This window comes from Hymenobacter lapidarius (assembly GCF_001816145.1).
GTDB classification, from domain to species: domain Bacteria; phylum Bacteroidota; class Bacteroidia; order Cytophagales; family Hymenobacteraceae; genus Hymenobacter; species Hymenobacter lapidarius.
Genome location: NZ_MDZB01000120.1, coordinates 57,344 through 115,014, shown reverse-complemented (window position 1 = coordinate 115,014; position 57,671 = coordinate 57,344). Strand labels below are relative to the sequence as shown.

Sequence of the window (57,671 nt, the reverse complement as noted above, 5' to 3'; positions counted from 1 at the left end):
CGTAAACATCGACGGCAACAGCTCGAATGAGGGCGACGTGAGCGAAGCCGAAGACGACGACAACGGCCTCAAACTCAACTACGGCGGCGCCCCCGCCTTCGATACTGATATGGAGAGCTACGGCAATGGCCGCCGCACCTTTCAGCAAACCGGCTTCACCCAGGTGGAAGTAGTGGGCGGCTACCGGGTGGTGGTGCGCAAAGGCGACACCTTTAGGGTGGAAGCCGGCGGCGACGAAAGTATTCTGAAAGACCTGCGGGTGACGAACAACGGCAGTACGCTGAAAATCCGGCCCCGCAACACCTCGTTTTTTGGTGGCAACTGGAGGCGCAAATACAGTAAAGTTCTCATCCTCATCGAAATGCCCACCATTGAAAAGCTCGACCTGGCCGGCAGCGTGCAAGCCGACCTCGGCGGTTTCGACCGCCAGGACCGGATGGCCGTTGAGCAGGCCGGCGCCAGCCACTTGCGCCTGAACGGCAGCTACGGCAGCCTGAAAATTGAGCAGGCCGGCGCCTGCCGCACCACCGCCACCGGCAGCGCCGATGCCATAGACCTGGACGCGGCCGGCGCCTGCGAGCTGGCCGCCGCCAACCTGCAGACCCGCACCGCCACCGTGGACCTGGCCGGCGTGTGCAAGGCCCGCCTGCACGTCACCCAAAGCATTCGGGGCGACGCCGTGGGCGCCAGCCAGATTACCTACAGCGGCAACCCCGGCAGCAGCAACGTGGACGCCACCGGTCCTTCCAGCGTGAAGCGCCTCTAGTGGCCGCAGCGAGATGCAACGGCTTGTTTCGCGGTGCTGTCTTTGGCTTTGTCGGGTAGCCCCCAACGGCCAAAACTGATTACCTCCAATTACTTACTCAGCCGTAACGCGAATATTTTCGTATAGCTTCATTACCTGCCCCGAAGCCCCGCTGAACACGAAAAAGAAGTCAGGCTTAGTTTGGTGAGTGAACGAAGCCTCCTTCCGGACGAAGTCCTTTAGCCTCCCCCTGCTGCAACAGGAAGGCCAGGGCTTCGTCCATTTCGTTTTTAATGGTGCCCTCCAGAATGGCTTCCATGATGGCTTCTTTGAGTTCGCCCACGGCACGCGAGGGCTTCAGGCCAAAGGTTTCCATGATGATTTCGCCGGTGATGACCGGGCGGAAGCTGCGCAGGTGGTCCTTCTCCTCCACCTCCTTCAGCTTCTCCTCCACCTGCCCGAAATTGCGCAGGTAACGCTCCTTGCGCGTGTGGTCCTTGCTGGTGATGTCGGCGCGGCAGAGCAGCATGAGGCGGTCCACGTCTTCGCCAGCCTCGAAAAGCAGGCGGCGCACGGCCGAGTCGGTCACAGTTTCCTTCACCAGAGCAATGGGGCGCAGGTGCAACTTCACCAGCTTTTGCACCATGCGCATTTCTTCGCCCAGCGGCAGCTTCAGGTCGGCGAAGATGCCGGGCACCCACCGGGCGCCTTTGTCCTCGTGGCCGTGGAAGGTCCAGCCCACGCGCTGGTCATAGCGCTTGGTAGCCGGCTTGGCGATGTCGTGCAGCACGGCGGCCCAGCGCAGCCACAGGTCGCCGCCGGCGGCAGCCACGTTGTCGAGCACCTGCAGGGTGTGGTAGAAGTTGTCTTTGTGGGCGTGGGTGCCCACTTTATCCACGCCGTGCAGCAGCGCCATTTTGGGAAAAACGAGGTGCAGCAGGCCCGTCTGAAACAGCAGCTTGAAGCCGTAGCTGGGCGTGGGCGACTCGATTATCTTGTTCAGCTCCACGGTGATGCGTTCCTGCGACACAATCTTTATCCGGTCCTTATTTCGGATGATGGCGTCGAAGGTGTCTGGCTCAATATCAAAACCGAGCTGCGCGGCAAAGCGGATGGCGCGCATCATGCGCAACGGGTCGTCGGAAAAAGTCACGTCGGGCCCCAGCGGCGTGCGAATGGTTTTGCTGGCCAGGTCCTTCATCCCCTCGTAGCGGTCCACCAATTCCCCGAAGTTTTCCGGGTTCAGGCTCAGGCCCAGGGCGTTGATGGTGAAGTCGCGGCGGGCCAGGTCTTCTTCCAGCGTGCCGGCCTCCACTTCGGGCTTGCGGCTGTCGGCGCGGTAGCTTTCCTTGCGGGCCCCCACAAACTCAATTTCGCCGGCCTCCTTGGTAGGCAGCATGGCCGTGCCGAAGTTCTTGAACACCGTGACCCGGCCGCGGCCCGGCAGCTTGGCCCCCACGGCCTGGGCCAGGGCAATGCCGTCGCCCACGGTCACCACGTCAATATCCTTGCTGGCGCGCCCCAGCGCCAGGTCCCGCACGTAGCCGCCAATGACGTAAGCCGGCTGCTTGAGCTCAGCCGCCGCTTCGGCAATGGCGCGAAAGATGGGCAGTTCGGGTAGTTGGGGCGTCTTCATGGCCGCAAAGTTCGGTGTTTCGACCACGAAAGCCAACCCCACGGCTGCCTGGCATCCTCCGGCCGTGCCACGCAGTGGTACCCGACTCCGCTTTCACAAACGGCCACGGCGTCCATTTCCGGCGCAAAGCATCGCCCAAGAAGTGGCCGGCGCCCACCGTTTCGGGTCGTGTTGGCCGCGGGCTATTCCCGCACCACTTCCAGCTGGCCACCTGCTCCCAGCCGGACAATGCGTGAGGGGGCCACCCGCGTGGCATCGTCCTGCCGCCAGTTCGCCACGTGGTCGGCCCCGCTCAAAATGGCCAGGTCAATTTCCCCGTACACCGCCGGGGAAGGCTCGCCGGCTTTGTTGGCCGAAGTAGACACCAAGCCATGCCCCAGCCGGCGCACCACCTTAAAGCAGAACTCGTCTTTTACCACGCGCAGGCCCACGGTGCCGTCGGGGGCCACCAGTCCGGGCGCTACTGCCCGGCTGGCCGGCAGAATGTAGGTGGTGGGCCGCGACTGCTCTTCTATCATGCCTTCCAGCTCATCGGGCACCTGCGTGGCGTAGCGCTGCAACATGGCAAGATCGGCCACCAGAATAATGCTGGGCTGGCCTTCGGGCCGGTCCTTGAGCTTATAGAGCGCCTTCACGGCGGGCGGTGCCTCGGCGTCGCAGCCCAGACCCCACACGGTGTCGGTGGGGTACAGAATGACTTGCTGCAGTAGCAGGGCATCTACGGCGGCATCTACTTCTTGCTGGAAACGTTTCATAATCACTGATTAACGCTGATTTTTATGATTACACTGAGTGGGCTGTCACGGGATTTCCGGCCTGGTGTATATGGCGACTTGGCGCCGCGAAATTACCAACCCAGCATTCGAACGATGGCCAACTCCACAAATAGGAAATCAGCGAAATCACCCTAATCAGCGCTAATCAGCGATGGTCTGGCAGAGCTCCACCAGCACCCCGGCGGCGCTTTTGGGGTGCACGAAGCACACGAGCTTGTTGTCGGCTCCGTGCTTGGGCTCCTCGTTGAGCAACACGAAGCCCTCCCCGCGCAGCCGCGCCATCTCGGCCCAAATGTCATCTACCTCGAAGGCCACGTGGTGGATGCCCTCCGGCTTTCTGGCCAGAAACTTCGTGATGGCGCTGTCGGGCGAGGTGCCGGCCAGCAGCTCAATTTTGGAGCCGCCCACCCGAAAGAAAACCGTGTCCACGTTTTCGCTGGCCACGTGCTCCTTCTTATACGGGGCCGCGCCCAGCAGCGTGGTGTAGAGCGCCGTGGCCGCCTCCAGGTCGTTCACGGCCAGGCCGAGGTGTTCGAGGTTGGTTATCATTGAGAGCAAAAAGAAAGGGAAAGTCCACTTAAAGGGCTAAAAACGAGGTTTTGCCGAGTGATTTCGGCTCCTGCCAGAATCCGAGGCAATTCCTTATTTAGATTGTATCTACTTTTGTGAATCCAAAGAAAACTGATTGCCCTGTAACTGTGTTCTACAGGAGTCCAGTTATTCGCTGGTTTAACACTCTGCTATCCCGCTGCGCGCAATGCTTAAGCTCCCCATTTACCTCGACAACAACGCCACCACCCCCCTCGACCCGCGGGTGCTGGAGGCCATGATGCCTTACCTGACCGACGTATTCGGCAACGCCGCTTCGCGCAACCACCCCTTTGGCTGGGCTGCGGAAGAAGGCGTGGACTACGCCCGCGAGCAAATCGCCAAGCTTATCAGCTGCGACCCCAAGGAAATCATCTTCACTTCGGGCGCTACCGAGTCCGACAACCTCGGCATCAAAGGCGTGTTTGAGATGTACAGCCAGAAGGGCAACCACGTCATTACCTGCACCACCGAGCACAAAGCCGTGCTCGACACCTGCAAGCACATTGAGAAGCTGGGCGGCCGCGTGACCTACCTGCCCGTGAACGAGGAAGGTCTCATCAGCCTCGCAGAGCTGGAAGCTGCCATGACGCCGGAGACCATCCTAGTCGCCATCATGTTCGGCAACAATGAGACGGGCACTATTCAGCCCATCCGCGAAATCTCCAAAATCGCCCACAGCCACGGTGCCCTGTTTATGACGGACGGCACCCAGGCAGTAGGCAAAATTCCGGTGGACGTCAACGCCGATGGCATCGACATCATGGCCTTTACGGCCCATAAAATGTACGGTCCTAAGGGCGTGGGTGCGCTGTACGTGCGTCGCAAGAACCCCCGGGTGAAAGTGACCGCCCAGATGGACGGCGGCGGCCACGAGCGCGGCATGCGCTCCGGTACCCTCAACGTGCCCGGCATCGTGGGCCTGGGCAAGGCCTGCGAGCTGGCCCGCCTGGAAATGGACGCCGACACCACTCGCCTGAGTGTGATGCGCGACCGCCTGCAAAAAGAGCTGATGACGCTGGAAGAAAGCTACGTGAACGGCTCGGTGGAACACCGCCTGCCCCACGTCACCAACATTAGCTTTAAATACGTAGAAGGCGAAGGCCTGATGATGGGCGTGAAGGACCTGGCGGTATCGTCGGGCTCAGCCTGCACCTCGGCTTCGCTGGAACCCAGCTACGTGCTCAAGGCCCTGGGCCTGAGCGACGACCTGGCGCACTCTTCGCTGCGTTTCGGCCTCAGCCGCTTCACCACCGACGAGCAAATCGACTACGCCATCGGCCACGTAAAAGAGGCCGTTACCAAGCTCCGCGAAATGTCGCCCCTGTGGGAGATGTTCCAGGAAGGCATCGACCTGAGCAAAATTGAGTGGGCGGAACACTAGAATAGTTATGAGTTATGAGTTTTTCATTTGCCCTCACAACTCAGCTTTTCAACTCCTAACTCATAACTTTTAACTCATAACTCCAAAATCATGGCTTACTCCGATAAGGTTATCGACCATTACAGCAACCCCCGCAACGTGGGCACGCTGGATAAAAGCAAAAAGAACGTAGGCACCGGCCTCGTGGGCGCACCTGAGTGCGGCGACGTAATGCGCCTGCAGATTGAGGTAGACGAAGCCACCAACACCATCATCGACGCCAAATTCAAGACGTTCGGTTGCGGCTCGGCCATTGCCTCCTCATCGCTCGCAACGGAGTGGCTGAAAGGCAAAACCGTGGACGAGGCCCTGGCCATCGACAACATGGAAATTGTGGAAGAGCTGGCCCTGCCGCCCGTAAAAATCCATTGTTCGGTACTGGCGGAGGATGCCATCAAGTCGGCTATCTCGGACTACCGCGTGAAGAACGGCCTGCCCGCGCTGGAAATGGCGCACCACTAATTTTTTGAGTTGAAAGTGAAGAGTTAAGGGTTATAAGTTTTTGGCCCCGAACCGGCCAGAAGCTTATAACCCTTAACTCTTCACTTTTAACTTTTACCTTGACAAATGGACGAATTTGAAGTTGCCCGCCTGGAGCGCGAAATTCAGCAGTACCTGGGCCTGGAGGCCGCACAGTTGCGGTTTGAGTTTCGGGAGCTGGAAGGCCAGACGCGGCTGGACCTGGTCACGCTGAACCCCCGCCACCACCAGTCCTTTCTATTTCGCTTCGAGACGGGCCGCGACGAAGCGGACTGCCTGCAACAGATGCTGGACTACGTGAAACGGCTTCGTGACACCGAAAGCTCCTACACGCTGCAGTGGCGCACCCGCGGCGACAAAGAGCTGCAGACCTCCTACTTTCGCGCTCACAATGCGTATGAAGCATTGGACAAGCTCTATTTCGGCCGCGACCTCAATGCCATCACGGTGTTTAGCGTGGTGCTCAACCCCAGCTCTTAGCCGGACACCACTGCCTGCAGAAGGCGAAGGAACAAAGGAAACAGCATCCTTGTTTATAATTTGTCTAAATTGCGCCTCCGATTATTCTATTAGTCGAGCAAGGCCCTGCTCCTACTGCCATGATTACCGTATCCGATAAAGCCAAAGAAAAAGTAGCGCGCCTCATTGAGGACGCCCACCTCGACGATACCTACCGCTTGCGGGCCTCCGTGGCCGGGGGCGGCTGCTCGGGCCTGAGCTACAAGCTGGATTTCGACAACGAAGTGCGGCCCATGGACCAGGAGTTTGAGGACAAAGGCGTGCGTGTGGTGGTCGACATGAAGAGCTTCCTTTACCTGGCCGGCACCGAGCTGGACTTCTCCGATGGCCTCAACGGCAAGGGCTTCCAGTTCAACAACCCCAACGCTTCGCGCGAGTGTGGCTGCGGCGAGAGCTTCTCGGTATAAGCAGCCACACTACCTGATTTTGCAGAACGCCACCCAATGGGTGGCCGTTCTGCATTTAGAGCTTATCCGAACAGGAACTGTCATGCTGAGCACAGCGAAGCATCCTATCGCTGCTGAATGACTTGCAGCACTAGAACGGCTTGTTCTGCGGTGATAGGATGCTTCGCTGCGCTCCGCATGACAGAATATGGACAGCTTGGTGCGAGCGAATTAGCAGTTGTATGGCTGGGCAAGACGATTTTCTGTAGGGCGGACTTATTGCTGCACGTATACCTGACATTGGTACTTGCAGTGGCTGATAACATCCCGTTCTTCGGTCCGGTAGCCTTCGAATGGATATGCGGGCAGCGTCAGGAAGTGAGGGGCACTGAATAGTAATTTGTAGGAAGGTGGGAGCTCAACGATGTTGCACCAGACTCCGGCGTGAATGGGGTACAGGAAAGCCACGTTCACCAGTACTGCCTGCCGGCTGGTATCAGTTGTCGGCGTCTCCAGCAGTGGGGCGCGGGCCAGGTAGTAGTCGGCATTGTCGGCGGTGCCGGTTTGGCTTTTATGCGCTACGGTGGTGCTCTTCAGGCCGGGCACCTGCTGGTAGAGCACGGTGAGGGGATACACAATCCGGTGGTATTCGACGGCAAAGACGCCGAAGGAATAGAGCGCGGTACCGGCCACCAGGGCCACCGGAACAAACTGCAGACGGCGGGTGGCCGGATACAGGACCTTGGCGAGCAGCAGCACGAAAAACGGCAGGTACAGGTGCAGAATCCGGCCGTAAAACACGAGCTTCTCCTGGTAGAAAACCATCACCGCGTAGGCGAGAAAGGCTAGGACCATGCTTAGTAGAAGCATGTTGTCCCGAATCAGCTCGGCGTAGGCGGCCACGGTTGGGCAGCGGCGGCGGGCCAGGCGGTACAGCAGCACCGGCACACTGGCTGCGGCCAGCCCCACAAGCAGGTAGCCCAAGCTCCGCTCAGCCTCAAACAGGTACTTGAAGAGGAAGGAAAACCCATCGGCAAAATCCCCCTGCGTGATGGTACTCGATAAGCTGATGCAGGATTCCAGATACGAGCTGCCACCGGCCTGGGTAAGGAGCTCGAACAGCAGCAGCACGCCCGCGGCTCCCAACGCGAAAACCACGCTGGTGCTCAGCAGGCGCCGCCAATTGAATGGCCAGATGGCACGCTTTTCCAGCAGCATCACCCACCCCACTACCACCGCGGCATTGTAGCCCGGGTAGATGGCAAACGTGAGAGCCGACAGCGCACCGATGGAAAAGACGGCCCAATACGTGCGCCGCTCCGGGCGCTGCCGCAGCCGCAGCACCCAATGCACGGTGAGGAAAAAACACAGCAATGCCGCGTCGTAAGGCAGAATGTGGCGAATGTAGAGGTTGGTATTGACGAGGCAGCCGTACACCAGCGTGCTAAGCAGGGCGGCTGGCTCGTTTCGCAGCAGTTGCCGCCCTATGCGGTAATAGACCAGCAGCGAGCACAGCACGATGAGGTAATTGAACGCCACCGGAATGAGGAGCGAGGCCGGACTGTGGGGGCTGACGCCGGCCACCTCCGCAAGCAGCACCTGCAAGCTGGCCGGGGCCACCCGCCACAGGGCATCGCCGGGGCGGCCCTGCGTCTGGGAAAGTCGTTCGCAGAATCCGGCAACATCTCCGCCCACTAGGGCCTCCACTGCCTCTACGGAGCGGTAATACCGCTCCTCATCGGGAAACGCGAGGGCCCCGGTTCCTAAAAAAGACAACCTGACCCCGAGCAGCAGCACGAGCAACCCCAGCAAAGAATAGCGAACGACAACGGGGATTGAAAACCGGCGCTCGGCCAGGGAAATGCTACTAACCATCCAGGAGGAACGTGGGTACTGAGTTGTTAGACATTGGCTGTCAGTTGTCAGAAATTCAAAACTATCCGACCGACAACAAGCAACTGATAACCCGTTTACTTTTAAACGACTGATTGATGGTAGTAAATCGAGGCGCTGCAAAGCCCGCTCAAAGGTACTGCAAGACCTATGCAGTCCAGTAAAGGCATTCCTTTTTACCCAAAAATGCCCCCGCTGGGCGGGGGCATTTCCAGCAACTGTACCAGCCAGCCGCAGATGGGCAGCGTGCGGCGCAGGGTTAGTCGTACTTCACAAAGCGGCGCACCATGCGGCCGGTGGCCGAGTTCAGCTCGAGGAAGTAGGTGCCGGCCGGCAGGCGGCGCACGTCCACGCTCGGGTTTGCCTCGGCGGCGCGGCCCCGGTCGAGCACCTGGCCCAGGCTGTTGAGCACGCGGTAGGTGCGACCTTCGGCGGCGGGCACCACGGCCGTGATGCGGTCACTGGCGGGGTTGGGGTACACACTCAACTCACCGGCGCTGGCGCGGTTACCGCTCACCGTCAACACTTCGGAGAAGGCCACCGTGCCGTCCACGTCCACCTGACGCAGGCGGTAGTAAAGGCGGCTGGCGGGGGCCTGGGCGTCCAGGGCGCTGTAGGCCTGCAGCTGGCTGCTGTTGCCTTGGGCCGCTACCGACAGGACGGACGCAAACGTGCGGCCATCAAGGCTGCGCTGCACTTCGAAGCGGGCGCTGTTTTGCTCGCTTGCCGTGGCCCAGTTCAGGCGCACACCCGCGGCCTGCCGCTCGGCCGTGAAACGCACCAGCTCCACCGGCAGCGGATTGGCGTTGGGGGGCGTCTGTTTGTCGGTGGCCAGGGTGAAGTCACCGAGGGGGCCAGCGGGGAAAAAATCAGACTGAATGCTTGAGCCTAGGCCAGAGCCGCCGATATCCTTCCACTTGCTGTCATCGATGGGGTCAGCCATGGCCACGCGCAGAAAAGAAACGGTGGCCGGGGTTACGCCGTCGGAGGCAAAGTCGTAGTTTAAGGTAATCCGGGCACGGTTCAAGACACTCGTGCCACCGGGCTCACGCACCACGTTGTAGTACCGGATTTGCGACACGCGCGACAAGGTGGGCGGCAGGGTCCGGGACGGCGAAGGGGCTTCGTACTGGTGAGCTGTGTAGCTGCTGGTACCCCCATTCACGTCTTCCACTAAGAAGTTAAGCGGACGGTACTGCCCATCTACCCCAAGCGGAAAGCCCAGCGTCGCAGTTTTGGTGGTCTGGTTGGTTACCGAAGACTGAGTCAGCGTATTGGTGTAGGAATTATTGCCACCACCCGTTACGCTCCCCTCAGGCAATACGATGAGCTTATTGTTACCCTGCACAAACACGCGGCCCCGGGTCAGGGACAACTCATTTACCGTGAGCGTGGTGGTGAGTTGAACCGTAGGGACGGTGCCTGTCGCGCGGTCCAGCGTGAAACGTTGGAGCACATCCTGGCCCGCAACAAAAGCCAGCGGACCAATGTCTCCCGAGCCAGTGAAACTCAGCACCGAGGTGGGCGTGACCGCAAGGCGACCCACTGCGGGGTCGGCGTCAAATACCCCCGTCACGTTCAGGCCAACGCCATCGCTAAGCTTGAGGACACCGCTGGTCAGGGTGGGGGTGGTTATCTGCACGGCGCTGCCTTCCAATGTCAGGGTTCCTCCGGGGCGGTTTAGCACCAATATGTTGAGCACCGCTGACGAGGGCTCGAAGGTCAGCGTGCCAAGTGGGCCGGTTCCTCCAATGTACACGTCTGATGTAGCTACAAAAGTTAAAGGTTCAAGACCGCCTTTTAGCAGGCCGGTTGCAGAGGTAGCAACCGTTCCATTCAACGTCAGCGTGTTTGAGCCGATGGCAAACACGCCGTTGTTGAGTGCAAAGGCATTCTCAACAATCAGCGAAGAGGCCAGCGTGAAGGTAGCCCCCGAACGATTCAGCGTAAAGCTGGCCAGGGTGGTATTGGCACTGGTGCCGTTGTCAAAGCGGATGTCGGCCAGCGAACCAGCGCCACCTATTACTAGGCCTGCAGTGGCCGCGCCGCGCAGGAAACCCGTAGCAGCCGCCACCACCGGGCCATTCAGCGTCAGTACATTGTTGGCGCCAATGGCCAGCGTGCCAGCGGTAAGGGTAAGGGAACCGTTTACGGTGAGGCTACGAGGCAGGGTCAGGGTATTGGCGTTTGCCGTTAGTCCTCCCCCACCGGCGGCGTCCACCGTCAGGTTGGCAAGCTGGGTGCTGGTTGGGGTTAGGCGCAGGGTACCTAACTCAGCAGGGCTGTTTTTACTGAATACGAGGCTCGAACCGGCATTTACGGCCAGCTGGCCGGTACCGGCGCCAATGGTAGCGCCGCCACCCTGCACAAAGCTCAGGGTGTTGCCGCCCACTGCCAGCACGGAACCAGCGCCCAGGTTGTAGCCGCCGTCCGTGCTGTTGCCCAGTTCCAGGTTGCTGGCGCCATCGGCGAGGCTAACGCCAGCCTGGTTGGTGCTCGTTGTCAGGCTGAGTAGCTTGATGGTGTTGTCGCCGCCGTTCACCACCTGTGGGGTGGTAGTATTGGTGAGGGCCAGCGTAATGCGGTCATCGGCAGTGGTGCTGAAGTTGACCGTGCCGGTGAGCGCAAAGTTGCCCCCCAGGCTCAGGGTAGAAGCCGAACCGGCCGCGCCGCCCAATACGTCGGGATTGGCGGCACCTACGTTGTTGGCCAGGAAGTTGCCGCGCACCACGGTGGTGCCGGGGCTCAGCCGCTTGGTGGCGTTGCGTAGGGTGAGGTTGCCGTAGGAGGGCGTGGCGGGCACGATGTAGGGCGTGGCCTGCGCGTATTCCACGGTGCTGCTGACGGCGATGCTGTTGAAAACCACGCCTGGGTCGGCGTTCAGTTCGGTCAGCGTGGCGTTGTCGCTCAGTTCCAGGGTGCCGGTGTAGTCAAAGGCCTCGGGCACAGTGAACGAGGCATTTGTATCGAGTACGAGCCGCGAGTCAGTCCCCGTTATGGTCAGGTCACCGGTGAGGGTGCGATTGGCACCAATGACGATAAACTGCTGGGAGTTGGCGCTGAAGCTAGTCGGCGACGGACCCGTGCCATCCAGTGTGCTGCTGTAGGTACCCAGGGCGTTGAGCGGGCCATTAGGCTGTTTGGTATTGTAGAACACAGTGGCCGCTGTCTCGGGCGCCGAAGCGCGGTTTTGGGGCTCGGGCGAGCTGCGCACCACAAAATCCTGGCCGTTGTTCTGGCTGTCGAACCCGTTGCCCCGCTGCGCATCGGCTCCGCCAGCGGCCATGGATGCGCTGGTAGACGAGGCAACCGCCTTGCGCTCAATGCTGGTAGCGGCGGTTAAGGCTGGGGCGGCAGAGGTGCCTTCGAACTGCTCGGCCGAGCCGTACCCAACAAAGTCGATAATCCCGGCATCGGTGGCAGTAGTAGTTCCGGGCAGTTCTGTAGTGGAGTTGGCCAGGGCGATTTTGCCCCCGGCTGTTGCCAGGTTGGTGTTGTTAGTCTCGTCAGGCGCAGGCAAAGGCGTGCCGCTTGCGGGCCCGCCAAACTCCACCAGCAGGTAGCCGTTTGCCGGAATGCTGCCCGTAAGTGGCACGAGTGTGTAGTTATTGTTGGAATTGGCGCTGTGGTACTGCACGGAGTACCCCGTCAACGCAAACGGCGTGTTGCTTTTGTTGTAAAGCTCAACAAAGTCGTTTTTGAAAGCACCGGTAGCTCCGCCGCTCGCGTACACTTCGCTGATTACAACCGAGCCCGCCTGGGCTTGGGAGAATGCGGGTTTCAGCAGGGACAGAAGTAGTACCGCGGTACTCCCAATAGCACGTCCTAAGCTGCTGGGTTTGGTAGTGGTTGTTTTCATGGTTGGAATACAGAAGAGTGAGTTCAAATATGTACGGGTGGCAGAAGAGGGAATTTTATGTGAAAAATGATAGTCAGAACCGGCATTATTCTAGCAATATATTATTATATAAATCTGATATTTAATATACTTTATTTAAAAAAAACTTGATAAAAGCGTTATTACTGTTGCTTCGGCAGCTGCTTGTTGTAGCTACTTTTTTTCAAAGTGCGAATATACATCTTAATAATCCATGCCAGGAGTCAAAGCGGTGCTTTTATCACCTTTAACACGCTCATAACCAATGTACATTAGCTCAACCATTGGGCAATTTTCATCTCATATATTCAATGTTTTATTCATTGCGGCAGCTGCTCGTCATTGTAACAGGGTAATTGTTTGCAACCATGGAAGCCCTTACCACGTTGAAGCGCATCCGCAAAAATAAAACAGAATATATAATTTATATAATCCAATAATTCAAGGACTTGTTCCTGCTTCTCAACTCATAAATTTCAATTCGACAAATGGGCGCAAACTTCTAAAACACAATTCAGTTAATCAAATTAAATCTTCAACCCATTCGCCATGGACAAAGAAGTTGCTGTTTCCCCGTTGTTCATTGACCCTAAAGTGATTATCCTCACGTCGGCAGGTTGTAATTAGATGCTGTAAGCTAAAGCTTTCCGGCAATGGGCAGCATTGCTCGTTTGGCGTTCAAAGTAGCGCTTTCATTGCATGTGCTGTTCTGGCATAAGTACTGCTTCGCAAGCGGATGCCAGTGGAGCATAACAGGGGTCGAAAGGGTAGCCCACACGAGTTCTCAGGTGGAGGGCACCACCCTGGCTTGCGCGGTACAGGCCGCTACGCCTGCCTTGCTACTGAAGAGCGCCGACGGCGGGTTATGGTTGCACCGGGCATAAGCCCCAAATCACTTCTTCGGTCAGGGCGCACTGGTGGTGGTGCGAGTAGCGCCAGTCTTCCCGCGGGGCGTTTTCTACGCGCTGGTGGGTGGCGGGCAGGTCGGCCAGGCAGCGGTGCAATGCGCGGGCGCAGGCCGCCACGCTGCGCAGCGGAAACAACAGGCCGTTGTGGCCGTCCTGCACCAGCTCGGCCGTGCCGGCGGCGGCGGCGCCTACTACCGGCACGCCCGCCGCCATGGCTTCCAGAGTCACCATGCCGTAAGTCTAGCCATCACAGAAAAGTCGATGGCTTGGTAAAAAACGTCCGGATTGGGTCGGAACCCGCGGAAATGCACCTCCGCCGCTAGGCCCAGCCGGGCCACCTGCTGCTGCAACTGCTGGTAATAGGTGTCGCCTTCGTTGCGGCTGGGCGCCCCCATCACGAGCAGGCCCGCGTCGTGCCCGTATTCGCTCCGCAGCAGGTGCAGTGCCTCAAGCACGAAGTCCTGGCCCTTGCCCCGGTCGAAGCGGCCCAAGATACCCAGCAGCAGGCCCTGGGCGGGCAACGTCAGCTCCTGGCGCGCCTGGCTCCTGGTGCGGGCCGGGGGGGCAAACTGCTCCACGGGCAGGCCCAGCGGCACCACGTGCAGGCGGCGCGCCTCCAGGTGCGTCGAGCGGAGCACCTCCTGGCCCAGGCCGGGCAGGGGCGTTAGCCAGGCATCGAGTTGCCCGAACCGCAGGCGGTGCACCAGGCTGCGCTTGGGACGTCCCAGCTGCATGTGCTGCTGGTAGATAACGCGCAGCACCCCGCCCATGAGCTGCTTGCTGAGCGTGGCCAACGCCAGGTCTTTGTTCTGCGTGACCACCAGCACCTGGCTGCCCAGCCGCAGCAGCAGCTGCCTGAGCCCTCAGGCCGCGAGGGGCAGAAAGAGGCCCCGGCGCACCGCCAGGAGCTGGCACGGAACCGCCCATTCGGCTGCCAGCCGGGCCAGGGGCGTATCAGGCAGCCCTATAAAGGTGAGGGGCCAGCCCCGCTCCTGTATCCAGCGGGCAAATTTGAGGCTGTTCAGCTCCAGCCCGCCCAGGCTGCCAGACAAGCACAGGACCGCCAGAGCAGGCTTGGCGGGCTGGCCGGGCGCAGTGGGCAGAGAAGGAGCAGTTGGGGTTATTCGGATGGCAGGCAAACGCCGCAAGCTAGGGCCGCGGCAGCCGACTGCGCCCCGCCCGTCGGCTGGCAGGCCACAAATGCATCAGCTCCAGCGGCTCAGAAACTGCAGGAAGGATTCTTTGTACTGGTCGCCCACCGGAATGGTGACGGCCCCAATCTGCACGGTGAGGCGGCGCACGGCCTCAATCTTGTCCAGGGCCACGATGAAGGAGCGGTGAATGCGCATGAACCGCCGGGCGGGCAGCTTTTCTTCCATGGCCTTGAGGCTCATGAGGGAAAGCAGGGCGCGCGGGGTGCTTTTGAGGTGCACTTTCACGTAATCCTTCAGGCCTTCTACGTAGAGGACGTCGCTCAGGGCCACGCGCACCAGCTGGTATTCGGCTTTGAGAAAGAGGTACTCTTCTTCTTCCGGGCTGGCCGCGGCCGGGTTGCTCACGTGCTGCGCAACCAGCTCGGCGTAGGCGCGGGCCTTGCCGGCGGCGCGCAAAAACTCCTCGTAGTTGAACGGCTTCACCAAGTAGTCGAGGGCGTCGACGCGGTAGCCCTCGAGGGCGTACTGGCTAAAGGCGGTGGTGAAAATGACGCGCGGGCCGGTGGGACCCAGCACGCGGGCCAGCTCCAGGCCGTTGAGCTCCTGCATCTGAATGTCGAGAAACGCCAAATCGACGGAGCCGGGGTGTTCGTGCAGGTACTTCAGGGCTTCCACGGCACTGCCAAACTTGCCCACCAATTCCAGAAACGGCGTTTTCTGCACGAAATTGACCACCAGCCCAAGGGCCAGCGGCTCGTCATCAACGGCAATGCATTTGAGGGGCGACATGTTTAGGAGTGGGTTGGTGTTCTGGCGTCAACCTCACGGGCCCCCTTTGGGGCATGACCCCCTCTCCAAAAAAGAGGGGGCACCGGTTTGGGGAAGGCGACAATCTCAATGATAAGTGTAATCAACTGTCTTGCAAATTTTTATATTGCTTATTCATTCATAAAAGCATTTCCGGTGCCCCCTCTTTTTTGGAGAGGGGGTCAGGGGGTGAGGTTGACACCAGAACGTCCCCTCCTGCCCCCACATTCAGGGTCAAATGCACCCGGAACTCGTTGGCGGGCGTGTGGTCGTCGACGTCCAGCTGGAACTGGCCGGGGTAGAGCAAATCCAGGCGGCGGCGGGTATTGGCCAGGCCGATGCCGTTGCTGCCGGCCAGGTCGGTGGAGGGCAGCGAGAGGCGGGTATTGCGCACTTCCAGCTCCAGCACATCGGGCTGGGGCTGGCGCAGGGCCACAAAAATGGTGCTGGCCTGGGTGGCGGCCACGCCGTGCTTGAACGCGTTTTCGAGAAAGGGCAGCAACAGCATGGGCGCCACGGGCACGTCGTGCACGGGTTCGGGCCGCTCGAAGGTGACGGTCACCCGGTCGCTGAGCCGCAGCTGCATCAGGGTGATGTAGTCCTGCACAAACGCCACTTCCTGGCTGAGCAGGGTGCTGCCGTGGGCGGTGTCGTAGAGCACGTAGCGCATCATGCGCGAGAGCCGGTGAATGGCCGAGCGGGCCTCCTCGCCGTCGAGCAGCGTGAGGGCGTAGATGTTGTTGAGGGTATTGAAGAAGAAGTGCGGGTTAATCTGGGCCTTGAGCATGGACAGCTCGGAGCTGGTGCGCTGCTGCTCCAGCATCTGCCGAAGCTGGACATCCCGCTGCAGCTTCTGCACCACCGTGATGCAGGTGCTGATGCCCAGCACCAGCATGGTGGTGAGCAGGCCCATGGAATCGAAGCGCAGGCCTCGCTGCGAGAGCCGGGGCCGGCCCGTGGCGGCTTCGAAGGCCTTGTTGATAAGCGCGGGCAGGTCGAGGACCTGGTCCAGCGCGCGGCTGAAAAGCAGCACGCCCACCGTGGTGCCGCACAGGGCCAGAATAAACCAGCCCGTTCGGCCCTTAAACAGCAGGCGGGGCACCGTGACGTTCGCCGTGAGGTAGAACGTGCCCACCCACACGGCAAACATCAGCCCCTGCTTCACCCAAAATTCCGGAGGCAGCGTGAGGCGGCCCGTAAGCGGCTGAAACAGCAAAAAAATGAGTCCGAATAGTCCCCACACCAGCACGTGAAGGAGCAGGGTGAGGTAGCTTCGGGGGGTCGGCAAGGGCATGGGGGAGGAAGGATACGCAACAAATTTACTCAACGCCTAACCCCGGCCGCGGGCCAAACCGACTGCAGGGGGAATTGTATCGACGGCGGGGAAGGTTTCATCGGTTGGGAAGTGCCACCGTTGGAGCGGTTGAGCCGTTGAACGATGCCCGCACAACGAATGGCTGATTGGTCCCGGTGTCATTCAACCATACAACCACCCCTGTCCGAGCCAACTTTGCGCCCGGCGTGCCGAACTTGCGCTATGATTCGCTCCTTCCTGCTGCCGCTCGTGCTTCTCTCTGCTACTACTGTTGTTTCAGCCCTTCCGCCCCTCCCCGACTTCAGCAAGTACCCCACCTACTTGGGGCCCGACCTGGGCCTGACGTGGCGCAGCACCCAGGCCACCCTGCGCGTGTGGGCCCCCACCGCCGAAGCCCTGCGGCTGCGTCTCTACGCCGGTGGCACCGGCGGGCCAGCCCGCGCCGAGTACCCCATGACCAGGGCCGAAGGCGGCACCTGGACCTACGCCCTCCCCGCCGGCACCACCGGCTTCTACACCGTGCAGGCCACCATTGCCGGGAAGCAAATGGCCGAAGTAGCCGACCCCTACGCCCACGCCGTGGGCCGCAACGGCCAGCGCGGCGCCGTGCTCAACCCCGCCCTGGTGGCCCCGCCCGGCTGGGCCGACGACCTGCGCCCGGCCCTAAAGCAAGCCACTGATGTCGTGATTGGCGAAGTGCACGTGCGCGACCTGAGCATGCACCCGCAGTCGGGCATTCGGGAAAAGGGCAAATTCCTGGGCCTAGCCCAGCTGGGCACCCGGGGTCCGGAGGGCGTCACCACCGGCCTAGAGCACTTGGTGGAGCTGGGCCTGACCCACGTGCACCTGCTGCCCACCAACGACTTCGCGAGCATCGACGAGGCCGCGCCCGACCGCGCCAACCGCTACAACTGGGGCTACGACCCGCTGCACTACTCCGTGCCCGAAGGCTCCTACGCCACCGACGCCGCCAACCCCGCCGTCCGCATCAGCGAGTTTAAGCAGATGGTGGAAAACCTGCACGGCCAGGGCCTGCGCGTGGTGCTCGACGTGGTGTATAACCACACCGCCAATGCCGCCCGCAGCGCCTTCGAGCAGCTGGTGCCCGGCTACTACTACCGCCACAACCCCGACGGCACCCTGAGCAACGCCACCGCCTGCGGCAACGAAATAGCCTCGGAGCGCCCCATGGTGCGCAAGCTCATCGTGGAATCGGTGGCCTATTGGGCCCGCGAATACCACGCCGACGGCTTCCGCTTCGACCTGATGGGCGTGCTGGATATTGAGACCATGCGCGCCGTGCGCGTGGCCCTCGACCAGCAGGACCACAGCATTCTGATGTATGGCGAAGGTTGGACTGCCGGCCCCTCGCCCCTGCCCGAAGCCCGCCGCGCCGTGAAAGCCAACGTGGCCCGGCTTCCGCGCATTGCCGCCTTCGGCGACGAGCTGCGCGACGGCGTGAAAGGCCACTACGCCCGCCAGACCGAGCCCGGCTTTGCCAGCGGCCGGCCCGGCCTGGAGGAGAGCGTGAAGTTCGGCATTGTGGCCGCCACCCAGCACCCGCAGGTGGAGTACAGCCAAGTGAACTACTCGAAGGCGCCCTGGGCGGAGTCGCCCGCGCAGGCCATCAACTACGTGGCCTGCCACGACGACTTGGTGCTCTGGGACAAGCTCGCCGCAGCCAACCCCGGCGCTACGGAAGCCCAACGAACCAAGATGGACCTGCTCAGCAACGCCATTGTGTTTACGTCGCAGGGCATCCCGTTTTTGCCAGTCGGCGATGAGTTTCTGCGCACCAAGGGCGGCTCGCACAACTCCTACAACCTGCCCGACAGCGTGAACCAGCTGGACTGGGGCCGCAAGGCCAAGTACCCGGCGGTGTATAATTTCTACCGCCGGCTCATTGCCCTGCGCCGCGCCCACCCCGCCTTCCGCCTGCCCACCACCGAGCTAATCCAGCAACACCTGGAGTTCCTCCCCAACACCCACCCCGGCCTCATTGCCTACCAGCTGAAAGACCACGCCGGCGGCGACGCCTGGCAGAACATTGTGGTGATTTTCAACGGCAAGGCCTCGGCCGACAGCGTGGCCGTGCCGCGGGGCACCTACAAAGTGGTGCTGCGCGGCGACCAGCTCAACGAGGAAGGGCTCGATGTGCTCGAAGTCACCAGCGGAGTGCAGGTGCCGGGCAGCACGGCCCTTATCTTGGTGAAGCTCTAGGCGGCGATAATTGCCCCGGCCGGCGGCTGCACCTAATGCCCCCGGCCGGACCACCCTGCGTACTCAGCGTCCCGTTTAAGCCGCAACCCCTTTTACCATCGCCATGAAAAACGTTGTCACCATCACCCTCAATCCGGCCATCGACAAGAGCACCGTGGCTCCCCAGATTGTGCCGGACCATAAAATACGCTGCGGAACGCCCAAGTTTGAAGCCGGCGGCGGCGGCATCAACGTGGCGCGCGCCCTCAAACGCCTGGGCCTCGATTCGCGGGCCGTTTTCACGGCCGGCGGCCCTCCCGGCGAGGTCCTGCAACAGCTGTTGACCCACGAGGGCATTGCCCTGCAGCCGGTGCCCACCACGGCCTGGACCCGCGAAAATTTCATCGTCGTAGACGCCTCCAACAACCAGCAGTACCGCTTCGGGATGCCTGGCAACAGGCTTCTTGAAGAAGAGCAGGAGCAACTATTGGCCACGTTGGCCGGGCTCAGCCCCGTTCCCGATGTGCTGGTGGCCAGCGGCAGCCTGCCGCCCGGTGTGGCGCCCGAGTTTATGGGCAGGATTGCCCATTGGGCCCGCAGCGTGGGAGCCAGGCTTATCGTTGACACGTCGGACAAAGCCCTGCAAAGTGCCGTGAACGAAGGGGTGTATTTGCTGAAACCTAACCTGGGCGAATTGAGCCGCCTGGTTGGGGCCGAAGCGCTCGACACCGAATCGGCCGCCGACGCTGCCCGGTCCATCATCGACGCGGGCAAATGCGAAATCGTGGTGGTGTCGCTGGGAGCCAACGGCGCCTACTTGGTTACCAAAGACGAAGAAGAGCACATTGCGGCGCCCGCCGTGCGCAAGCGCAGCACCGTGGGCGCCGGCGACAGCATGGTGGCCGGCATGGTGTTCGCGCTCTGCCAGGGCCGGCCCGTGCGCGAAGCCGTGCGCCTGGGTGTGGCCTGCGGCTCGGCCGCCACCATGAACTCCGGCACCGAGCTGTTTCACCCGGCTGATGCTGAAAAGCTATTCCAATGGCTGCTGCGCACCATGCCCCGGCCCGAGCCGGCTTCCTAAGCACTCGTACAGAGGCAGCATAATGCTCTGTCTAACAGAAATTTGCTACTTAACGGCCGTTAAGTCGAGCAGCAGTTGACAGAGGGCGGCCTCGTCGTAGGGCTTGGTGAGGCAGGCGTTCATGCCCGCGGCCAGATAGGCCGCGCGGTCGGCTTCAAAAGCATTGGCCGTGAGGGCGATGATGGGGATGTTGGCCAGCTTGGCGTCGGGGTGTTGGCGGATGGTGGTGGTAACCTGCACGCCGCTCAGGCCCGGCATCCGGATATCGAGAATGGCCGCGTCGTAGGCTTGTTCCTGGAGTTGGGCCAGGGCATCGGAGCCGTTGTCAACGGCGTGCACGTGCACGCCCCAGTACTCCAACACGGCCACGGCAATACGCTGGTTCACCAGGTTGTCCTCGGCCAGCAGCATGCGCAGGCCCTGCAGGGCATCGAAGCCGGCAGTGGGCACCGCGGGGGCATGGTCCCCGGCCGTGTCGGGCGCGCGGGGCAGCACCAACTGAAACGAAAACGTGGTGCCCTGACCGGGCACACTGCTCAGCTGCAGCGTGCCGCCCATTTGCTCCACCAGCTGGCGGCTGATGGTGAGGCCCAGGCCCGTGCCGCCGTAACGCAGGCTGGTATCGGCACTGGCCTGGGCAAAGGCTTCGAAGATATGTACTTGCTCTTCGGGTGAAATGCCAATGCCGGTGTCTTCCACCCAAAAACGCAGCGTCAGGGCCTGCGGCGCGTCCTGGAGGACGTCGGCCCCCAGCCGCACATGGCCGTGGTCGGTGAATTTGATGGCGTTTGAGAGCAGGTTGAGCAGCACCTGATGCAGCCGGTAGGCGTCGCCGAGCACCCGGGGCATGGCCGCGGGCAGCGGCTCCACCGTGAGGGCCAGGCGCTTTTGGGCCACCAGGGCCGCCACCGTTTGCCCGGCACCGTGCAGGGCCACGCCCAGGTCGAAGGGGGCGTGGTTGAGCACGTGGTGGTGGTGGGTGGTGATTTTGGCCATGTCCAGCACGTCGTTGAGCAAGGCCAGCAGGTGCTGGCCCGCGTGCTGCATGGTGGTCAGGTACTCGCGCTGCGGGGAGGTGAGGGAGGTTTTTTGCAGTAGCCCGGCCATGCCCAGCACCCCGTTCAGGGGCGTGCGGATTTCGTGGCTCATGCGCGCCAGGAAGGCTTCTTTGGCCAGGGCGTTTTCTTCGGCTTCCTGCTTGGCCAGCCGCAGGGCCCGCTCGGCCAGGATGCCCGGCGTTACGTCGTAGCCCGACGCCAGCACGTAGGGCGCGTGCCCTTCCTGCGCCACCTGGTAGGTGTAGTAGCGCAGGTAGCGCAACTCGCCCTCCCGGGTTTGCACCGTAATGATTTGGTCTTCGGTCTTTAAGGGGTTTTCGCCTTCAAAATAGGCCTTGAGGGCAGCACGGTGCTTTGGCGGCAGCGTCTCGCTCAGGTTCTTGCCCACCAGCTGGGCAGCCGGGATGCCCAAAAGGCGCTCAATGGCGGGATTCACCGACAGCAGCGTGCCTTGCAGGTCGTGGGTGCAAATGAGGGCCTGCGAATAGTACACCAGGTCGTGGTATTGCTTTTCGCGGCGCTCCAGAGCCTGGCGGGCGTGTTTGATGTCGGTGATGTCGGTGCTCACCGTGAGAATGGCCACTTGGCCGTCGGGGCGTTGCATGGGCCGTTTATAGACCTGGAATTGCATCACCTCGCCCGTATCGAGCGTGAAAGGCAGCTCCCGGGTCTGGGCTTGGTGAGTTTTGCGTACCAGCTCGTTCATTTCCCACACTTGCTGCACTTCCTCCAGCACAGCCGCCGGTGCGCCCACCGCTTGCCAGTTTTGGTAGTGGGCCACCATGGCATCGTAGGCATGATTGGTAAAGGAAATGCTATTGTCGGGGTCCACCATGTACAGCACATTGGGCAGGGTGTTCAGAATCTGACGAACGAACGTCTGCTGGACTTGCAGCATCTCCTGCACCTCGTGCTGCAGTTTTTCGGCCGTGTAGCGCGCCGTAATGTCGATGCCGGTCCCTACCATCAGCTGCAGGGCACCGCTGGCGTCGTACACCGGCCGGAAGTAGCGCAGCATCAGCTGCGGGCGCTGATTGTGGTCGATGCGCATCTCTTCCCACGTCACGTCGTTCCGGGTGCGGGTGGCCAGCTCGAAGTATTGTTCGCGCTGCTCGGCCAGGCCGGCGGGCCGCTTATCCTGATGAACGGCAAAGTACTCGGTGCTGGTCAGGCCGGTAATCTGCTGGCGCACGGCCGCGTCGGGCACTGCCGAGGGATTGACGAACAGAAAGCGGTGCTGGGCGTCGAACACGGCCACGTCCACCGGCAGCAGGTTCAGAACGGACTCGTAGAACTCCTGCTGCTGGGCCACCTTCTCCTCGGCCATTTTCCGTTCCGTGATGTCGACGCCTGAGCACAGCACCAGTTGCGCGCCGTTGGCCGCCACCACGGGCCGGTAGCGCAGCAGCCAATGCTGCGGGCCGTGGGGACCTTCCCGGGTTTCTTCCCACGACACGTCCCGCTGCTCGCGCACGGCCTCGGCAAAGGCGGCGGACCGGCGCTGGGCCACGCCTTCCGGGCGCTTGCGGTAGGCGCAGGTTTCGTTGCTGGTCTTGCCCACCATCCAGGCCCGGGTGGCGGCGTCGGGCTCCAGCACGGGGTTGAGGAACAGGTAGCGGTGCTCGGCATCGAACACGGCCACGGCCGAGGGCACCTGCTCCAGCAGGCTCTCGTAGAAAGCCCGCTGCTCGGCCAGGCGCTGCTCGGCCTGCTGCCGCGCCGTGATGTTGGTCAGGTACAGCGTCACGTACGCCTGGCCCGGCACGGCCCCCACCGTAAACAGGTAGTGCTGGCCGTCTACCGCCAGCTCCTGCTGCTGCTGTTCGGGCGTGCGCAGGGCCGCTTGCACCAGCGCCAGGAGCCGCGCGGGCAGGTCGCCGCGCGCGTCGACGGCCAGGGCGTGCAGCAGGGGCGCGGCGGCGGGGTTGGCATACAGCACCTCGCCGGCCGCGTTGAGCCGCAGCGTGGGGTTGGGATTCTGCTGCGGAATGTAGGACAGCGTCCGAATCTCGGCGTCGCGCTGGTGGCGCTCGGTCACGTCGCGGTAGCATATCAGGCGGCCGGCGCCCACGGTGTCCAGCACCAAATAATCGAGCTCAATAACCCGGCCGTTGGCCAGCACAAACTCCTCCTGGAGCACGGTTTGCCCGGCCGCGTGCAGCTCCAGCGCCCGGGCCTGAAAGGCGGCCGGGTCCCGGAAGGCGTTGTCGATGTAAACGGCGGCCGGGGAAATGGGGGCGTGGCCCTCGGCCGGGCCCGCCATCGGCGGCAGACCGAACAGGTCCCAGAAATACTGATTGACGTACTGAATCTGTCCGGCCTGGTCCACCAGCACGAAGCCCACGCGCAAATTGTGCACCAGGGCCGTGAGCTGGGTGTAGTGCTGCCGGGCGCGGCCGTCGCTGGCGGCCACTTCCTGCCGGAGCGCGGCCATTTCGGCGTGGGCGGCCGCCAGGGCCGCTTCGGCTTGCTCGCGGCCGGCCCGTTCCGAGGCAACCAGCTCGGCCCATTTCGCCGCGGAAATAGTAGTAACAGCAGACATAGCCGTAAAATAACAGGTAGCGGATTGGGTGGTGCGAATAAAGTCGATAATGAGCCCAAAAGGTGTCAAAAATAACTCGCTTCAAAAAAAATTCTCAACGACAGGCCCCGCTTAGCTACACGTGTTTACTATTTTATTCCTTTCTGAGTAGTAAAAAAACCACTACACGGCTGCCTGTTTGGAAGCAATGCCATGATACAGGCGTCGGCTTTGCCGGGCGCGCCCCGGCTTTTGCTCCCTGGTGGCCCGCCCCACCAGCACGTCCCCGCCCACGCCTCTTGAAAACCGCCACTTAAGCGCCGCAACAAACCAGCTATTGCGTAGGCTTTCCGGCTGTTTGCGGGCTGGGCCCGTAAACCCGGCTGCAGGGGCTGCCACCTTTCGCCGCCTCTCGCATCATCCCGATACTTTTCAATATGTCGACCACCGAGCAGAAATTCACCGTTGAGCGTTTGTCCTTCACCTCTTTAACCGAGCTGCCCGACTCCTGGCAGAACTCGGACTACAAAGAGCTGCTGAAGAAGATGAACTACGAGAACCCGGACGACATCAGCGAAGCCGAGCTAAAAGATATGTGCCTGATGTCGTTCACCGATTTGGAGCCGCGCGAGGCCGCCGAAATCGTGCTGGGCTACCTGTTTCCGGAGCAGCTGAACGATGGCCAAATCGAGAACCTGTCGCACCAGATGCTGACCGAGAAGCTGTGGGAAGAAAACCCCGAGCTGCCGCTGCACCAAGGCTTCTACAAAGCCACGCAGCTACTGCACACGGCCTACAACGGCACCTTCCCCCGCACCCAGGCCGTGGAGTTCCAGGTGAAATGCACCGCTGAAAACCCCGAAGACCTCGCTCTTTTCGCCGAGGCGCCCGAAGCCCCGCTCCTGCGCCTACTCGCCCAGGGCCTGCCCGACAGTGCCCTGCTCAACCGGCTGTTTTCAACTCACCTAGCCGGCACCGAATTTGAGGAAGCCAAGTCGATAATCTGGGAGTTGAAAACGGTGGAAAAGACCGATACTTCCATCACCTTCGATGTGATGAGCTCCACCAACTGGCTGGAAGATTTCAAGTACGCCGACACCTACGAAGCCACCACCCACGCCGACGTAGTAGCGGAAACCGAGGAGTAAGCCAGCTTCCTTCAAGTGCTACACCGGAGTGAAGGCAGGACGCAGCCCCTGCTGCCTGGCTCCCCCAAAAAAGCCCCATCGCGGCCCCTTTCACAAGGGGGCACTGCGGTGGGGCTTTTGCCTGAATACTGGTTAATTCACTTCACCGCCGCTGGCCACCGGTTTGCGCAGCATCCGGTAGTACCTTGCTCCTCCCATCTGCCTCTACCATGAAACTCAACTTGTTTAGTAAAGCCCTGCTGGCCTTGGGCCTGCCCCTGCTGCTGGGTGTTTCCTGCGAAGAGCCCGAGCCCGAGCCCGACGCCGTGCCCCTGCCGGCTGAACTCAAGGCCTACGTGCTGTTCCAGCCCGGCACCCACTGGATTTACCAGGACTCGGCCACGCAGCAGCTCGACAGCGTCTGGGTCGTTTCGACAAAGCTGACTGAAGTGCGCCAAGGCGGACTGTACTCCGGCGCGCCGATTAACAAGTATGAAGTTTTCGAAATGCGGACGCGTTCGAGCCAGGGCGGCCCGGACCAAGTGTTTGGCACGCACCGGCTGTGCGGCGCAAACATCAGCGACGATGGAGATGAGAACTGGCCGTGCTGGGTCGTGACGCGGGGCGAGTCCTTGCCCAACAGCACGGCCGACGTGGGCGGGGCGTACGTCTTTCCGTACATCATCGTGCGCGACCGCGCCCGCACGGATTTTCTGGCGGGCGGTATGCAGCCCTACTGGCACACGCGGCCGCTGGCCCTCGGGGCCCGGACCTACCCCGACGTGATGGAAGTAAGCCTGCCCAGGGGCGACGCCTCGCAGGGCGGCTGGCCGGCCTACTATGCCTGGGCCCCGAACGTGGGCATTGTTCGTCAGCGCGTGGTGGTGCAGGGCGTGCCCCACACCCGCGCCCTGTTGCGCTCCCGCATCGTGCAGTAAGCCTGGGGCATTCGGTTTCTCACCGTAGCGTGAAGCGGTGCTTCACATCCCCGCACGACACCCAGCCGGCGCCGGGACACGAAGCAGTGCTTCGCGTCCCGGCGCTACGTTTTTCCAGCGGTCAAACAGCATTTCAATAATTGCTTGTACTATTACCGCTTCAAATAGCAACGTCTTTCTGATGGCAATTTTACTACTTCACCAAAAGCCTATTAGCCACTGGCTGCGGGCGGCACGCACGCTGCCTTTCCTCACTGCTTTCCTGCTGACCCAGGGTATGCAAGCGGCCCCGGCACCGGTTCCGTACTTCTCGGAGCCGGCCGTGTCGCCCAACCGCACGGAGCTGGCTTTTGTGTCGGGCGGTGATATTTGGACCAGTCCAGTGGCGGGCGGCGAGGCCCGCTTGCTGGTGTCTCACCCGGCCACCGAAAGCCGGCCACTGTACTCGCCCGATGGCCGTTCGCTGGCCTTCATTTCCACGCGCACCGGCAACGGCGATGTGTACGTGCTGGCCCTGGAAACCGGCGAGCTGCGCCGCGCGACCTTCGACGACGCCCCCGACCAGCTCGACAACTGGTCGGCCGATGGCAAATGGCTCTACTTCTCCTCGTCGAGCCGCGACATCGCCGGCATGAACGACATTTACCGGGTGCCGGCCACCGGCGGCACGCCCACCCCGGTAAGCGCCGACCGCTACGCCAACGAATTCTTCGCCGCACCCAGCCCCGACGGCAAGCTGCTGGCGTTCAGCGCCCGCGGCATTGCCAACAACCAGTGGTGGCGCCACGGCCACAGCCACCTCGACGAATCGGAAATTACCCTGCGGCACGAAGGGCCCAACGGCGCGCCCACCTACGAGGCCCTGACTACGGGCGGTGGCAAAGCCCTGTGGCCCATGTGGGGCGCGGGCGGCCAGCGCCTGTTCTACGTGTCGGACCAGGCCGGGCCCGAAAATATTTGGGTGCTAGGCCTGAACGGTGATAAAACTACCGCCCGGGCCGTCACCTCCTTCAAGGACGGGCGCGTGCTCTGGCCCAGCATTTCCTACGACGGCAAGCTCATTGCGTTCGAGCGCAACTTCAAGCTGTGGACCATGGACACCGACAACGGCCAGGTGCGCGAAGTGGTGGTGCAGCGCCGGGGCGTGCCTGCCGGCCCGGCCGTGGAGCGCATGCGTTTCTCCGACCGCCTGCAAGAGCTGGCGCTGTCGCCCGACGGCACCAAAGTGGCTTTTGTGGTGCACGGCGAAGTATTCGCCGCCTCGGCGGCCGATGGCGGCGAGGCCACCCGCATTTCGCAAACGCCGGCCGCCGAATCCGGCCTGGCCTGGGCGCCCGATAGCCGCCGGCTGGTGTACGTGTCGGAGCGCGACGGCCCTTCTCACCTCTACAGCTACGCTTTTGGCACCGGCAAGGAAACGCGCTTGACCAACAGCGTCCTCAACGACGCCGCGCCCGGCTTCTCGCCCGATGGCAAGCTGCTGGCCTTCCAGCGCGATGCCCGCGAGCTGCGGGTGCTGGACGTGGCCACTTCTCAGGATAAAGTATTGGCCAGCGGCATCTTCGGCCGCCCGCCTTCCAGCCCCGAGCGGGACGTGGTGTGGTCGCCCGATGGCAAGTGGCTGGCCTTCATGCCCAGAGGCGCCCGTGGGTTCACCAATGCCTCGGTGGTGCCGGCGGCGGGCGGCACGGCCCGCGCCGTGAGCTTTGTGGCCAACACCAACTCCAATTCCGTTTCGTGGAGCCCCGATGGCAAGTACCTGCTGTTCGATACCGGCCAGCGCACCGAGGACGCCCAGGTTGCCCGCGTCGATTTGCTGCCCCGCACGCCCCGGTTCCGCGAAGACCAGTTCCGGGACTTGTTTAAGGAGCAGCCGGCGCCAGCGCCCAGCGCCCCCGGCAGAACCCCGGCGCCCTCAACCAGGGCCGCGGCGGCCCGCCCCGTGGTATTGCCCGGCGGCCCTACCGACTCCATTGGCACGAGAAAAGGCGTAGCGGGCGCCAAAGCCAACAAGCCGCCGGTGAAGGTTGATTTTGAAGACATTCGTCGCCGGCTGAGCTTGCTGCCCGTGGGCGTAAACGTGGGTTCGCACAGCGTCAGCCCCGACGGCAAGTGGCTGCTGCTCACCGCTTTTTCAGCCAACCAGTCGAACCTGTACGTGTATCCGCTCGATGAGCTGAGCAAGGAGCCGGCCGTGGTGCGCCAGCTCACTTCCACCACCGGCGCCAAGCGAGACGCGCAGTTTTCGCCCAACAGCAAGGAGATATTTTACCTCGACCAGGGCACCATTAAGGTAGTGCCCGTGGAAACCGGCAAAGGCACCCCGCGCAGCGTGGCGGTGAGCGCCGAGATGGATGTAGACTTTGAGAAGGAGAAGATGGTGGTGTTTGACCAGGCTTGGAGCCTGATGCGTGACTTCTTCAACGACCCAACTTTTAACGGCGTGGACTGGCCTGCGCAGCGCGAGATATATGCGCCCCTCATTGCCGGGGCCCGCACCGTGGACGAGGCCCGCCGCCTCACCAACCTGATGATTGGCGAACTCAACGCCTCGCACTCCGGCCACAACCCCGCCCCCGCCGCGGGCGGCACCGTGCCGGCCGCCACGGGCCGCCTCGGCCTGCGCTTTGAGGCACCCGAATACGAGCAGAACGGCCGCCTGCGGGTGAGCACCGTGCTGCCGCTGAGCGCCGCCGCGCTGGCCGGCATCCGCCCCCGGCGACGTGCTACTGACCGTGAACGGCACGGCCCTCACCCCCGGCACCAACCTCGACGAGCTGCTGCAGTACCAGGTGGGCCGCCGCGTGACCCTGCGCCTGAGCAGCGGCGCGGCCAAAGCTCCTGCCCCTGGCAAGCGCAAAGGCAAGACCGCGCCCGCTGCCACGGTCGCCACCGAGCGCGACGTGGTGGTGCGCCCCATCAGCCGCGAAACCGAAAAAGCCCTCGACTACCGGCAGTGGGTAGAGGAGCGCCGCGCCTACGTGGCCAAAGCCAGCGGCGGCCGCCTGGGCTACGTGCACATGTTTGATATGTCGGCCGGCGCGCTGGCGCAGCTCTACCTGGACCTCGACGCCGAAAATATGGGCCGCGAAGGTGTGGTAGTGGACGTGCGCAACAACAACGGCGGCTTCGTGAACGTGTACGCCATCGACGTGCTGGCGCGCCGCAGCTACCTCACCATGAGCAACCGCAGCCAGCCCACTCCGATGCCGGCCCGCACCGCCCTGGGCCAGCGTGCCCTGGAGCTGCCCACGGTGCTCGTCACCAACCAGCACTCCCTGTCCGATGCCGAAGACTTCAGCGAAGGCTACCGGGCCGAGAAGCTGGGCAAGATAGTGGGCGAGCCCACCGGCGGCTGGATTATCTTCACCGGCGGCGCCACGCTGCTCGATGGCTCCAGCCTGCGCCTGCCGGGCAGCACCATCCGGGCCGCGCGCGACGGCAAGGTGATGGAAATGAACCCCCGCCCCGTGGACGTGGCCGTGACCCGGCCCATGGGCGAGAGCTACACCGGCCGCGACATACAGCTGGACACCGCCGTGAAGGAGCTGCTGGGCCAGCTCAAGCCCGGCACTGCGGGTGCCGCAGGTGGCCGCTAGCCGCTAAAAAAACCGGCCTGGCTTTGCAGAAAAAAGGACTTGGTAGAATTTGTAACAGCCCCCGGGCAGTAGTGTCCGGGGCTGTTGCGTGTAGTAGCTACCTGTGGTGATTGGAGTGGTTTTCAGGTGACGTACCAGTCGTCAAGCTCCCCTCTCCTGGGGAGAGGGGCTGGGGGTGAGGTTTTTCAGTCGCGCCGTATAAGCTAACCTGAATACTGCGCTAAGTAGCGTCCTTTTGCGTAAGCGGCGATACCTTCACCACGTTGCGCACGGCTGTGCCTTTACCTTCTGCCACTATTTCGCTCCATGAAATCATTTCCCGTCCGTCGGCTACTGGCTTCGGTGCTGCTGCTGGGCGTGGCGGGAGTGCTGGTGGCCGTGTGGCTGTTCGGCACGGAGTACGGGCGGCGGCGCATTGCGCAGGAAGTGCGCCAAGGCCTCACGGCGAATTCGGAACTGGTGCTGGGGCCGTTTGAAGTTGATTTTTCGCCCTGGCGCGACTTCCCGCACCTCACGGCATCCCTGCACCACATCAGCCTGACCGACACCTCGCACCAGCGGCGGGTGCCGGTGCTGCGCCTGCAGCGAGCCGACATGCGCCTGGAGCTGGCCAGCCTGCTGCGCGGCAACATCCACATCACCCGGTTGGTGATAACCGACGTGGACTTCCGCGAGCGGGTAGATTCGCTGGGGCGCTCCTGGGGCCTGCGCGGCAAGCGCCGCAAGGGCACGGGCGCCCCGCCCGCCCTCAACCTGGACTTGCAGACGCTGGTGGTCAACAATTTTCGTTTCAGCTCACACAACGGCTACTCCCGCAGTGCTTTTGGGGTGCGGGTGCGGCAGGCGCGGCTCAGGGCCCGGCTGCAGGGCGGCGTGCTGCGCGTGGCCGGCTCCCTCGGCGGGCAGCTGAGCTACCTGCGCACCCGGTCTGGCACCTTGTTTGAGCGCGAGCCGGTGCAGGCCTGGGTGCATTACAAGTACACTTTTGAGAACCGCCAGGGCCTGCTGTACCAGACGCGTGCCACCCTCAACGGCGACACCATTCGGGTGACCGGCACCCACACCGTGGACCCCAACCAGCCCGTGGGCACCCGGCTCCAGCTGAAATTCATTGGCAACCAGCCCCTGACGGAGGTGCTACACGCCGCCCTGCCGCCCCGCCTCGAACCCTACCTGCTGGGCGCCACCAGCCCCAGCAAGGCCCACATTCACTACACCATCACGGGGCTGAGCGGGCCCACCGTCACGCCCCGCAACGTGCTCACGTTCCGGCTGCGCAACGCCAGCCTGCGGTGGCCCGAGCCCGCGCGCCGCATCAACCGCTGGGACCTGCAGGGCACCTACGACAACGGCCCCGCCCACAACATCAAATCGACGGTGCTCACCCTGCAGCGCTGCCGCATCTACTCGCCCGTGGGAAAGCTGGACGTGGCCCTGACCCTGCAGGATTTCAGCCGCCCGTATGTAAACGGCCATTTCCGGGGGCGCACCGAGCTGCCGGGGCTGGCCGCCGTGCTGGCCCCTAGGCAGATACGAGCCCGCGCCGGCATCGCCGACCTTGACCTGCGGGTGCGCGGCCTGCTCCCCGCGCCGGCCGGCCGGCCCTATCCGGGACCACCGCAAAAGGGACTGTCGCTGCGCGGCACGCTGGCCCTGCGCGGCGCGGCTTTTGGTCTGCCCCGGCGCGAAGCCGAGCTGACGCAGCTCAATGTGCAGATTGGCCTGCGGGACAGCCTCTGGCGCCTCTCGAACGCGGCCGGTGTGCTCAATGGCATGCGGTTTCGGGCCTCGGCCACCACCACCTACCTCTACGACTACCTCAACAACCAGCACCCCACGGCCAGCATTCGCGGCACCTTCTCGGTCGATGAGTTGCGGCTGGACCGGCTGCGGAGCCTGCTGCGGCCCCTGCAGCGCACGGCGGGGCCGGGGTTTTCGCCCAGCAGCCTGCCCAAGCCGCCCGGGGCCCGCGCGACCGCGCCCAGCTGGCCGCCACCTTGGGCAGCGAGCTGATTCCGCCGGGCCTGCTCCTGAACGTGGACCTGCGCTGCCAGCGCCTGCTATTGGCCACCGACACGCTGAACGACCTGGCCGTGACCGTGCGCCACGACGGGCAGCGCGTGCAGCTGCGCAACCTGGCCGGCCGCGTGTGGGGCGGCCGCGTGCAGGGCCAGGTAGAATGGCCCACCGACCCCGACAACCGCGTGGCGCCGGTGCAGTACCAGCTGGGTATTCGCTTCGCTACACTCGACTACGAGCAGTTTGTGGCCCACCTCCGAAAGCCCGAGGCTCCGGTTGCGCCCGCCAAAGGCAAAGGCGCGGCCATGCCCGCCCTGCGGGACTTGCTGCTGGCCGCCAACGGCCGGCTCAGCATCGACATCGGCCACGTGCAGCTGCCCGGCGACCAGAGCCTGCGCGACGTGCAAATGCGCCTGCAAAAGACCGGGGAGCTCCTGCAAATGCCCGTCCTGCGCTTCCGAACGCCCGAAGGCGGCAAGGGGGAGGCCACCGCAACCGTGCAGGTGGAAAACCTGCGCTTTGTAGCCGCCGATGCCGACGTGACCCTGCGCTACGCCACCCTGGACGTGCCGCGCCTGCTGGCCCTGGTGGCCAGCCTGACCACCCCCGCCAGCGCGGCCCCCACGGCCCGCACCCAGGCCCGGGCGGCCCGGCGCGCCACCCGCAAAGAAGCACAGCAGAATACGTCCATGGTGGCAAACGGGGTGCTGAGCGCGGTGCTGCGGGTGGAAGCCGACGAGGTGCGCTACGCCGCCATCAGGGGCACGCGGTTTCGGCTGGTGTCGCGCTTGCTGGAGGGCGAGGCCCAGCTCGACAACTGCACCTTTGATGCTTTCCAGGGCCGAATCAGCCTGCGGGGGCAAATGCTCAGCACCGCCGACCGGGCGCATCACCCCGCCCAGGCGCAGGTGCAGCTGGAGAACCTGCAGCTCTCGCCGCTTTTTGCCACCGCCAGTGCCATGGGCCTCAACGTGCTGGGCGGCGACAACATCCGCGGCAGCCTGCGCGGCGTGGTGGACCTGCGCACCAACCTGGGGCCCACGTTTCTGCCCGACCTGCAAACTACTGTGGGCTACCTCAAAACCGATTTCCGCGACCTGGAGCTGCTGAACGTGGAGGTGCTGATGGAGGCCCTAAAGTTTATCAAAGCCGAGCGCAGCAGCCATCTGGTTTTTGAGCCCGTGAGCAGCCAGTTCATTCTCACCAATGGCCAGCTGCTTATTCCCGGCCTGCGCCTGAACAGCAACATCAGCAGCCTGGAAGTGAGCGGCCGCTACGGCCTGAACGGCCGCAGCAACCTGTTTGTGGGCCTAAAACCTCTGCAGGCCCTGTTTGGCAACAACAACAAGCGCGTGGAGCGCATCCAGGAAGGCGAGCCCAAACGCAACGCCGACCGCAAGCTCACCTACATCAACCTGCGGCGCGACGCGCCCGGTGAGAAGTACAAGGTGCGCTTCTTCCAAAAGGGCGAGCAGCGCCAGGAACAAGCCGTCCTGCGCCAGCAGTACCGCGCCCTGCTCCGCACCGAGCGGCTGGACACCACCATGCGCCTGGGGCGGTAGGCAGGCTTTGCCTCTTGCAGAGTTGAAAGAGCCAGTGGGTTCATTTCTAGACTACCCACTCGTGCAGGTGTAAACTGGTACCAACATCAGCCTCCTGCTGAGCTTCCCATGCAGCCTGGTTACATCCAATGTCACAAAACGCTTGTTTTTTCGAGCGAAAACAAGCTCCCAGCGCTACTTTTAAGGAAAAATATTCAATTATATTATTATTTTATATAACTATTATTATAATATTTCAAATATTTGCATGTCTAAAAAACACGCTACATGTCCTTTCCTGCGCTACCCTGACTGTCTAGCTTTGCCCGCATCGACTGGAAGCAATTGCTCCCTGCGCTACTGTTCTACACCTTGTTCATTTTACCACCTACCCCTCCACGCTTGACTGTATGAAGTCTACCCCCCCCCCCCCCCCCCGCCGTTACTTCGGCGCGCGCTCCGCTCACCGCTGGCGTTAGCCCTGCTGGCGGTTTTCTCGCTGGTGAGCGGCTGCGAACCGCCTGAGCTGGAGCCCTCCTCCACGGGCATCACGGCGGTCTCGGATGCCCGCCGGCAAACCACCGGCGTCAACCCCTTCTCCGTAGCGCTGATGCGTCAGGCATACAAGAGCCTGAAAAATCCGAAGAAAGAATCTGCGGCACTGGCTACCACCCGTCCGCAGCGTGGCAGCGGCAGAACCGCTGCGTCGTCATCGTCCGCCGTTGAGCCGGAATCGCCCTCCGACTGCCTGGAGTGCCCTCCTCCCTCCGACCCAACCCCCACCGACCCAACCCCCGTGCAGCCCACGCACCTCTACCTGCGCTTTAAGGCCGACAATACCAACCAGTTGGCCGACCTGGAAGACGCCGGCCTCCGGCTCTCCTGGGAGCCGCTCGACGAGTCGGTAGCCGCCAACACCACCGTGGATTTCCAATCCGAAAACATCGCCTGGATTTACACCGTGGTGCCCACCGGCACCCCGCTGCCGGCCGGTATCCCGAGGGAGCAGATTCAGGAGCTGTTCCTATTCAACGCCGAGGACGGTGATGCCCAGGACGTGGACCCCTGGGAGCCCGCCCCCGACCCCGGCCCGGCCGAATGCCAGACCCAGTACGACCCCTCGTGTAATTGCTACCTGCAGTGCCCCGTGGCCCGCACGGCTTCGGCCAACAAAAAAGGCAAGCTGACAAACCAGGCCAAGGCCACCCAGAAGCTGAAAGACGCCGGGGTGTCGCCGCTGGCGCTCTACAACGAAGCCATGCGCCTGAGCGGCAACCCCGACGAGGTAATGGAAGGCAAGCTAGCCGGGGCCCAGGCCCGCCACCGGCGTTACAACCCCAGGGGCACCGTTCGGGTGGAGGACACCGACCTAGGCATGGTGCCGCTGCGGGGCGTGAAAGTGGAATCGCGGCGGTGGTTCCAGTTCGGCAGTACCTTCACCGACAACCAGGGTGGCTTCTACATCGGCACCAGCTACTCCAACATGGCCAAGCTCTCCCTGGAGTTTAAAAACAGCCTAGCCACCACGCGGGGCATCATCAGTGGCGTGCGGGTGTGGCAAGCCGTACTGCCCATCAACGCGGAGCTCGGCTCGTACTCGGGCACATCAATGGAAACGGTGCTGTATGACATCAGCTTCCAGGGCGGCCTGGACAAGCGCGAAAGCAAAGGTGCCTCGACCTGGACCGCCGCCACGCTCTTCAATACGCTAGCCGACGAGCAGACTTTTGCCGCCGCCCGCGGCCTGCCCGCCCCGCCCCAAAACCTGAACGTGTGGCTCTTTCCCTATTTCCCCAAATCCAATGGTGGGGGCTCTGGAGCGGCGCCCATGCTCCGCAAGATGGCGGGCACACCCAACTCTGGCCAGATAATCGATTACCTGCTGATAGGGTCGGGAGCGGCGGGCAGCAGCATCGCCCTGCTCCGGGCCGTACTCCAACGGCAATTTCCCGATATCACTATCCGCTACTCCGGCGACCAGGGCGCGCTAGCTTCCCACCAGCTCCAGCCGCTGCTGTACCACGAGTTGGGCCACGCCCAACACTACGGCCAAGTGGGCAACGACTTCTGGACGGGGTACATCGCCCACATCGTGCAGCACGACGGCTACGGGGAGAAAACCGACTCGGGCTCCGGCCGCATCGCCATCAGCGAAGGCTGGGGAGAGTACGTGCAACGTCTGTTCACAATTAATAAGTATCAAGGTACTAACGCTGGAATTAGGGCTAGTGACGCTCTAGACTACTTGGATCAACAAGTCCCATCAGATGTCAATGGAGTAGCCTATAATCAAGGATGGTTTGTCTATGGAATGTATCACGATATGACCGATAACACACCTGAACCCACAGGCGTTATCGACAATGTAACGGCCTACACCCCTGTAAGCATATTTCGGGGTTTACAATCCGATGTAGTCTCCGTTCGAGGCTACCAATCGAAGGTAAATGCTCAGACCAACGGCTTGCAGTCTTTTGAAGTGGGTCAGCTAGTAACATCTTACCGTTGGTAAGCATGATACACCTAAACCACATTATTGGCTTGTGTCTGTTGCTTTCGCTGGTGCAATGTGGTGAGAAGCCCAAGGGCCCCGTGGCCGTGCCCGTGGGTTTTCTGCCGGAGGTCACCATCATGCCCAGCGCCCGCACCATGCAGCGGGGCGACACGCTCTGGCTGGATATGAACTGTTCCGACTCGCTGCTCGATAGGAACAGCGGACGGCGCTTTCGGGTCCGGCCCCAAGATGTGGCTTTGCGGTCGTACATTGCATTCCAGCGACTCGAAGGTATTGGTCGGTTGCCAACCAACATCGCCCCAACGTTTCGCTTGGTTGAGCAGGTGGGGCGAGCTGTAGTAAAAGGTTCCTTTAGCGCTAGTTTTGAGCCGATATATGACGGTAGTCGCTACCGCGCTCGGATTGGCTTGATTCCGACCCAAACTGGTATTACGGCCATCGTTGTTAGAATGGTTCCTGTGGACGATACCCGGGCGTTTGGTCAGTTCCTTCCCTTTATATCTCTACCTACGGACGCCGAGGGACGCGAGCAAAAGGCTGTACTGGATGACTCTTTTTACGTTGTCAACGGTGGCAAAGCCAACAACTTCGACTTGTTCGCCCAGCACACCCGCGCCTTTGCCCTAGAGCCCGGCACTCCGCAGATACAAATAATCTACGAGCAAAAGAGCACCTTCACCGTGGAAGTGAAGTGAGCCGCCGGCCCGGCCCGTAGCCCCGAAAAGGCGCCGTTCGCTCGAACGGCGCCTTTTTGCCTATCTTCCGTCCTGTATTTCTATTTTCTATCATGCGCCTGTTGCTTGCCTCGTCGTTACTGCTCTCCTTCTTCGGCTGCGAGAAAGAAAAAGGCCCCGTGGCCGTGCCGGTAGGCTTCCTACCGGGGGTCACTATCACCCCACCGCCCGCACCATGCAGCGCGGAGATACACTCTGGTTGGAAATGAACTGCTCCGACTCGTTGCTTGACCGCCACAGCGGACGCCGGTTTCGCGTCCGGCCCCAAGACGTGGCTTTGCGGTCTGGGTTATTTTTTCAGCAGTTACCGGGAGTTGCTCAAGAGCCAACCGGCACTGCACGGACGTTTCGTTTAGTCGAACGTATCGGCCGAGCCAGTATAGGCGGCGGTTCTACGGGCTCATTTGAACTGGTACACGATGGTAGGCGCTACCGGGCGCGTATAGGCTTGGTTCCCACCCAAGCCGGCGTGACTTCCATTTCACTGCTCTTTGTGCCCACCGAAGGCACAAAGGCTTTGGGGCGGTTTCTCCCCTTCATCTCCTTGCCGCCCGACGCGGAAGGCCGGGAGCAAAAGGCTGTGCTCGATGACTCGTTTTACGTTATCAACCAAGGCAAGACCAACAATTTCGACCTGTTTGCCCAGCACACTAAGGCCTACTCCCTTGAGCCGGGTATACATGAGGACCAAGACATCTATGAGCAGCAAAGCACCTTCACCGTGGAAGTGAAGTGAGCCGCCGGCCCGGCCCGTAGCCTTGCAAAGGCGCCGTTCGCTCGAACGGCGCCTTTTTTCCCATCTTCCGTCCCGTTATTCTCCTCTCTTTATGCGCCTGTTGCTTTCCGTGCTGCTACTGCTCGCCTTCTTCGGCTGCGAGAAAGAAAAAGGCCCCGTGGCCGTGCCGGTGTGAAGGTGAAGTAAGCCACGTCCCTATCTGCCAAGCAAAACGCCCCTGTCGCTTTCCAGCGACAGGGGCGTTTTGCGGTTGCAATTTCTCGTTATTTCAGCCCGTCGTTGAGCACGGCCACGGCTTCGGCCAGGGCGGCGTCTTTGCGCAGGGGCTTGAGGAAACGGGCGGCGCGCTTGGCCACGGCCGAGTCGCCGGGAGCCGGGCGGGCATCGGCCGTGAGCGTGGTCACGTCCAGGGACGGCAGCGCGTTTTGAGCGGCGGTTTGCTGCTTGTTGGCGTCGCGGGCCTGCTGCTGGGTGGCGCGGTAGGCCGCCAGGTTCAGCGACAGCGTGGTTTGCTTGCGGCGGATGGTGGCCCGGTCGGCCGCCTCCATGATGAGGCGGAAGCCAGGGCTGGCGGCCACCCGCGCGGCGCTGGCCGCCCGTAGCTGCTCCACCGACGTCACCGTATTGGTGGGCTGGTAGGTGGCGGGTGCAATCTCATCCCATTTCAGGGCGTATTCGGCTTCCTGCTCGCCCTTGGCGAAGGACGTGAGGGCATCGGGCAGCATGATGTCGGGCACCACGCCCTTAAACTGCGTAGAGCCCCCGTTCACGCGGTAGAATTTCTGCAGGGTGAGCTTGAGCGAGCCGAGGGGCTTGAGGCCCTTCAGGTCCGGCGACACGGCCCGGTCGAGGTCGAACACCTGCTGCACCGTGCCTTTGCCATAGGTGGTGCTGCCCATCACCACGCCGCGCTTGTAGTCCTGCATGGCCGCGGCCAGAATCTCGGAAGCCGAGGCGCTGTACTTATTCACGAGCACCACCAGCGGGCCGCCGTACTGCACCTGCGGGTCGGTGTCGCTCAGGGCTTCGGCGGGGTTGCGGTTGTCTTTCACCTGCACCATGGGGCCGGTGGGCACGAAGAGGCCGCCCATTTCCACGGCGTCCTGCAGCGAGCCGCCGCCGTTGTAGCGCAGGTCGAGGACCACGCCGGCCACGTTTTCCTTGCTCAGCTTGGCCAGCTCAGCTTTCACGTCGGTTGCGCTGCTGCGGCCGCCTTTGCGGCCAAAATCGGCGTAGAAACCAGGCAGGTGAATGTAGCCGTAGTTGCGCCCGTCGCGCTTGATGATGGCCGACTGCGCGTAGGTTTCCTCAATCACCACCACGTCACGGATAATGGGAATGACCACGGTGGCGCCGTCGGGCTTGCGCACCGTCAGGCGCACTTCGGTGCCTTTGGGCCCGCGAATCAGCTTCACGGCTTTCTCAAAGCGCATGCCCTCCACGCTCACCGGCTCGGCGGCGCCCTGGGCCACGCGCAAAATCACGTCGCCCACCTTCAGCTCGCCCTGCCGGAACGAGGCCGAACCGGCCACGATGTCCGTTACTTTCAGCTTGCCTTCGTCTTCCTGCAGTTGGGCGCCGGTGCCCTCCAGGCGGCCCGACATGGCGATGTCGAAGTTGTCGCGCACGATGGGCGCAAAATACTCAGTGTGCGGGTCGTAGGTATTGGCAATGACGTTGGCAAACTCGGCCAGCCGGTCGTCGGCATCGTTCTGCAGCTGGTCGGCAAAAGACTCGTCGTAGTACTTCAGCACCCGCTTGCGGGCGGCGGCTTCCAGCTCCACCGGCGTGCGCAGGCGCTCCGACGTGGTGGAGGCGGCCGCGCCTACTTTGGTGACCGCCAACGGCTTGTCTTTTTTGCGCGCCTCCTCGTCCATCAGCTCCGAGAGCTGGGCCAGGGTCTGGTACTTCAGCAGCTTGCGCCACTGCTCGCGCTGAGCGGCGGGCGTAGCCGCGAATACGGCCTTGGTGGGGTCGGTTTCCCAGGTTTCCTGCACCGTGAAGTCGAAGGGCTGGGCCAGGAGCTGGCGGTACAGCACCTGAATTTCGAGGGTGCGCTTGGCCAGTATCTGGCTGGTCACGTCCAGAAACTCGTGGGTGCCGGCTTTCAGCTGGTCGTCAATCTTGGTCTGGAAGCGGCGCAGCTGCGCTACTTCGGGCGCCAGCAGCAGCTGCTTGTTCACGTCTACCCGCTTGAGGTAGAGGTCGAACACGCGCTGCGAAAACTGGTCGTCCAGCTTTTCGGGCTGGAAGTGGGCCATGCTCAAGCCCTGCAGCATGGTACCCAGCACCACCTGGTCGCGCGGGGGCGTGCCCTGGTACACGGAGTAAGAAGCCAGCCCCAACAGGGCCGCCGTAGCGTACAATCCTAGCTTAAAACGGGGTACTTGCATGCGAGAAAGGATTTCGGAAGAAAGAAGTATGAACGAGCGCCGGGGGTTGGCCGCGCCCTGGCAGGAAGCACTTGCTGCGCCAAAGGTGACAACTGATATGCTACAATCGCACCAAATAGCATTATAAAGTCCCAAAGGGACTAATAAGGTTGCGAAAAGCAGCTACACCACTACTAATATATCTCTAATTACAAAGGCCCGCCATTTGGATAGCCATCCGGGGTAATTGGCACAACCAAGTTTCCCCGGGAAAAGTCGCATTTCCAGCATTTTGAGCCTAGGACGTTGGTTGTAGCGCGGAGCGGTGCTTCGCGCTACAACCTCGCAGCTGCTGCAATACTTCGGCTGCAATAAATGCCCTGCTAAAAGCCCAGCGGTAGCTGGCGGCCGGCGGCTGATGTCACGTCGCTCAGGTTGGAGAGGAACACGCCCAGCAGCCGCACGCCTTTGGGCAGCGGGAACAGGGTTTCGACTATTTCCCGGCACAGGCGCTCCAGAACCGCTAGGCTGGCAATGCCGTCCACGGTGCTGCGGCTCCGCGTTATTTTCTGGAAATCAGCATATTAAAGCACTCAGCGTGAGGTACGACGAGCAATTCCGGATTCCCTTTATCAAGCAAGCCATAGCAGCGGCCGGTGGCAGGCTCACGCTTTACGCAAGCCCCTGGAGCCCCCCGGCCTGGATGAAGGACAGCGGCAACATGCTGCGCGGTGGCAAACTGCTGCCCCAGTACCGCCGAGCCTGGGCCAACTACTACGTGAAATTCATCAAGGACTACGAGCAGCAAGGCATCCCAGTCTGGGCCCTCACGGTGCAAAACGAGCCCATGGCCATCCAGAAGTGGAAGTCCTGCATTTTTACGGGTGAAGAGGAACGGGATTTTATCAAGGGCTACCTCGGGCCCACGCTGCAGACAAGCGGGCTGGGAAATAAGACGCTCATTGCCTGGGACCACAACCGGGACCTGCTGTACCAGCGCGCCAGCGCCGTGCTCGACGACCCGCAGGCAGCCACGTACGTGTGGGGCATTGGCTACCATTGGTACGAAACCCGGACCGGCAGCGCCATGCTCTTCGACAACGTGCGGCGCGTGCACGAAGCTTATCCCGACAAAAACCTGATTTTCACCGAAGGCTGCGTGGAGAATTTTAAGCTGGACCGCGTGGGCCACTGGGCCTTGGGCGAGCGGTACGGCATGTCGATGAGTGGCGATTTCAACGCCGGCACTGTGGGCTGGACCGACTGGAACGTGCTGCTCGACGAAACCGGCGGCCCCAACCACGTAGGCAACTTCTGCTTCGCCCCCATCATCACCGACACCAGAACCGGCAAGCTGCTATACACTAACGCCTACTACTACATCGGCCACTTCTCCACATTCATCCGGCCCGGCGCCCGGCGCATCAGCTCCTCCTCAAACCGCGACGTGCTGCAAACCACCGCCTTCCGCAACCCCGACGCAGCCTAGCCGTGGTGGGGATGAACCAGACCGACAAGCCCCTGGATTTCCAACTCTGGATAGACGGCCAGGCCGCCAAAACCACGTCGGCCGCCCATTCCATTATGACCATGGTGCTGTAAAGCTGTTGGTAAAGCACTTACGCTTTGCTTTTCTAACTTTATTTCCCTCCGCGACCCCTGCGGGAAATACTTGTTCAACTACCGTGCGTGGGTACTGTGGTAAAAGCTATCAACGCATTAATGCCGTTAAAGCTCGGGGGATGACGCTCGCCCTCCTACCCCATTTTGGATGTTGCAGCGGGCTTTTTCACGGCGGCTTTCTTGCGGGCGTCTGGTTTTTTACGCTTGGCTTTTTTGCGACGGGGCGGCAGCCGCTCGCGTTCGGCTTTGCGCTCGGCGCGCATGAGGAGGCGTTCGGGCAGGCGGGCAATGAGGCGGTCGCGCACGAACTGGGCCAGGCAGGAGAGCGGCACCGTGGTGGTGGTGCGCAGGAAGTGCCCCACCTCACGGCTGCGGAGCGTGCTCACGCCGGCCAGGCCCCGCGCCATTAGAAACTGCTTCACCTCCTCCAGCAGCAGCAGGTTGGCCAAGGACGGGCGCTCTACGGTGGCGTTGTAGCCGGCGGTGCGGTGGGCACGCAGGCCTTCGGGCGAGGCCACCAGCACCCCCACCCACTCGGGCAGCAGGGGCAGCAGCTTGAGCAAGTGCTTCTCCGTGACCACAAACGTCACGAAATCATACACTTCGCCGTAACAGCGCAGCTGGTTGGCCACGCGCTGCAGGGTGTCGCCGTCGCCTTTCACCTCGTAGCCGTGCATGAAGGCCGGCGTGATGTGCACCACATCGGCGCGGGTGGTGCCGGTGGGCAGCTCGTCGACGTACACGCCGCCCGTGAGCAGTGGGTAGAGCAGGGCGCGGATTTCCGGGTCGTTCATAGCAGCCCCAAAAGTAAGCTGGGCCGGCCTGACAAGTTGGATTAACCCCATAAAAAGGCGTTTTCCAAATCAAGTATGGGCTTAGGAAGCAAACCAAGTCAGCGGGACTGTTGACGAAGTAAGTTGAGGAGCAATTTACAGAGGTTCTCGTAGCGATGATTAAAGCGAAATGCAGATTCTTTGAGATGCCGCGAAAGGGGGTGTTTGGGCACGCCCTTGAACTGGTGGGGGCGGGCCTTGGTGAAGCTCCAGAAAGGACTCGATGTCGTTGATGTGCGAAGCCCCCTGGCCGCACGCATCCTGGCCGTGGCGCACTCGAAAATGGCGGTTGAATCCTACGTCCACCAGCCCGTCGTACCCGCGCCAGCCGTCGGTGTTGACCATGGCCGCGACGTCAATTTTGCCACCAATAATGGCTTGCAGCATCTTTTTCGAGCAATCCGGGACGATTTCGGTGTAGACCTGCCCGCCGCGTTTGAACAGGCCAAAGACGATGGTTTTGCCGCCCGCGCCCCGGCCGCGGGCCGAAGTAGCTTTCGTCGAGTTCGATGGCCCCGGCCAGCTCGGCCGGCGCGGGGCTCCACGCCAAGAATCGGTGGCGCAGCCGCAGGTAGAGCGCGTTGACGGCGCGGGTGCTCAAGCCCGTGAGTTGGGCCGCAGTCGAGGCCGTCAAATCCAAGGCAAAAAGCCGTAACAAGTAGCGAAATTTGACCTCGGAAATTTTGCTACACTTATAATAACAGTTAACAATTTGCATAACAGTAAGTTACGCCCTGTTTTCAGGTTTTTGCTTCCTAAGCCCCATGATTATTAGCAAATAGGCATCATGGAAATTTTGTCCCGCAACAAAGAAATAGTCCCCGTAAACAGCTATTTGTTAGCTACTTACAGGGACTGTTTGTGGGCCCACTCGGAATCGAAACACCCGAACTACCTGCTACCTAATCTACCTTAGAAACACCTCTAGAGCGGTTCCTGAGGGGTTCGGGGTTCGGATAGGAACGTCTAAAACCGGGGCAAACCGGAAGTTTTGTCCCGCAACGTGTCCCGCAAGAATTGTAGGCAGTATATTCGCCTACACACTTTCCGGGCTAGGAAATGCTAAGAACCAAATACTATCTGACCCGCGCCGATGGCGACGGGCCTACGGCGCTATACGCCGCCTGTTTCCTGGAGGGGAAACGGAAGAAAATCTACTTGCCGATAACGGTAGTGCCCAGCGAGTGGGACGCGACGAAACAAAAGTTTCGGCGTAGCCGCACCAACTGGAGCGAGGACAACACCCTGCTAGAGTTTCTGGCCAAAGAGCTAGACAAAGCCGCAACCAAGCTAGCCGCGCAAGGCACCCCGGCCACGCCCGACGACCTGCGGGCGCTGGTAGGCAAACTAACGGGGGCCGCCGCGCCGCCGCCCGCGCCTGAGGGCCTGCTGGTGCAACTCGCGGCCTGGATTGAGGAATGCCGCCGCGACAAAACGCCCAGCACCATCAAAAGCTACCGTACCCTGGTGGGCCACCTCACGGCCTACGCTAAGATACGCCGGCTCAATCTGCAATACACGAGTGTAGATGCTGACTTTGTGGAGGGGTTCAAAACATACCTATTGAAAACGGTAGGCATTGCCAACACCTCAATAAACAACAACATCAAATACCTAAAGGCATTCCTGAACGCCATGTTTGAGCAAGGCAAGCATGAGTTTGCCCACTTCAAACGGTTCCGCAAGCTGGAGGCCGCGCTACCTGAAGTAGTGTACCTGACTGCTGCTGAAAAGAACCGGCTGTTTACCCTGAACCTGGAGCCGCTGCCCTACCTGGAGCATACGCGGGACGTGTTTCTATTTGAGTGCGAAACCGGCTTGCGGTTTTCCGACGTGTACGCCCTACGCCCTGAGCAAGTGGGCGAGGGGTTCCTGCTACTCACCACCCAAAAAACGGCTGACCTGTTGCGGGTGCCTCTTTCGCCGTTGGCGCAAAGCATACTTACTCGCTACGCTGGCCACCGCGAGGGCCGGGCCCTACCGGTGAAAAGCAACCAGAAAACCAATCAGGACTTGAAAATTATTGCCCGGCTGGCCCGGCTCAATACTCCCACCACCACCACCCAGCACCGGGGTAGCGAACGGGTAGCCACTACCCGCCCGAAGCACGAACTAATATGCACCCACACCGCCCGCCGCACCTTCGTAACGCTCGCGCTGGAGGGCGGAATGCGGCCCGAAACCGTGATGCGGATAACCGGCCACAAAGACTATAAGACGCTACACCGCTATCTAAAGATTACGGATGCCGTGGTGCAGGATGAATTTGCCCAGTACGTAGAACGTCAAAATACGCCGTTGATGCGGGTAGCTGTATAGAAAACATATGAACGCCAGCGAATTTCAAACCCTTAAAGAGCGCCTTGATGAAGGCATGAGGCAGTATAAGGATTATGCTTATGCTGAGGGAGTGTTGCATTACAGGCGAAATACTGGACGCGACTCCCTACCAATGGAACCAAGATTAGACAATTGGGAAAAGTGGCTAGAACACGACTTGCCAGTCTACTATGGGCCTCTATACACGACCTGCTTAATCACATATTTTGGAAATTGCGATGTTTATATGGTTCGTCCTTATCTCAACAAACAGTGGAAACATATTGATATTATAGATTTAGAATATCTAAAAGGTGTATTTGCTGAAATCCGATTGCGAATTGTCGAGGCTTCGACATCTCTACTTGGCAGGAAGAACTACTATTGCTCGATACTTGACAGATTTGTCGACTGTGATAAAAGAGTAGTCGCCAACTGCGAATTAGCTGAGTTATGGCTGGAAGAAAAACGGCAGTCTATGAATCAAACCAGCATTCAACTCCCTAGCCCGGTTAGAAACGACCCCTCAAGTCTCAACTGGACCGGTAGTGTTGCCGACCTAGCAGAGCTACTTTATCGAATGGCTCGCGGTGGTTTTATCGACCTCGCTGCCCACCGGGGGCCCGATGGAAACCTATCCGCATTGTGTCGGCACGTATGCCAACTGTTTCAAGTGCCACCCACCGCGAGTAAAAACGCTGCTACGGCACTCTCTACCTACCTCAGCAAGTTTACCCCTGAGCAACTATCTCAAGGCCACGTAGATGAGGAAGTACTTAGTAAAGCAAACGGCCGAAAGCCCAACAATGCGAATACCATACGACTGGCTAATGTCTTGAACGGATTAGATTCGACTAGAGCGGCAGCAGCAGAATCAGGAGAGGGCTAGGGCAACGTTTAGGGCGGGTTAGGGTGGGTTAGGTTTTCGGTTCGCCCTTTACCCGGCCCTCCTTTGCCTTAGTCAATCACTAACCCCCTGACTGATGGCAAACCTACTGATTCTGGCCGATAGCCCGGCCACGTTCCGCGAGCTGCTGAGCGAAACCCTACGCGAGCTGCTGCCTACTATGGCAGGCCAGACCGCCCCCACGGTGGGCCCTGACGGGCCGGCCGGCAAGTTGCTCACCATGCAGGAAGCCTGTGCGGCATTCGGCATAAGCAAAACCACGTTGGGAGACTGGAAAAAACGTGGGCTTGTGCCGTTCGTGCGGCTAGGCCGCCGCGTGTACTTTGAGCGCGAGCGAGTGCTGGAGGCGGGGCGCGCCCACCAGCGTTACCAGCACCGCAAGGGCTAACCCGGGCTAGGAAGCTATGCAACATACCCGCCGCCTCGCCCGTCTGGCCGCCGCGCCCCGCGCCGCCCGCCACGCCTATGCACCTAGTTCTCGCGCCCACCGCCTAGAGCCCTTGCCCGGCTCAACCCGGCCACCGCGCCGGCCCCGCCGCCCGGCCGGGGCTCCTACGCCCGGCCGCCGCCCCGCCGTGGCGGTGTATAGCCACGCAACCAGCAGCTATATGGCCAGCCTGAACGGTACAACGCTGGAGTTTGAACTATTCAGCCAGCCGTGCCCCTTACCGTCCGACCTCACGGCTTTTGAGGTGCTGTATATGTGTCGGCCCCAGGCCCGCTACACCGATAAGCACCAATGCGAGATAATGCTGCAAAGCCCCCGCAAGGAATTTCTAACGGGGCTGCGAAACGTAGAATTGCCTCAGCAGTTCGGCACGGCAGGGGTAACGGCCCTATTAGTGGGCGACTACAAAGCTGACCGCCGCGACCGCGCCCTAGTGGGCCGTACCCTGGCTGTGGCCTATGCCAAACCGGGGCAGTACGACACCCGTCCCGGCTGGCTGGTGCTAGTGATAGGGGAACGTCCCTATAGCCCACGGCACCGCGAAGCCAACGCCCGCGCCGCAGTGGGCCTGCTGCGCGAAGTGCTGCGCGACTTGCCCGGCTGGCTCGCGCCGCTGCTGGCCGGTGAAGCTGCAGCTAGCGAGGGCGCGGAATAGTCCGGAAGTGGACCGAATTCAGGCTCTCGACAAAGGCAGCTAGGCCCAGCCCTGTGCCCCTACCCTTTCAAGGACATAGCAGACGAATAACAGACGAGGCAGGCCCGCTAGCGCACCGAGCACCGGTTGCTCACGCCCACCTCAGCCCCCCCCCGAAACGAAAAAGGCCGGCCCCCACCTGAGCGGGAGCCGGCCGGTAGCGGGCTGTTTCGGGCTAGGAAGCTGCTACCACTACTTTAACTCAAAGATACACCCGGCCCGGCCGCCGCCCGGCATACTCTTTTGCCCGTGTATGACTTTTTGCAATTCCGATTTGACTTACCGCCCGGCACTGATGCCGAGCGCCTGCTGGCCACCGCCCCGGCCCTGGCTGCTGCCGAATATGCCACGACTACCGGTGGGACGGGCGGCCCACGCCTGAAAGCCAGCTACCGGGGCTTACGCCTCGACTATTGGCCCGACCTACGCCGGGGCCGGGTTCGCGGCTCGCTGCATTCGTTCGCCTACGGCCATAACGCCGGCCCCTTTCCGGCCGCCGCCGTGGCCCTGGCTTGCCGCGAGCTGGCTGCCGCCGTGGGCGTTGCGCCTGAGCTGCTGGTGGTGCAACGGCTGGAGGCCGGCCTGAACCTGACACTACCCACCGCGCCGCGCCCGATACTGGAGGGGCTAACACAACACAAAAACCGGCCGTTCGTGGCCGTAGTGCCGCCCGCCCGTGCGCCGCGCCCGCTGGAGTTTGTGGTGTTCCATACGGACTACCGATTGAAAGCCTACGATAAGGGCACCTACGCCCGCCTGAGCAATGCCACCGCCCCGCCGTGGGCACCGCTATCGGGGCTGCTGCTACCGGTAGGGCTGGCCGGCAATCTGGCCACCCTTTGCCCGTGGCCGGGTACCGGCACTGCATTACGGGACCAGTACGCGCCCGCGCCCGTGCGCGAGGAGCTGCTGCTGGATTCCCGAACCGTACAAAACCGTACATTTCACGGGGTTGAATTGCCGGCCCACCTGCTACGGCTGGAGGCGGTGTACTTGCGGGCGCGGGCCCTGATACTACCGGGGCTACCGGGCCCGCTCACCCTTGCCGACCTACCCGCACCGGGCACCCTGGCTATCTTTGCCCAGCACCTACGCCGCCTGTGGCTGGAGGTGCAACACCGCGCCGTTATGGAGTTCCCGCCCAACCTCACCCCTAACGAGGCCGCCCTGCTGGTGGCCGGGGCAATGCCTGAGTATTGGAACGCAATCCGACCCACCGCCGCGCCGGCCACCTACAAACGGGCGCGGGCCAAATACCGCGAGCTACGCGCCGCCCAAACCCAACACGCCGGCCCCCACCCCCTAACGCCGCTGCTGGAGGCTGAGTTGCAGCCGTGGCTCGCGCCAGCCGATGTATACAAATGCTGACATTTTCGCGCCTGTGGGCCGGGCGTACCTTGCCTTAGAACAGGGCACAACCGGGCCGGGACCGGCCCGACGCAAGTATCAAAAGTGATACCTGTTTCCGACCTTGTTATCAGTTGGAAACCGGCCCACCCGCGCCACCCCAGTAGCACCGTCCGAAAGGCAATAGCAGGAACGCAACAGGAATGCGAGCGCCGCAAGGATATACCGAAACGGTACCCCCTTTGCCACCGCGAGCAACCGCTGGAGCGCCCCCCGGCCCGCCGTAGAATACGGACGTTGACGAGCAACGCCGCCGTGAGCAACAGCAGTAAGTCAGCAGTAACCGGGCTGATTGACTCGCCTGTAAATAACAGGGAAATAACAGGGAAACAGCCCATCCACCCGCAAGGAATAAACCGGGTTTTTCGGCCTATTTCAGACAAAAGAAAAAAGGGCCGCCGCGCCGCCCGATTCCTCGACATTTCTCAACATTTCGCGCCTGGATTGCTGGCCCGATGCCGAGGCCACGGCCGGGGGGGTAGGGGGCTTAATTCCTTGCCGGCCCGCTGGTGGCAACCATTGCCTACCCGCTCAGGTGCATTCGTGCATATTTCAACCCCAAAAGTCCCTCCCGCTGCTGTCTCCTGTTTTCTGGAGTATTCCCTAAAGATTTCGATTACCTTAGGCCAGCCGTTTCTACCTACACTGCGCGGCTAATTCCTTTCTTCCGTGACCTACCCTGAATTTGAGGCCCGCTGGCAAGTATCCGGCGGGGCCGAACGTGCTAACTACGGCCTGTTTCTGACGGACTTTTGCAGCCTGCTAGGTGTGCCCAGCCCCGACGCTACCACCGACGACCCGACCCAAGATGCCTACGTACTGGAGCGGGCCGTGACGTTCGACAACGGCGCGGGCAAAGGCACCACCGGCCGGATTGACCTATACAAACGGGACTGTTTCGTGCTGGAAACCAAACAGGGCACCACCAAACGCACCACCGAGGTACAGGCCGAACGCGCCAAGCTAGGACTTAGCAACCCGAAGCTACGCAAGGGCCACGCCGTGCGCGGTACGGCCGCCTGGCAGCAGGTAATGGAATCGGCCCGCCAGCAGGCCCTTGGCTACGTGCGGGCGCTACCGGCCACCGAGCCGCGCCCGCCCTTCGTGATTGTATCCGATGTGGGCTACTGTTTCGATGTGTACAGCAACTTTGCCGGGGTAGGCGACAACTACGCGCCCTTTCCCGATTCGCAACGGTTTCGGGTGCTGCTACCGGAACTGGCTGATGAGAAAACCCGCGAGCGGTTCCAACTCCTATTCACCGACCCGCAACGGCTCGACCCCGCCCGCCTGGCTGCCAAAGTTACCCGCGAGCTAGCCGGGCAGCTGGCCCAGCTATCGGCCCAGCTGGAGCAAGCCAACCACGGCACCGAGGTAGTGGCTACGTTCCTGATGCGGTGCCTGTTTACGATGTTCGCGGAAGATACTGAGCTGATTCCGGCTGATTCGTTCAAGGGCCTGCTGGCTGACTACGACACCGACAAACGCCGGCCCGACCTTCCCCACGCCCTCGCAAGCCTGTGGCAAACGATGGATAAAGGCGGGTTTGCCCCTACGCTGCACACCTCAATCCGACAGTTCAACGGCAAGCTATTCCACGATGCCACCGCCCTACCCCTATCGGCCGCCCAGGTGGAACTCCTACGCCTGGCCGCCGCCGCTGATTGGACAACCGTAGAACCGGCCATTTTCGGCACCCTGCTGGAGCGGGCCCTCGACCCCCACGAACGCCACCGGCTAGGGGCCCACTACACCCCGCGCCGCTACGTGGAACGGCTGGTAGTGCCCGCCGTGCTGGAGCCCTTGCGCCGCGAGTGGGCCGCCGCCCAGGCCGCGAGCGCCCAGCTACACGACAACGACAACGACAAAGAGGCGCGGGGCGAGCTGGTGAAGTTCCTACGCCGCCTTACGTCGGTGAAAGTGCTAGACCCCGCCTGTGGGTCAGGCAATTTCCTGTACGTGACGCTGGAGCATCTGAAACGGCTGGAGGGCGAGGTATTGGCCGCTATCAATGCCTACGGGCAAACAGGCCTACTCGACCTCGCCGGGGGCACCACCGTAAGCCCGCGCCAACTCCTAGGGCTGGAGCTGAACCCGCGAGCCGCTGCGATTGCCGACGTAGTGCTGCGAATCGGCTACCTGCAATGGCATATCCGTACCCACGGCCTCACCCAGCTCGCCGAGCCGCTGCTGGATGACTACCAAAATATCCGGCACCAAGATGCCGTACTTTCTCACGGCACCCCCCGGCCCCGCCTCGATGCCCAGGGCCAACCCGTGACGCGGTGGGACGGGCGCACCACCCGCCCCAACCCGGCCACCGGCCAGGAAGTACCCGACGAAACCGCCCGCGTAGCCGTGCAAGACTATCCCAACCCGCACCCCACGTCGTGGCCCGATGCTGATTTCATTGTCGGTAACCCGCCGTTTATTGGCGCGTCCCGAATGCGCGACCTGCTAGGCGACGGGTACACCGAGGCCCTACGCAAAGCCTACGCGGGCCGGGGCGTGCCCGAATCGGCCGATTTTGTGATGTACTGGTGGCACAAGGCCGCGCTGGCCGTGCGCGACGGGCACGCCCTCCGGTTCGGCTTCATTACCACCAACAGCATTAAGCAGACCTTCAACCGGCAAGTAATGCTCCCCTTCGTGGGCGGCGACAACGCCCCGTTACAACTCAATTTTGCCATTCCCGACCACCCGTGGGTAACGAGTGAGGACGGGGCCGCCGTGCGGGTAGGCATGACGGTAGCCGACTGTACCCGCCCCGGCCGGGCGTGGGGGCAGTTGCTCGCGGTGAAAACCGAAACCCGCCCCGAAGGAGACGACGCGGCCGATGTATCATTCACCGAGCAACAGGGCCGCATTCAGCCCGATTTGAGCATTGGGGCTAATTTGGACAACGCTCGCCCACTCAAAGCCAATGATAAGCTGGCTAACCGTGGCATGCAGCCTATGGGGCTAGGGTTTATTATCTCAGCTACCCAAGCAGAGGGACTAGGGCTAGGCAGTATAGAGGGATTAAATAATTATATCCGTCCCTACATGAACGGCAAGGATATAACTGACACCCCACGAAGGGTCTTTGCTTTAGATTTTTTTGGCTTGTCTGAAAGCCAAGTCAGAAACGAATTTCCGGCAGCTTTTCAACATATACTAGAGAAGGTCAAACCGGAACGCGAGCAAAACAATCGTGCTTCATACAAGAAGAATTGGTGGATTTTTGGAGAGGCTAGAGCGAGTTTTAGACCTGCTTTACAGGGACTCGAAAGGTATATCATTACGCCGCGCGTAGCGAGGCATAGTTTCTTTCAATTTCTTGAAAAAGCTACCCAGGCTGATGATAGGCTTGTTATAATTGCACTAGATGATGCCTACTATCTAGGGATATTATCGAGTCATATACATGTTATTTGGTCGTTAGCAGTTGGTGGAAGATTAGGTGTTGGCAATGACCCATCTTATGATAAGTCCCGCTGTTTCGACCCTTTCCCCTTCCCTGATGCTACGCCCGCCCAGCAGGCCCAAATCCGCGAGCTAGCCGAAACGCTAGACGCGCACCGCAAACGCCAGCAGGCCGCACACCCCGGCCTCACCCTCACCAACCTATACAACGTAGTCGAAAAGCTACGCGCCGGCCAAGCCCTCACCCCCAAAGAGCAAACCACCCACCAGCAGGGCCTCGCCTCAATCGTGCTGGAGCTACACCGCGACCTAGACGCGGCCGTAGCCGCCGCCTACGGTTGGCCCACCACCCTACCCGATGCCGAACTACTAGCCCACCTGGTGGCCCTCAACCGCGCCCGCGCCGCCGAGGAAAAAGCCGGCACCGTGCGCTACCTACGCCCCGCCTACCAAGCCCCCGGCCACCAGCAAACCGGCCTCAACCTCCCCACTCAGGTAGCTACTGAAACCGCCGCCGCCGTGGCCCTGCTACCGTGGCCCGCCGAACTGGCTAAACAGATACAAACCGTGCGCGACGTGGTAACCCAGGCCCAGGCCCCGCTCACCCCCAAACAGGTAGCCGCCCGGTTCGCCGGGGCCGGCCCCGCCAAAGTGCAGCCCATACTCGATACCCTAGCCACCCTATCGCTGCTGCGGTGGGTAGAAGCTGAAAACGCCTACGCGGCATAGCCAGCCACCACCCCCAACAATCGGAATACAATCGGAATAGAGAACCCGACAAAACCAGACAATTCGCCCTACACCCGCAACCCCGCAAAATATGCCCACAAAGCACGTTTTGCGGGGTTTTGCACTGCAATAGTACCCGGTTTGTGTCGTAACTTCCCTAAGGATTTCGGTTACCTCAGTAAACCCCGTAGATTATGCCCAGAATGCCCAATTTTCCCACCACAGCCGACGAATGCAAAAGCCTCTCGATTGCCTTTCTGCGCGAGTCGGGCCTGCTACGGCCCGGTTTCCACGTCACTACCCTACGGTTCAGCTGCAACGGCCAGCCCACGGGTAGCGTCGGGCTGGAGGTGAACCTGGTGGCCGATACCACGCCCTACGTGCGCCTGCACTACACCCTCGACAAAACCACGAACTACGATTATCGGATTCCGCTGGAGGCGTTGGCCAGCAACTTACCCGGCCACGGCCACCGCACCGGCCGCTACCAATTCCGCTGCCCCGTGTCGGGCCGGGGGGCTACCGTCCTGTATCTACGCGCCGGTAGCAGCCACTTTGCCCACCGCGAAGCCTACCCTACCTACCGCCTCTATTACGATTCCCAACTAACGCCCACCAGCATTCGCGCCCTGGTGGCCCCCTACGCTATCGAGCGCAAGTTGGAAGATGCCTATATGGCCCGCTACAAAAAAAACCGTAAAACCCACTACCGGGGCAAACCTACCCGCTGGTATGCCCAGCTGATGAAGCTGGAGGCCAAAGCCGAACGGGCTACCCAAACCGGGCTCGCGCATATTCGAAACGGGCTTTTCTAGGCACTTTCTAGAGCAAACACAAAATTTTGTCCCGCAACGTGTCCCGCAAGCAAACAAAAAGGTCTGCAAGATGCTAATTACTAGCTACTTACAGACCTATTTTGTGGGCCCACTCGGAATCGAACCGAGGACCTACTGATTATGAGTCAGTTGCTCTAACCGATTGAGCTATGGGCCCGTTGCCGGAGGCAGTCATCTTTCACCTCAACCTTCGCCGTTGCCAGCCCTCCAACAGCACAAAAGTACGACCTTCGCCAACGTAAAAACAAGTCAGCCCATGCTACCCCATCTGTTATTTGATTTCGGCGGCGTCATCATCGACATTGATTACGACGCCACCCCCGCCGCCATGCGCCGCCTGAGCTGCGCTGGCAGCACCATTGCCTTCAGCCAGGCCACCCAGTCCGAACTGTTTGACCAGTTTGAAACCGGCCACCTCTCCCCCGCCGCGTTCCGCACCGGCCTGCGCCACGCCTACGACCTCGACGCCACCGACGCCGAGCTGGACGCCGCCTGGCACGCCATGCTCCTCGACGTGCCCGCCGAGCGCCTCGCCCTCATTGGCGAGCTGCGCCGCCAGGGCCACCAAACCGCCCTGCTCAGCAACACCAACGCCCTGCACATTGCCGAAATCAACCAGCGCTTGGCCACCACATACGGTTTCCGGCACGGCATTGCCGACGTGCTCGACCGGGTTTTTTACTCCCAGGAAGTGGGGCTGCGCAAGCCGGGCGAGGAAATATTCCACCACGCCCTGCGCGAAATGAACTGGCAGCCCAAAGACGTGTTGTTTATTGAAGACAGCCCGCAGCACGTTGCCACGGCCCGGCGGCTGGGGCTGCAGGTGCTGCACCTGGCCCCACCCCTCACCCTCACCTCTGCCCTGCCCGAAGCCCTCCGTGCCTTTCCCCGAGAATACGCTCCCGCCCAATCCTGACCCCAATTTCTGGCCTGCTGCCCCGCCGGCGCCGCCTGCCCTGCCGGGCCCGTCCGGCCCGCTTTCGGAGCGGGTGCGGGCGCGGCGGCTGTTCCAGCGCTTCGAGCAGCCGGAGGCCTCGCCCACGCGCAAGGCGGTGGTGCACATCGGGCTTTTTCTGGTCACGCTGGTTACCACCACGCTGGCGGGCATTCAGCTCACGCAGGCCCGGGAAGACCCTGTTAATTGGCTGCCGTTTGAGATTTTTCAGCTGAGCGGGCCGGCCCTGTGGGCGGAGCTGCAGCGCGGGCTGTGGTTTTCGCTGCCGTTTCTGGCCGTGCTCACGGTGCACGAGTTCGGGCACTATTTCACGGCGCGCCACAACCGGGTGCGCACGTCCTTGCCGTACTTTATTCCCTTTCCGCTGGGGCTGGGCACGTTCGGGGCCATTATCCGCATCAAGCAGCGAATTTTTTCGCGGCGCGAGTTTTTCGACATTGGCTTGGCGGGGCCGCTGGCGGGCTTTGTAGTGGCGGTGGCGGTGCTGGCTTACGGCTTCACGCACCTGCCGCCGCTGGAGTACCTCTTTGCGCTGCACCCCGAGTACGCGCAGTACGGCGCCAGCTACGCCCAGCACGTGTACCCGCCGGGCGCGGCCGGCTATACCCTGGCCAAGCCCCTGCTCTACCAGTTTCTGGAAGCCACCCTGGCCGACCCCGCCCGCCTGCCCCACACCAACGAGCTGCTGCACTACCCGGTGCTGCTGGCCGGCGCGCTCAGCCTGTTTTTCACGGCCCTCAACCTGCTGCCCATGGGCCAGCTCGACGGCGGCCACATTCTCTACGGCCTGCTGGGCCGGCGGCGCTTCAACAAAACGGTGCTGTTCATCTTCCTGGGCTTCGTGTTTTACGCCGGCCTGGGGTTGTTTTCGCTGCGCAGCGGCTGGGAAGTGTGGCTGTACGGCGGCACCGCCTACGCCCTATACCTGGGGCTGATATTCTGGCGCGTGATGCCCACGCCCCGCCAGAGCCTGCTGCTGGCGGCCAGCGTGTGGGCGGCGCAGCTGGCGTGCACGGTGGCATTCCCCAATGCGTTTGGCAACCCCGGCTGGCTGATTTTCGGGCTGTTGCTGGGCCGCTTCACCGGCATCTACCACCCGCCCGCCCCCGACGAGCGGCCCCTCAGCGCCGGCCGCAACGTACTGGGCTGGGTGATGGTCGCTATTTTTGTAGTCTGCTTCACGCCGAGTCCTTTTAAGTAATGCAACTGTTTAGAAAGTCAATTTTATAAGCGTTTGTCATCCTGAGCGAAGCGAAGGACCTTCTCACGTTGCGTCGCACTTGTTCTGCGGTGAGAAGGTCCTTCGCTTCGCTCAGGATGACAGTTCCTATTCGGATAAACTCTTAGCCGTTATTTCTACGAATGATTTTTACCCAAAAGCAGCTTTTTCTCGGCACCACGCACATTGCTTTGCGGGCCGAAAGCCTGTATGTCTGCAAACGCAACCCACAGGGGGTGGCCACGCTCGAAACCGAAGTACCTTATGAAGAAGTGCTGCCTGTGAAGTCGGGTGAGCACCGGCACATTCCCACCACGCAGCTCGTACTCACGGGGCTGCTCTTGCTTTTTGTGGGCTACGGCCCCTGGCGCGACTGGCTGGCCACGGGCGAAGTGGGCTTCCCCCTGTATTCCTGGTGGCTGATTCTCGCGGTGAATGTCTTGGCTATCTGGCTGCGATTTGAGCAGCAGTGGTGCACCTTCCGGCTGCAAACGGCTCACTTGGCCGTGACGCTGGCCGGCCGGCCCTGGCAGCGCAAGGAGTTCCGGGCGCTGGTGGCCGAGCTGGAGCGCCGCACCAAAACCTACCTGCGCGACGAGTACGGCCAAGTCAATCCGCTGGGCTTTATCGAGCCGCAGCTGCGCCGCGTGGCCTGGCTGCGGGAGCTCGACGTGCTCAGCGCCCGCGAAGCCCAGGCCCTAAGCATCCGCCTCACCGGCCGCCGCACCACCGACACGCTCAAAAGCATGGGCCAGGAGCTGGAATCCCCGTATTTAAACTAAGGGGCTATCCGAACAGGGACCGTCGAACTGAGCGTAGTGAACCACTCTATCGCTGCCGAACGACTCTTCTACCCGGATAAGATGCTTCGCATGACCGCTCTTGTTGGGATAGACTCCAAGTGCCGGTTAGAGCTCGACCGGGGAAGCGGCGCAGAGACGCATCCTCGCGCCTTATTGCCCACCCCGTTTGGCGGCTATCGTTCCACGACGAGACGCAGGTATGCGCCCGTACCCCAAGCGAGTGCGTGCTCCGTAATAAACCCGAGCGCTAGGAACTTGCCATACTGGCCCGCGTATGGATAAGGGTTTAGTTCACCCTTTGCTCTCCCTACGTCATGGCTATTTCCCTCAACCCCCAGGCCGTTACCTACGCCAAGCGCCTCATACGGGACGGCAACACCAAGAGCGACAAAAGCCCCTGGGCCGCGTATATCCCCGGCGCAGCCGATGAAAACATCTTTCTGGAAAGCCACCAGATTGAGGAGTACGGCAATTGGCACCTGGGCCTCGACATGAGCAAGCCCGAAAACACCAAGGGCCGCTACCTTTTCCCGTATGGCGACTTCCGTGCCGTGCACCACAACGGCCTGCTGGCCGCTAAGGAAAGCGCCGCCCAACAGGGCTACCCCGACATTGAAAACGCAGCAACCAAACTGCTCAAGTACATGGAGGAACGCGCCTGCTAGAGCCCGGTTGGCCGGCGCTACCCCAAAAAAGGGCCCGACTGCGCTTGCAGCCGGGCCCTTTGCTTGTCGTCGGGCAATGCCTGCGGTGCTAGCCCAGCGCCACCACGCCAGGCAGCTCCTTGCCTTCCATGTACTCCAGCAGCGCGCCGCCGCCGGTGCTGATGTAGCTCACCTGCTCGCCAAAACCCAGCTGCTGCACAGCCGCGGCCGAGTCGCCGCCGCCGATGAGCGAGTAGGCGCCTTTGGCGGTGGCGTCGGCGATGGCGTGGGCCACCTGCTCGGTGCCTTTGGCGAAGTTGGGCATCTCAAACACGCCCATGGGACCGTTCCAGAGGATGGTTTTGCTCTCGCGGATGATGGCCGTGAAGGCTTCGCGGCTGTCGGGGCCCAGGTCGAGGCCCATCCAGCCATCGGGGATTTCGGTGTTGGGAGCCTCTTTTACGTTGGCGTCGTTGGCGAACTTGTCGGCAATGAGCGAGTCGGTGGGCAGCACCAAGTTCACGCCCTTTTCCTTGGCTTTTTGGATGAGCTCGCGGGCCAGGTCCACCTTGTCGGCTTCGAGCAGCGAGCTGCCCACTTTGCCGCCCTGGGCCACCGCAAAGGTGTAGGCCATGCCCCCGCCGATGAGCAGGTTGTCCACCTTATCGAGCAGTTTTTCGATGATGAGAATCTTGTCGGAAATCTTGGCGCCGCCCATGATGGCGGTGAAGGGCCGCTCGGCTTCTTCCAGCACCTTCTTGGCGTTGTCGAGCTCCGACTGCAGCAGGTAGCCGCCCACCCGGTCCTGGGGCGCAAAGGAATGGGCCATTACGGCCGTGGAGGCGTGGGCGCGGTGCGCGGTACCAAAGGCGTCGTTCACGTACACGGTGCCCAGCTTAGCCAGCTTGGCAGCAAAGTCCTGGTCGCCGGCTTCCTCTTCCTTGTAAAAGCGCACGTTGTCCATCAGCAGCACCTGGCCGGGCTGCAGGGCCGCGGCTTTTTGCGCGGCCTCGTTGCCCAGCACATCGCCCCCAAACTGCACCTCGCGGCCGTATTCCTCGGTGAGGCGCGCCACCAGGCTTTCCAGCGAAAACTTCTTCTCGTAGCCGCCCTTGGGCCGGCCCAGGTGCGAGAGCAGCACCACGGAGCCGCCGTCGTTGAGGATTTTCATCACCGAGCGCGTGGCCATGCGGATTCGGGTGTCGTCGGTGATGCGCAGGTCCTTGTCGAGCGGCACGTTGAAATCGACGCGCATCACGGCACGCTTGCCAGCAAAATTGTAGGTATCGAGGGTGTTCATCAGGTGAAATGGTGAAGTGGTGGAGTGGCGGGTTGAAGCTACAAAGTAAGGCGAACGACAACTCCCCTCCTTGTTTAAGGAGGGGATGTTCGAGCTGCAGGCTCGGACGGGGGTGGTGAAGTCGTTGAACGATGTCCGAACGATTGGCGGCGGAGTCGTTCGGGTGTCGTTCAACGACTGCACCACCCCAGCTCACGCTTCGCGTAAGCATCCCCTCCTTAACAAGGAGGGGAGTTGTCGTTCTTCTAGCCCCGTTCCCCTCCTTACCTTTGCCTCACTTATGAGAATCGGCATTTTTTTCGGGGGCACTTCGCGCGAGCGGGAAATTTCTTTCGCCGGCGGCCGCACCGTCTTTGATAATCTGGATAAGGCCCTGTTTCAGCCAGTGCCCATCTTCGTGGATAGCCTGGGGCAGTTTATTCTGCTCGACTGGCAGTTTATCTACAAAGGCACCATTCGGGACTTCTACCCGCCGGTGTCGTCGCAGCCGCCTTCGCTGCACCACTTGCAGGTGTACATCGAAAGCTTGGGCGAGCTCAGCCAAGAGGAGAAAGTCCAGGCCATTGCCAAAGTAGGCCGCCAGGTGCAGGTAGAAGAATTGC

43 protein-coding genes, 1 tRNA gene and 2 pseudogenes (2 of these 46 running past the window's edge) are annotated in these 57,671 nt (G+C 61.7%); 29 read left to right on the top strand and 17 right to left on the bottom strand.

Annotation, left to right across the window (positions count from 1 at the left end):
• Nucleotides 1-766 carry the 3' portion of a PspC domain-containing protein gene (locus tag BEN47_RS13530; protein WP_070728926.1) on the top strand. It extends 1,952 nt beyond the left edge of the window, so the window shows 766 of its 2,718 coding nt (coding positions 1,953-2,718); the start codon falls outside the window, past its left edge; its stop codon occupies nt 764-766.
• 175 nt (nt 767-941) lie between these two features.
• Here the strand turns inward: BEN47_RS13530 and BEN47_RS13525 are convergent, their stop codons facing one another.
• The 3 genes from BEN47_RS13525 to mce all read right to left on the bottom strand — a co-directional run bounded on the left by BEN47_RS13525 (nt 942) and on the right by mce (nt 3,706).
• Entirely contained in the window at nt 942-2,381 is a 1,440-nt protein-coding gene (locus BEN47_RS13525) for a CCA tRNA nucleotidyltransferase (protein WP_070728925.1), read from the bottom strand.
• A 182-nt stretch (nt 2,382-2,563) separates the two neighbouring features.
• Nucleotides 2,564-3,136, bottom strand: coding sequence for an L-threonylcarbamoyladenylate synthase (locus BEN47_RS13520; protein WP_070728924.1), 573 nt, complete (start codon nt 3,134-3,136; stop codon nt 2,564-2,566).
• A 162-nt stretch (nt 3,137-3,298) separates the two neighbouring features.
• On the bottom strand, nt 3,299-3,706 hold the full coding sequence (gene mce, locus BEN47_RS13515; protein WP_193427148.1) for a methylmalonyl-CoA epimerase: 408 nt from the start codon (nt 3,704-3,706) through the stop codon (nt 3,299-3,301).
• Between the two features lie 208 nt (nt 3,707-3,914).
• On the opposite strand from mce, the gene BEN47_RS13510 reads away from it, so the two are divergent.
• The 4 genes from BEN47_RS13510 to BEN47_RS13495 all read left to right on the top strand — a co-directional run bounded on the left by BEN47_RS13510 (nt 3,915) and on the right by BEN47_RS13495 (nt 6,574).
• Nucleotides 3,915-5,129: an IscS subfamily cysteine desulfurase gene (locus tag BEN47_RS13510; RefSeq protein ID WP_070728923.1), complete on the top strand. Its 1,215-nt coding sequence runs from the start codon at nt 3,915-3,917 to the stop codon at nt 5,127-5,129.
• A gap of 90 nt (nt 5,130-5,219) precedes the next feature.
• A complete protein-coding gene (iscU, locus tag BEN47_RS13505; protein ID WP_070728922.1) occupies nt 5,220-5,630 on the top strand; it encodes a Fe-S cluster assembly scaffold IscU in 411 nt (136 codons plus the stop codon).
• A 105-nt stretch (nt 5,631-5,735) separates the two neighbouring features.
• Nucleotides 5,736-6,128, top strand: a complete 393-nt coding sequence (locus BEN47_RS13500) for a hypothetical protein (RefSeq protein WP_070728921.1) — start codon at nt 5,736-5,738, stop codon at nt 6,126-6,128.
• Nucleotides 6,129-6,247: 119 nt separating this feature from the next.
• Nucleotides 6,248-6,574: a HesB/IscA family protein gene (locus BEN47_RS13495; RefSeq protein ID WP_070728920.1), complete on the top strand. Its 327-nt coding sequence runs from the start codon at nt 6,248-6,250 to the stop codon at nt 6,572-6,574.
• 255 nt (nt 6,575-6,829) lie between these two features.
• Here BEN47_RS13495 and BEN47_RS13490 read toward each other — a convergent pair whose 3' ends face one another.
• The 7 genes from BEN47_RS13490 to BEN47_RS13460 all read right to left on the bottom strand — a co-directional run bounded on the left by BEN47_RS13490 (nt 6,830) and on the right by BEN47_RS13460 (nt 16,486).
• Nucleotides 6,830-8,428, bottom strand: a complete 1,599-nt coding sequence (locus tag BEN47_RS13490) for a glycosyltransferase family protein (RefSeq protein WP_125921675.1) — start codon at nt 8,426-8,428, stop codon at nt 6,830-6,832.
• 277 nt (nt 8,429-8,705) lie between these two features.
• Nucleotides 8,706-12,305, bottom strand: a complete 3,600-nt coding sequence (locus tag BEN47_RS13485; protein ID WP_070728918.1) for a lamin tail domain-containing protein — start codon at nt 12,303-12,305, stop codon at nt 8,706-8,708.
• Nucleotides 12,306-13,186: 881 nt separating this feature from the next.
• Complete coding sequence (locus BEN47_RS22520) at nt 13,187-13,462, bottom strand: glycosyltransferase (protein WP_070728917.1); 276 nt, start codon at nt 13,460-13,462, stop codon at nt 13,187-13,189.
• Nucleotides 13,456-14,052 (bottom strand): glycosyltransferase, encoded by a 597-nt coding sequence (locus BEN47_RS22515; RefSeq protein WP_125921674.1) that lies wholly within the window; start codon nt 14,050-14,052, stop codon nt 13,456-13,458. The genes BEN47_RS22520 and BEN47_RS22515 overlap by 7 nt, the downstream gene beginning before the upstream one ends.
• A 42-nt stretch (nt 14,053-14,094) precedes the next feature.
• Nucleotides 14,095-14,370, bottom strand: a complete 276-nt coding sequence (locus tag BEN47_RS13470; RefSeq protein WP_125921673.1) for a hypothetical protein — start codon at nt 14,368-14,370, stop codon at nt 14,095-14,097.
• Between the two features lie 66 nt (nt 14,371-14,436).
• Nucleotides 14,437-15,174 carry a LytR/AlgR family response regulator transcription factor gene (locus tag BEN47_RS13465; RefSeq protein ID WP_070728914.1) on the bottom strand — a complete coding sequence of 246 codons (738 nt, stop codon included), beginning with the start codon at nt 15,172-15,174 and terminating at the stop codon, nt 14,437-14,439.
• Nucleotides 15,175-15,331: 157 nt separating this feature from the next.
• Entirely contained in the window at nt 15,332-16,486 is a 1,155-nt protein-coding gene (locus BEN47_RS13460) for a sensor histidine kinase (RefSeq protein ID WP_070728913.1), read from the bottom strand.
• Nucleotides 16,487-16,729: 243 nt separating this feature from the next.
• Here BEN47_RS13460 and pulA point away from each other — a divergent pair, with 243 nt between their 5' ends.
• Nucleotides 16,730-18,727 carry a type I pullulanase gene (gene pulA, locus BEN47_RS13455; RefSeq protein ID WP_094123039.1) on the top strand — a complete coding sequence of 666 codons (1,998 nt, stop codon included), beginning with the start codon at nt 16,730-16,732 and terminating at the stop codon, nt 18,725-18,727.
• Between the two features lie 103 nt (nt 18,728-18,830).
• The gene (locus BEN47_RS13450) at nt 18,831-19,787 is read left to right on the top strand and encodes a 1-phosphofructokinase family hexose kinase (protein ID WP_070728912.1); all 957 of its coding nucleotides are present in this window, start codon (nt 18,831-18,833) and stop codon (nt 19,785-19,787) included.
• Between the two features lie 45 nt (nt 19,788-19,832).
• Here the strand turns inward: BEN47_RS13450 and BEN47_RS13445 are convergent, their stop codons facing one another.
• Nucleotides 19,833-23,387, bottom strand: a complete 3,555-nt coding sequence (locus BEN47_RS13445) for a PAS domain S-box protein (protein ID WP_070728911.1) — start codon at nt 23,385-23,387, stop codon at nt 19,833-19,835.
• Between the two features lie 416 nt (nt 23,388-23,803).
• On the opposite strand from BEN47_RS13445, the gene BEN47_RS13440 reads away from it, so the two are divergent.
• From BEN47_RS13440 to BEN47_RS13405, 9 genes are all read left to right on the top strand, one after another.
• Complete coding sequence (locus tag BEN47_RS13440; RefSeq protein ID WP_070728910.1) at nt 23,804-24,514, top strand: hypothetical protein; 711 nt, start codon at nt 23,804-23,806, stop codon at nt 24,512-24,514.
• A gap of 209 nt (nt 24,515-24,723) precedes the next feature.
• On the top strand, nt 24,724-25,431 hold the full coding sequence (locus BEN47_RS13435) for a hypothetical protein (RefSeq protein ID WP_070728909.1): 708 nt from the start codon (nt 24,724-24,726) through the stop codon (nt 25,429-25,431).
• A 181-nt stretch (nt 25,432-25,612) separates the two neighbouring features.
• Nucleotides 25,613-28,459, top strand: coding sequence for an LpqB family beta-propeller domain-containing protein (locus tag BEN47_RS13430; protein ID WP_070728908.1), 2,847 nt, complete (start codon nt 25,613-25,615; stop codon nt 28,457-28,459).
• Nucleotides 28,341-29,030: a S41 family peptidase gene (locus BEN47_RS22200; protein ID WP_239691610.1), complete on the top strand. Its 690-nt coding sequence runs from the start codon at nt 28,341-28,343 to the stop codon at nt 29,028-29,030. The genes BEN47_RS13430 and BEN47_RS22200 overlap by 119 nt, the downstream gene beginning before the upstream one ends.
• A gap of 306 nt (nt 29,031-29,336) precedes the next feature.
• Nucleotides 29,337-31,043, top strand: a complete 1,707-nt coding sequence (locus BEN47_RS13425) for an AsmA family protein (protein WP_070728907.1) — start codon at nt 29,337-29,339, stop codon at nt 31,041-31,043.
• A complete protein-coding gene (locus tag BEN47_RS13420; protein ID WP_070728906.1) occupies nt 31,028-32,611 on the top strand; it encodes an AsmA family protein in 1,584 nt (527 codons plus the stop codon). The genes BEN47_RS13425 and BEN47_RS13420 overlap by 16 nt, the downstream gene beginning before the upstream one ends.
• A gap of 481 nt (nt 32,612-33,092) precedes the next feature.
• On the top strand, nt 33,093-35,102 hold the full coding sequence (locus tag BEN47_RS13415; protein ID WP_070728905.1) for a hypothetical protein: 2,010 nt from the start codon (nt 33,093-33,095) through the stop codon (nt 35,100-35,102).
• Nucleotides 35,103-35,104: 2 nt separating this feature from the next.
• The gene (locus tag BEN47_RS13410; RefSeq protein WP_070728904.1) at nt 35,105-35,800 is read left to right on the top strand and encodes a hypothetical protein; all 696 of its coding nucleotides are present in this window, start codon (nt 35,105-35,107) and stop codon (nt 35,798-35,800) included.
• 508 nt (nt 35,801-36,308) lie between these two features.
• On the top strand, nt 36,309-36,575 hold the full coding sequence (locus tag BEN47_RS13405; protein ID WP_070728903.1) for a hypothetical protein: 267 nt from the start codon (nt 36,309-36,311) through the stop codon (nt 36,573-36,575).
• 263 nt (nt 36,576-36,838) lie between these two features.
• On the opposite strand, the gene BEN47_RS13400 is transcribed toward BEN47_RS13405, so the two are convergent.
• Together BEN47_RS13400 and BEN47_RS21805 are read right to left on the bottom strand one after the other, a co-directional pair.
• On the bottom strand, nt 36,839-38,968 hold the full coding sequence (locus BEN47_RS13400; RefSeq protein WP_070728902.1) for a carboxy terminal-processing peptidase: 2,130 nt from the start codon (nt 38,966-38,968) through the stop codon (nt 36,839-36,841).
• Nucleotides 38,969-39,330: 362 nt separating this feature from the next.
• Nucleotides 39,331-39,519, bottom strand: a pseudogene (locus BEN47_RS21805) (DinB/UmuC family translesion DNA polymerase); the annotation flags it as partial.
• 26 nt (nt 39,520-39,545) lie between these two features.
• On the opposite strand from BEN47_RS21805, the gene BEN47_RS13395 reads away from it, so the two are divergent.
• The gene (locus tag BEN47_RS13395) at nt 39,546-40,436 is read left to right on the top strand and encodes a glycoside hydrolase family 30 protein (protein WP_204378325.1); all 891 of its coding nucleotides are present in this window, start codon (nt 39,546-39,548) and stop codon (nt 40,434-40,436) included.
• A gap of 268 nt (nt 40,437-40,704) precedes the next feature.
• On the opposite strand, the gene BEN47_RS13390 is transcribed toward BEN47_RS13395, so the two are convergent.
• Both BEN47_RS13390 and BEN47_RS13385 read right to left on the bottom strand, forming a co-directional pair.
• Entirely contained in the window at nt 40,705-41,364 is a 660-nt protein-coding gene (locus BEN47_RS13390; protein WP_070728900.1) for a sce7726 family protein, read from the bottom strand.
• A 98-nt stretch (nt 41,365-41,462) separates the two neighbouring features.
• Nucleotides 41,463-42,121, bottom strand: a pseudogene (locus BEN47_RS13385) (IS1595 family transposase).
• Nucleotides 42,122-42,462: 341 nt separating this feature from the next.
• Between BEN47_RS13385 and BEN47_RS13380 the strand changes: the two are divergent.
• The 7 genes from BEN47_RS13380 to BEN47_RS13355 all read left to right on the top strand — a co-directional run bounded on the left by BEN47_RS13380 (nt 42,463) and on the right by BEN47_RS13355 (nt 52,127).
• Nucleotides 42,463-43,722, top strand: coding sequence for a site-specific integrase (locus BEN47_RS13380; RefSeq protein ID WP_070728899.1), 1,260 nt, complete (start codon nt 42,463-42,465; stop codon nt 43,720-43,722).
• Between the two features lie 7 nt (nt 43,723-43,729).
• Entirely contained in the window at nt 43,730-44,611 is an 882-nt protein-coding gene (locus BEN47_RS21030) for a hypothetical protein (RefSeq protein WP_125921672.1), read from the top strand.
• A gap of 94 nt (nt 44,612-44,705) precedes the next feature.
• Nucleotides 44,706-45,017, top strand: a complete 312-nt coding sequence (locus tag BEN47_RS13375) for a helix-turn-helix domain-containing protein (protein WP_070728898.1) — start codon at nt 44,706-44,708, stop codon at nt 45,015-45,017.
• Between the two features lie 16 nt (nt 45,018-45,033).
• Nucleotides 45,034-45,732 carry a hypothetical protein gene (locus tag BEN47_RS13370; protein WP_125921671.1) on the top strand — a complete coding sequence of 233 codons (699 nt, stop codon included), beginning with the start codon at nt 45,034-45,036 and terminating at the stop codon, nt 45,730-45,732.
• 288 nt (nt 45,733-46,020) lie between these two features.
• On the top strand, nt 46,021-47,139 hold the full coding sequence (locus BEN47_RS13365; RefSeq protein ID WP_070728896.1) for a hypothetical protein: 1,119 nt from the start codon (nt 46,021-46,023) through the stop codon (nt 47,137-47,139).
• A 708-nt stretch (nt 47,140-47,847) separates the two neighbouring features.
• On the top strand, nt 47,848-51,312 hold the full coding sequence (locus BEN47_RS13360; protein WP_070728895.1) for a class I SAM-dependent DNA methyltransferase: 3,465 nt from the start codon (nt 47,848-47,850) through the stop codon (nt 51,310-51,312).
• 203 nt (nt 51,313-51,515) lie between these two features.
• On the top strand, nt 51,516-52,127 hold the full coding sequence (locus BEN47_RS13355; protein WP_070728894.1) for a hypothetical protein: 612 nt from the start codon (nt 51,516-51,518) through the stop codon (nt 52,125-52,127).
• Nucleotides 52,128-52,231: 104 nt separating this feature from the next.
• On the opposite strand, the gene BEN47_RS13350 is transcribed toward BEN47_RS13355, so the two are convergent.
• A tRNA-Ile gene (locus tag BEN47_RS13350) sits at nt 52,232-52,305 on the bottom strand.
• Between the two features lie 99 nt (nt 52,306-52,404).
• Here BEN47_RS13350 and BEN47_RS13345 point away from each other — a divergent pair.
• From BEN47_RS13345 to BEN47_RS13330, 4 genes are all read left to right on the top strand, one after another.
• A complete protein-coding gene (locus BEN47_RS13345) occupies nt 52,405-53,064 on the top strand; it encodes an HAD family hydrolase (protein WP_070728893.1) in 660 nt (219 codons plus the stop codon).
• Nucleotides 53,027-54,304 (top strand): site-2 protease family protein, encoded by a 1,278-nt coding sequence (locus BEN47_RS13340; RefSeq protein WP_239691602.1) that lies wholly within the window; start codon nt 53,027-53,029, stop codon nt 54,302-54,304. Before BEN47_RS13345 ends, BEN47_RS13340 begins: the two co-directional genes overlap by 38 nt.
• Nucleotides 54,305-54,465: 161 nt before the next feature.
• Nucleotides 54,466-55,104 (top strand): hypothetical protein, encoded by a 639-nt coding sequence (locus BEN47_RS13335; protein ID WP_070728892.1) that lies wholly within the window; start codon nt 54,466-54,468, stop codon nt 55,102-55,104.
• Between the two features lie 335 nt (nt 55,105-55,439).
• On the top strand, nt 55,440-55,790 hold the full coding sequence (locus BEN47_RS13330; RefSeq protein ID WP_070728891.1) for a hypothetical protein: 351 nt from the start codon (nt 55,440-55,442) through the stop codon (nt 55,788-55,790).
• 88 nt (nt 55,791-55,878) lie between these two features.
• Here the strand turns inward: BEN47_RS13330 and BEN47_RS13325 are convergent, their stop codons facing one another.
• Nucleotides 55,879-57,069: a phosphoglycerate kinase gene (locus tag BEN47_RS13325; protein WP_070728890.1), complete on the bottom strand. Its 1,191-nt coding sequence runs from the start codon at nt 57,067-57,069 to the stop codon at nt 55,879-55,881.
• A 280-nt stretch (nt 57,070-57,349) separates the two neighbouring features.
• Here BEN47_RS13325 and BEN47_RS13320 point away from each other — a divergent pair, with 280 nt between their 5' ends.
• A protein-coding gene (locus BEN47_RS13320; RefSeq protein WP_070728889.1) for a D-alanine--D-alanine ligase family protein crosses the window boundary here: on the top strand, nt 57,350-57,671 show its 5' end (the start). 2,459 nt of this gene lie beyond the right edge of the window; 322 of the gene's 2,781 nt are visible here — the first part of the coding sequence; the start codon lies at nt 57,350-57,352; its stop codon lies off the right edge, out of view.

Bases quoted from the DNA above. Each gene is read 5' to 3' on its own strand.
- BEN47_RS13440 (WP_070728910.1), top strand. From the start codon at position 23,804: ATGTCGACCACCGAGCAGAAATTCACCGTTGAGCGTTTGTCCTTCACC.
- BEN47_RS13510 (WP_070728923.1), top strand. From the start codon at position 3,915: ATGCTTAAGCTCCCCATTTACCTCGACAACAACGCCACCACCCCCCTC.
- iscU (WP_070728922.1), top strand. From the start codon at position 5,220: ATGGCTTACTCCGATAAGGTTATCGACCATTACAGCAACCCCCGCAAC.
- BEN47_RS13500 (WP_070728921.1), top strand. From the start codon at position 5,736: ATGGACGAATTTGAAGTTGCCCGCCTGGAGCGCGAAATTCAGCAGTAC.
- BEN47_RS13345 (WP_070728893.1), top strand. From the start codon at position 52,405: ATGCTACCCCATCTGTTATTTGATTTCGGCGGCGTCATCATCGACATT.
- BEN47_RS21030 (WP_125921672.1), top strand. From the start codon at position 43,730: ATGAACGCCAGCGAATTTCAAACCCTTAAAGAGCGCCTTGATGAAGGC.
- BEN47_RS13525 (WP_070728925.1), bottom strand. From the start codon at position 2,381: ATGAAGACGCCCCAACTACCCGAACTGCCCATCTTTCGCGCCATTGCC.
- BEN47_RS13495 (WP_070728920.1), top strand. From the start codon at position 6,248: ATGATTACCGTATCCGATAAAGCCAAAGAAAAAGTAGCGCGCCTCATT.
- BEN47_RS13330 (WP_070728891.1), top strand. From the start codon at position 55,440: ATGGCTATTTCCCTCAACCCCCAGGCCGTTACCTACGCCAAGCGCCTC.
- BEN47_RS13485 (WP_070728918.1), bottom strand. From the start codon at position 12,305: ATGAAAACAACCACTACCAAACCCAGCAGCTTAGGACGTGCTATTGGG.
- BEN47_RS13410 (WP_070728904.1), top strand. From the start codon at position 35,105: ATGATACACCTAAACCACATTATTGGCTTGTGTCTGTTGCTTTCGCTG.
- BEN47_RS13460 (WP_070728913.1), bottom strand. From the start codon at position 16,486: ATGCCCTTGCCGACCCCCCGAAGCTACCTCACCCTGCTCCTTCACGTG.
- BEN47_RS13375 (WP_070728898.1), top strand. From the start codon at position 44,706: ATGGCAAACCTACTGATTCTGGCCGATAGCCCGGCCACGTTCCGCGAG.
- BEN47_RS13400 (WP_070728902.1), bottom strand. From the start codon at position 38,968: ATGCAAGTACCCCGTTTTAAGCTAGGATTGTACGCTACGGCGGCCCTG.
- BEN47_RS13425 (WP_070728907.1), top strand. From the start codon at position 29,337: ATGAAATCATTTCCCGTCCGTCGGCTACTGGCTTCGGTGCTGCTGCTG.
- BEN47_RS13335 (WP_070728892.1), top strand. From the start codon at position 54,466: ATGATTTTTACCCAAAAGCAGCTTTTTCTCGGCACCACGCACATTGCT.
- BEN47_RS13465 (WP_070728914.1), bottom strand. From the start codon at position 15,174: ATGTCGCCCCTCAAATGCATTGCCGTTGATGACGAGCCGCTGGCCCTT.
- BEN47_RS13445 (WP_070728911.1), bottom strand. From the start codon at position 23,387: ATGTCTGCTGTTACTACTATTTCCGCGGCGAAATGGGCCGAGCTGGTT.
- BEN47_RS22520 (WP_070728917.1), bottom strand. From the start codon at position 13,462: ATGGTGACTCTGGAAGCCATGGCGGCGGGCGTGCCGGTAGTAGGCGCC.
- BEN47_RS13370 (WP_125921671.1), top strand. From the start codon at position 45,034: ATGCAACATACCCGCCGCCTCGCCCGTCTGGCCGCCGCGCCCCGCGCC.
- BEN47_RS13490 (WP_125921675.1), bottom strand. From the start codon at position 8,428: ATGGTTAGTAGCATTTCCCTGGCCGAGCGCCGGTTTTCAATCCCCGTT.
- BEN47_RS13430 (WP_070728908.1), top strand. From the start codon at position 25,613: ATGGCAATTTTACTACTTCACCAAAAGCCTATTAGCCACTGGCTGCGG.
- BEN47_RS13390 (WP_070728900.1), bottom strand. From the start codon at position 41,364: ATGAACGACCCGGAAATCCGCGCCCTGCTCTACCCACTGCTCACGGGC.
- BEN47_RS13355 (WP_070728894.1), top strand. From the start codon at position 51,516: ATGCCCAATTTTCCCACCACAGCCGACGAATGCAAAAGCCTCTCGATT.
- BEN47_RS13325 (WP_070728890.1), bottom strand. From the start codon at position 57,069: ATGAACACCCTCGATACCTACAATTTTGCTGGCAAGCGTGCCGTGATG.
- BEN47_RS13450 (WP_070728912.1), top strand. From the start codon at position 18,831: ATGAAAAACGTTGTCACCATCACCCTCAATCCGGCCATCGACAAGAGC.
- BEN47_RS13520 (WP_070728924.1), bottom strand. From the start codon at position 3,136: ATGAAACGTTTCCAGCAAGAAGTAGATGCCGCCGTAGATGCCCTGCTA.
- BEN47_RS13380 (WP_070728899.1), top strand. From the start codon at position 42,463: ATGCTAAGAACCAAATACTATCTGACCCGCGCCGATGGCGACGGGCCT.
- mce (WP_193427148.1), bottom strand. From the start codon at position 3,706: ATGATAACCAACCTCGAACACCTCGGCCTGGCCGTGAACGACCTGGAG.
- pulA (WP_094123039.1), top strand. From the start codon at position 16,730: ATGATTCGCTCCTTCCTGCTGCCGCTCGTGCTTCTCTCTGCTACTACT.
- BEN47_RS13435 (WP_070728909.1), top strand. From the start codon at position 24,724: ATGAAACTCAACTTGTTTAGTAAAGCCCTGCTGGCCTTGGGCCTGCCC.